Here is a 54,253-nt window from a genome sequence, read left to right as displayed (position 1 = left end):
CGACGGCTTCTTGTCGGCGGGGGGCACGTCCGTGGCCTTCGGATCGACGACCGAGGCGGCGTGGGCCGGCCCCTGGGCGATCAGGAGGGCGGCGAGGGCGAGGGTGCGCATCCTCATCCGGCCTGCGCTCCGATGAGGGCCTGAGCCCGTGCAACGACGGACGGATCGGACAGCCAGAGCGCGCTCTCGAGCCCGACGAACTCCGCGCCGGTCTCCACGAGCGCGGGCAGCTCCGGCTCCGTCGCGGCAACGGCGACGCAGGGCGTCTCGAAGATCTCGGCCCACCAGCCGGCCCGCGCCAGCACGGTTTCGGCATCCGGCGCGGCGCCGTCCGGGTAGAGGCCACCGAACATGAGGTAATCGACGCCCGCCTCGCCGGCTTCCATGGCGATGTGCTTCGATTCGAGCCCGCCGGTCCCGAGGATGCGCCCGTCCTTCAGGCGGGACCGCAGGTCGCCGAGGTCGCTCGCGGGGTCACGGGGCTTGTCGAGGTGGACGCCGTCGGCGCCACCCCGCGCGGCGACCTGCACGAGGTCTCCCGCGAAGCCGGGGCAGGCGATGACGAGGGCGGCCTCCCGCGCCTGAGTGATGGCGGAGGCGCGCTTCACGAGGGCGGTCAGCGCCCGCTCGTCGGCGGGGGCGAGCCGCAGGATCACCGCCGCGACGTCGCCTGCGGCGCAGGCGGCCTCAAGGGCGGGCAAGAGAGCCTCGGCCCCTGCGGCGTCGAGGCCGTGGGGACCGAGGAGAGCGAGACGTTGATCGACCATGGGCCCTTGATGCGAGGCTGAAACCGCCTTCGCTTACTGCGCCCCGATCTTCGGGTCGAGGGAGCCGTTGGCATAACGCTTGGCCATTTCGGCCACGGAGATCGGGCGGATCTTCGAGCCCTGGCCCGCCGTGTTGAACTCCTCGAAACGCTGCCGGCAGAGCTTCGTCATCGCGTCCATGGCGGGCTTGAGGTACTTGCGCGGGTCGAACTCCGAGGGGTTCTCGGTGAGCACCTTGCGGATCTGGCCGGTCATGGCCATCCGGTTGTCGGTGTCGATGTTGATCTTGCGCACGCCGTGCTTGATCCCGCGCTGGATCTCCTCGACCGGCACGCCCCAGGTCGGCTTCATCTGGCCGCCATACTGGTTGATGATGTCCTGCAGGTCCTGCGGCACCGAGGAGGAGCCGTGCATGACGAGGTGGGTCGTCGGCAGGCGGCGGTGGATCTCCTCGATCACGTTCATGGCCAGCACGTCGCCGTCGGGCTGGCGGGTGAACTTGTAGGCGCCGTGGCTGGTGCCCATCGCGACGGCCAGCGCATCGACCTTGGTCGCCTGCACGAACTTCACCGCCTCCTCCGGGTCGGTGAGGAGCTGGTCGTGGGAGAGGGTGCCCTCGGCGCCGTGGCCGTCCTCGGCCTCGCCCTGGCCGCTCTCCAGCGAGCCGAGCACGCCGAGTTCGCCTTCCACCGAGACGCCGGCCCAATGGGCCATCTGGGTGACGTTGCGGGTGATCTCGACGTTGTAGGTGTAGTCGGCCGGGGTCTTGCCGTCCGCCTTGAGCGAGCCGTCCATCATCACGGAGGTGAAGCCGTACTGGATGGCGGTGGCGCAGGTCGCCTCGTTGTTCCCGTGGTCGAGGTGCATGCAGACCGGGATGTGCGGGTAGATCTCGACGAGGCCGTCGATCAGCTTGGCCAGCACGATGTCGTTCGCGTAGGCGCGGGCGCCCCGGCTCGCCTGCAGGATGACCGGCGAATCGGTGGCGTCGGCAGCCGCCATGATGGCGAGCCCCTGCTCCATGTTGTTCAGGTTGAAGGCCGGCACGCCGTATTCATGCTCGGCGGCGTGGTCGAGGAGCTGCCTCAGGGTGATCCGTGCCATGGTGTCCGCCTTCCCGTTCGATGTGTCGCGATGCAAACGCCCGTGAGGGCGTGAAATTCCAGTTCAGCCCTTGGCGCGCAGCGCCTCGACGCCCGGAAGGGCCTTGCCCTCCAGCCATTCGAGGAAGGCGCCGCCTGCCGTCGAGACGTAGGTAAAGGTCTGGCCGACGCCAGCGTGGTTGAGTGCGGCCACGGTGTCGCCGCCGCCCGCCACCGAGACCAGCTGGCCCGCCTTGGTGCGCTCGGCCGCGTGCCGGGCTGCCGCGACGGTCGCCGCGTCGAAGGGGGTGAGTTCGAAGGCGCCGAGCGGGCCGTTCCAGACGAGGGTCTTCGCGCCGTCGATGGCGGCGTTGATCTCGGCGACCGATTGCGGGCCGGCATCGAGGATCATGCCGGTCTCCGGCACGGCATCGACCGGGACGGTCTCGTGGGCCGCGTCCGCCTTGAACTCGGAGGCCGAGACGGCATCGACCGGTAGGATGATCCGGCAGCCGGCCTTCTCGGCGGCGGCGAGGATGCGGGTCGCGGTGTCGGCGAGGTCCTTCTCGCAGAGGGACTTGCCCACCGACTTGCCCTGCGCGTGCAGGAAGGTGTTGGCCATGCCGCCGCCGATCACCAGCATGTCGACCTTGGCGACGAGGTTTTCGAGGAGGTCGATCTTGGACGACACCTTGGCGCCGCCGACGAGGGCGATGACCGGGCGCTGGGGGGATTCCAGCCCCTTGGTGAGAGCGTCGAGCTCGGCCTGCATCTCGCGGCCGGCATAGGCCGGCAGGCGGTGGGCCAAGCCCTCCGTCGAGGCGTGGGCGCGGTGGGCGGCCGAGAACGCCTCGTTGACGTAGACGTCGCCGTTGGCGGCGAGCGCGTCGGCGAAGCCGGCCTCGTTCTTCTCCTCGCCCGCATGGTAGCGGGTGTTCTCCAACAGGAGCACGTCCCCGTCCTTCATCGCAGCGACGGCCTGGGCCGCCGGGTCGCCGATGCAATCGGAGGCGAAGGCGACCGGCTGGCCCAGCGCCTTCGACAGGGCCGGCACCACCGGCTCGAGGGAATCCTTGGCCTCGCGCTTGCCCTTCGGACGGCCGAAATGCGCGAGCAGCACCACCTTCGCGCCCTTGCCGGCGATCTCGCGGATGGTCGGGACGACCCGCTCGATCCGCGTCGCGTCGGTGACGCGGCCGTTGTCCATGGGCACGTTCAGGTCGACGCGCAGGAGCACGCGCTTCCCCTGAAGCGAACCGGCATCGTCGAGGGTGCGGAAGGCGCTCATCGGGTCCTTTGAGGGGTCGGAAGACAGAAAGGCGGGATCAGCCGGCGCGCGGCGGCAGCAGCTGGTCGAGGTTGAAGCGCTGGAGCGCCACCATCAGCGCGACCGTCAGCACGGCGGTGATGACGGCGGTGAGGACGAGGGCGCCGGTCCCCGGCAGGCGGCGGGTGCGCTCGGCGAGACCGCGCACCTCGTTGCGCAGGGCGGCGAGGTCGGATTGCCGGGCAGCCTCGTTCATCCGGCCGGTGGCACCCTCGACCTTGTCCTCGACGCGGGACAGCAGCGCCTCGGAGCGGGCGTACTTGTCCTCGATGCGCGAGGTCTTGTCCTCGATCCGGGCGAGCTGGTCGAAGAGCTGGTTGGCGGAAATGGAGGTCATCGGGGCCGCGGCGGAGCCGGCGGCGGGAACGGCGGAAGGCGGGGGAGCGACGGGTGCGGGAGGAGGCGGAGGTGCCGAAGCGGAAGCCTGGGGGATGAAACCCTGTCCGCTCGAAGAGCCCTGCGACGCGTCTGCCATCCCGAGAACCACCCTTCCGAAGGAACGCCGTACACAAACAGATCGCCCCGCCGCCCATCAGGGGCGGCGGGGCCGGTCGCGGTCGATCAGATCAGCTTGGCCATGGCGACGGCGGTGTCGGCCATGCGGTTCGAGAAGCCCCACTCGTTGTCGTACCAGGTCAGGATGCGGACGAGCACGCCGTCCATCACCTTGGTCTGGTCGAGGTGGAAGGTGGACGAATGGGGATCGTGGTTGAAGTCGATCGAGACGTTCGGCTGATCGGTGACGCCGAGGACGCCCTTGAGCGGGCCGGCGGCGGCGGCCTTGATCGCGTCGTTGACCTCCTGCACCGAGGTCTGGCGCTTGGCCGTGAACACGAGATCGACCGCCGAGACGTTCGGGGTCGGCACGCGGATCGAGGTGCCGTCGAGGAGGCCCTTCAGCTCCGGCAGCACGAGGCCCACGGCCTTGGCGGCGCCGGTGGTGGTCGGGATCATCGACAGCGACGCGGCACGGGCCCGGTAGAGGTCCTTGTGCATCTGGTCCAGCGACGGCTGGTCGTTGGTGTAGGAGTGGATCGTGGTCATGAAACCACGCTCGATGCCGATGGCCTCGTGCAGCACCTTCGCGACCGGCGCGAGGCAGTTGGTGGTGCAGGAGGCGTTCGAGACCACAAGGTGGTCGGCCTGGAGCTTGTCGTGGTTCACGCCGTAGACGACCGTCAGGTCGGCGCCGTCGGCGGGGGCCGAGACGAGGACGCGCTTGGCGCCGGCATCGAGGTGGGCCTTGGCCTTGTCCTTCGAGGTGAAGATGCCGGTGCACTCGAGGGCGATGTCCACGCCGAGATCACGGTGCGGCAGCTCGGCCGGGTTGCGGACGGCCGTTACCTTGATGCGGTGGCCATCGACCACGAGAAATTCGCCATCGACCGCGACCTGGCCGGGGAAGCGGCCATGCACGGAATCGAAACGGAGCAGGTGCGCGTTGGTCTCGACCGGGCCGAGATCGTTGATCGCCACGACCTCGATGTCCTTGCGGCCGGACTCGGCAATGGCGCGCAGCACGTTGCGGCCGATGCGCCCGAACCCGTTGATGGCAACCTTCGTCACGGCAATGATCCTTCCTGATTCCGGGCAGCCCTGCTCGCGCGGGCTTGAACCGGGGATGAACCGGTGCTCCGCCATTCCGGCACCGCCGCAACGCTCTCGGGTGCGGCGAAGGAAATGCGGTCGCGGGCCCGCCCGGCGGCGGCTCGGTGGTCCACTTCGGGAACGCGCGGCTGTCTAGCATGGCGCCCCGACCTGTCAAACGACGGGAAGTGACAAACCACTGGTTGTCACGAACTTCGGTGAATTGCGCCGGGCGAAGACTGCAGAGATTCCTCGGAGAGGCTTTTTCCCTGGAAATCGTCAACCATCCGGTCGACACTTGGGCCTGCCCGCACCATGCCCTCACTCAAGATGACGATGCCGTCCGACGTGCCCGATTCAGATCCCGTGTCCGAAGCCTTGCAACGGCTCGACGCCGTCCTCGCGCGCCTTGAGGCGACCGTGACCCGCCGGCTCGAAGCGGAAGCCGCCCCCGACGACCGCGACACCGAACTGTCGCTGCTCGGCGAGGACCGGAGCCGGCTCGCCGCCGCCCTCGACGCGGCGAGCGCGCGGCTCGCGCAGGTGGAGGCGACGTCGGGCGAGGTCGGAAACCGGCTCGACAGGGCCATCGCCGCCGTGGCCGGCGTGCTGGAAAGGCACTGACCGGATGCCGATCATCACCGTCACCATCGACAGCAAGACCTACCGCATGTCCTGCGGCAAGGACGAGGAGGCGCACCTGACCGCCCTGACGCAGGATTTCAGCGAGCGCGTCGCGCGGATGCGGGAGAGCTTCGGCGAGATCGGCGACATGCGGCTGCACGTGATGGCCGCGCTGACGATCTCGGACGAGCTGTCGGACCTGCGCAAGCGCTTCGCGGCCCTGGAGACCGAGGTGGCGCAGTCGCGCTCCGTGGTCGAGGCCGCGGAACGGGACCGGGACGAGGCGGCCACGCGGGCGGCCGAGGGCATCGCCGCCGCCACCGGCCGGCTCGCCCGCCTCGCGGACGCCCTCAACGCCCCCCTCGGCAGCGCGCCGTTCGGACGGGGCGGGGAGGGGGACTAGCCTCCGCTCACTCGCCCCCCGGCCCGGCGATGTAGCGGCCCAGCGCGGCGGCGGCGCGCAGCATGTGCGCGCGCATTTGGCGGGCGGCCCTCTCGCCGTCCCCCTCCGACATGGCGGCCAGAATGTCGCCGTGCTCCTCATGCGAGCGGTGGATGCGGTCGCCCTGGCGCAGTTGCGTGCGCCGGAAGGCGGCGAGCCGTTCGCGCAGGGCCAAGGCCTGCTCCGCGAGGAAGCCGTTATGGGTGCCGGCGTAGAGCGCTTCGTGGAAGGCGCGGTTCAGCCGGTCGTAGGTGTCGACATCCCCCGCCGCCACGGAATCCGCCGAGCGGTCGTGCAGGTCGATGAGCGCCCCCCGTTCGAGGGGCGTCATGCGGTAGGTGGCGAGCCGGGCGCACAGGGCCTCGACCTCGGCGGAGGTCTCGAACATGTCGCCGATCCGTTGCGGGGTGAATTGCGCCACCACCACCCCCCGGCGGGGGCGGATCTCCACGAGGCCCGAGGCCGCGAGCTGGCGCAGGGCCTCGCGAACGGGGGTGCGCGAGGCGCCGTAGCGGTCGGCGAGAAGCTGCTCGTCGAGGGTGGTGCCGGCGGCGAAATCCCCCGCCGCGATGGCGTCCGTCAGCGCGTTGCGGATGCGCTCCGACAGGAGCCCTCGCTCCGCACTCTCCACCGCTTCGCCGCCGTCCATGCCCAGCCCCTCAGCCGACGAGGGCGCGCACCGTGAGGAAGAAGATCGACGGCCCCACGAGGCACCCGATGCCCGTGTGGAACGTCGCCGTCAGCGCGCCGTAGGGAACGAGCTTCGGATCGGTGGCCGCCAAGCCCCCGGCGACACCGCTCACCGTCCCCATCAGGCCGCCATAGGCCATCGCGGAGCGGGGATTGTCGAGCCCGATCAGCTTGGCGACGAGCGGCGTGCCGACCATCACCATCACCGCCTTGGTCACGCCGGTCGCGATGGAAAGGGCCATCACCGTCGAATCGGCGCCGATGGCCGCCCCCGTCACTGGGCCGACAATGTAGGTAATCGCACCCGCGCCGATGGTCGTGATCGACACCGCGTCACGGTAGCCGAAGGCCACCGCCGTCAGCGTGCCGACGATGAAGGGCAGGATCGTGCCGAGCGCCAGCGCCAGCACACCGAGGAGCCCGGCGCGGCGGGCCTCGATCACGTCCACCTCGAAGGCGGTGGCGACGATGGCGAAGTCGCGCAGCATCGCCCCGCCCATCAGGCCGATGCCGGCGAGCGCCGGGATGTCGGCGACGCCCTTCTTTCCGCCCGTGTACAGCCCGCCGAAATACGCGAGCACCAGCCCGAGCACGATGGCGATGGCCGAGCCGTGAACCCGGCCGTTGGTCAGGCGTTTCGCCGCGTAGTTGGAGACCAGGATCAGCCCGCCGACGACGGCGAAGGCCGCGACGAGGCTCTGCTCGATGAAGACGTGCTCAATGCCGTGCCAGATGCCGGTGCTGTTCATGGCTCAGACCTCCCGCCGCGGCGCGATCTCGCCGGCCTCGCCCTCGATGACGGCGCCGGCATGGGCGGCCTCTGGGCCCGCGTGGCCTTGTCCGCCGAAGCGGCTCAGGAGCGCCACCGCGCCGAAGCACAGGACCAGCGAGCCCACCGCCGCGATGACGACGATGGGGCCACCGGTGAGCGCGGCGACCACGTTTTGCTGCGCCGCCATGGCGACGACGATGGGGATGTACATCCCGGCCCAGAACTCGACGCCGAACTTGACGCCCTTCGACAGCTTGCCCCGCCGGTCGAGCCAGATCCGCGCGGCGATGAGCAGGATCATGGCGATGCCGACACCGCCGACATTCGCCTTCACGCCGAGCGCGATCCCGAGGAGGTCGCCGAGATACACGCCGATCAGCGTGCAGGCGGCGAGCAGGGCGACACCGAAGACGATCATCGCGCGGACCTCCCATGACTGAGCGGCGACGGCGCGCGGACGGATTCCGCCGGATGCGGCATGGGGCGTGTCCTTTCCCTGGGTTTGTTAGCCCCAACGTATGCAACATCGTGCCAATTTGGCAATGCGATATACGAGAATGTGAAAATTAAAGGTTTGAAAGTTCACCCAGCCGCGCTAACCTCTTTTCCGCATACAAGGGAGACGAGCGATGGCCGATTGGCGCGGGGAGAGGCGGGCCCGCGACGCGCGCATCGAGGCGGGGCGGGCGCACGCGCGGGGCAAAGTCGTTCCGGCGGACGCAGCGGTGGCGTTGCTCGAGGCGGTACTGAAGCCGGGTGACCGCGTCTGCCTGGAGGGCGACAACCAGAAGCAGGCGGATTGCCTCGCCCGCGCGCTCAGCCGATGCGATCCGGCCAAGGTGAACGGGCTGCACATGGTGCAGTCGGGCATCGTGCTGCCGGAGCATCTCGACGTGTTCGAGACCGGCATCGCCGAGCGGCTGGACTATTCCTATTCGGGTCCGCAGGGCGCCCGCGTCGCCAAGATGCTCTATGGCGGCCAGATCAAGCTCGGGGCGGTGCACACCTACCTCGAACTCTTCGCCCGCTACTTCATCGACCTGACTCCCCATGTGGCGCTGATCGCGGGCGTCTCGGCCGACCGGGAGGGCAACCTCTATACGGGGCCGAACACCGAGGACACGCCGACCATCGTGGAGGCGACGCACTTCAAGAACGGCGTCGTCGTCGCGCAGGTGAACGAGATCGTCGACAAGGTGCCCCGGGTGGACATCCCCGGCGACCGGGTGGATTTCGTGGTCGAGGCGGACAGCCCGTTCTTCGTGGAGCCGCTGTTCACCCGCGACCCGGCGGCGATGACCGAGACGCAGATCCTCATCGCCATGATGGCGATCAAGGGCATCTACGCCGAGTACGGCGTGCGCCGGCTCAACCACGGCATCGGCTTCGGCACGGCGGCCATCGAATTGCTGCTGCCGACCTACGGCGAAAAGCTCGGGCTGAAGGGCGAGATCGCCACGCATTTCGCCCTGAACCCGCACCCGACCCTGATCCCGGCCATCGAATCCGGCTGGGTGAAGCAGGTCCACTGCTTCGGCTCGGAAGTCGGCATGGACCGCTACATCCGCGAGCGGTCGGACGTGTTCTTCACAGGCGCCGACGGGTCGCTGCGCTCGAACCGGGCGCTGTGCCAGACGGCCGGGCTCTACGCCTGCGACATGTTCATCGGGGCCACCCTCCAGATCGACCTGATGGGGCATTCCTCCACCGTCACGCAGTCCCGCGTCGCGGGCTTCGGCGGGGCGCCGAACATGGGCTCGGACCCGCACGGCCGCCGCCACTCCTCCGACGCCTGGATGAAGGCGGGCCGGGAGGCGCAGGTGGTCGGCGATCCGGCGCTGATGCGCGGGCGCAAGCTCGTGGTGCAGTTGGTCGAGACCTTCGGCGACGGGCTCGTCCCGACCTTCGTGGAACGGCTCGACGCAATGGAGCTTGCGAAGAAGATCGGCCTCGAACTGGCGCCGGTCATGATCTACGCCGACGACGTCACCCACATCGTCACCGAGGAAGGCATCGCCAACCTCCTCCTCTGCCGCGACGCGGACGACCGGGAGCAGGCGATCCGGGGGGTCGCGGGCTACACCGAGATCGGCCGGGGCCGCGACCGGGCGAAGGTCGAGGAGTTGCGCGCACGCGGCATCATCCGCCGGCCGGAAGACCTCGGCATCGAGCCCCTGGACGCCGACCGCTCGCTGCTGGCGGCGCGCTCGATCAAGGATCTCGTGCATTGGTCCGGGGGGCTCTACGAGCCGCCGGCCAAGTTCAGGAACTGGTGAGTGTCATGGAATCCCTGACCTTCCGCCACACCACGCAGAAGCCGCTGCCCGGCACCAAGGCCCAGGCGATCACCGGGGTCGTGGCCTCCGGCAACCTCGAAATCCTGCTGGAGCGGGTGCTGCCGCCGGACGCGTTCGAGATCGCCATCGAGACGCCGATCGCCGGCTACGGCCAGGTCTGGGAGGCGGTGGTGGCGGATTTCGTCGCCCGCGCCCAGCCCGGCGGCGTGCGCATCTCGATCAACGACGGCGGCGCCCGGCCGGACACCGTCTCCCTGCGCCTGTTGCAGGGCGCCCGGCTGCTGGAGGCTTAGAGATGGCCGGACCCGACCGCGACCGCCTGAGCTGGTACGAGGCCAGCGCCCGCCAGCGCCTCGACGCGCTCCTCGATGCCGACAGCTTCCGGGAGGCCATCGGCCCGGCCGAGCGGCGGATGAGCCCGCACCTGCCGCTGTTCGACCTGCCCCGCGCCTTCGATGACGGCATCGTCGTCGGCTCCGGTGCCCTCGATGGGCGGACGGTGTTCGTCGCCGCGCAGGAGGGCCGCTTCATGGGCGGGGCCTTCGGCGAGGTCCATGGCGGCAAGCTCGTGGGGATGCTCCGCGCCGCCGTCGCGGCGAAGCCCGAGGCCGTGCTCCTCCTCTTCGACACCGGCGGCGTCCGCTTGCAGGAGGCCAATGCCGGCGAGACCGCCATCGCCGAGACGATGCGCGCCATCACCGAGGCCCGCGCAGCGGGCGTGCCGGTGATCGGGCTGATCGGCGGCCGGGCCGGCTGCTACGGCGGCGGCGGGCTCATCGCCGGCACCTGCTCGCGGCTGGCCGTCTCTGAGGGCGGGCGTATCTCGGTCTCGGGGCCGGAGGTCATCGAGACCAACAAGGGCGCCGAGGAATTCGATTCCCGCGACCGGGCGCTGGTCTGGCGCACCATGGGCGGCAAGCACCGCCGCCTGATCGGCGGGGCCGACGCCTTCTGCGACGACACCGTGGCGGCCTTCCGCGCCGCCGCCCTCGACCTGATCGGCCGGGCGCCGGCCTTCGACCTCGCGACGCTGGAAGCCGAGCAGGCACGCCTGCGCGCCCGCATCGAGCGCTTCGGCGATTGCCGCGACGCCACGGAGATCTGGGCGCGGCTCGGCGTCAACGATCCCGACGCGGTCCCCGCCATGGACACGCGCGCCTTCGAGGAGACCGTCGCCCGCGTGCAGGAGGCCCGCCATGACGCTCGCTGAGATCCTGACTTCGCTCTTTCCCGAGGGCCATGCGGTCACGGTCGCGGACGGGCTCGTCGTTGGAGACGGCCCCTTCGAGGGCGGCCGGATGCGGGTGATCGGCATCGACGGCGACACGCCGCTCGGCGTCGAGGGCGCGCTGACGCTCGCCGGCCACGTCCTCGACGCGGTGCGGGCGGGGGACAAGGCGCCGATCCTCGTGGCGGTCGATTCCGACAGCCAGCGCATGAGCCGGCGCGACGAACTCCTCGGCCTCAACGAATGCCTCGCGCATCTCGCCAAGGCGCTGCTGCTCGCCGACCGGCACGGGCACCCGACCATCGGCCTGCTCTACGGGCATTCGGCGGCCGGCGCCTTCATCGCCACGGCGCTCGCGACGCGGGTGCTGGCCGCGCTCCCCGGCGCCAACCCGAGCGTGATGGACCTGCCCTCCGTCGCCCGCGTCACCAAGCTGCCGCTCGAAAAGCTTCAGGAGATGGCGCAATCGACGCCGGTCTTCGCGCCGGGCCTCGACAACATGCTCGCCACGGGCGCCGTCCACGCGGTGCTCGATCCCGCCGCGCCGCTCGGGCCGCAGATCGCCTCCCTGATCGCCGACCGGCCGGAGGGCGACGTCCGCGACCGCCTCGGCCGCGAGCGGGGAGGGCGCCCGGTCGCGGAGGAAATCGCGGGCCTCGTCGCCGGGCGGCTCCGTGCCGGCTGAGGCCTTCGCCCGCCACGATCTCGTGGCGGCCGCGCCCGCCGCGTGGGACGCGCTGCTCGCCGGGCGGCGCGACCTCGACGGCGTGCCGCACCTGCCCGGCTGGGCGAAGGCGGGCCGCCCGCTCATCGTCCGCCGCCGCGTGCCGGGGGAGGGCGACGCGTTCGTGCCGCTCGGCCTGCCCCTGCCCCCGGCGGACGGCAAGCGCCGGATCGGCCTCGCCCTGCCGGCGGAAACCCTGCGGCCGGTGACGCCGCCGAGTCTCGCCGAGGCGGCGCCCCACGCCCCGGCCGCGTGGCAGGACGCCATCGCCGCCCTGCTGGCGCTCGCAGGCGAACACGGCGTGACGCCCCGGCCCTTCGGCGCCCTGCTGTGGCAGGCGGTGACGGGCCTGACCTACCTCTCACCCACGTCCGACCTCGATCTGCTGTGGCCGGGGCCGGTCCCGCGCACGCTCCTGGACGGCGTTGCCCGCATCGACGCCACGGCACCGATGCGCCTCGACGGCGAAATCCTCCTGCCGGATGGCGGCGGGGTGCAGTGGCGGGAGTTGCACGAGGCGCCGCCCGGCGGCACCGTGCTGGTGAAATACCTCGACCGGGTGGCGATGCGGCCGGTGACGCTATGACCCTCGCGATCCTCCTGTCGGGCCAGGGCGGCCAGCACCCGGCCATGTTCGACCTCACCGCCGCGCGGCCGGAGGCGCAGCTCGTGTTCGAGGCGGCCCGCCCGCTCCTCGGCGGCACCGACCCGCGCGACCTCGCCCAGGCCGGGGAGGGGCTGCACGGCAACCGCACGGGGCAGATCCTGTGCTGCGTCGCGGCGCTCGCGGGATGGAGCGTCATCGCGGCGGGCCAGCCCGGCCGGGCCATCGTGGCGGGCTATTCCATCGGCGACCTCGCCGCCTGGGGCGTCGCGGGCCGGTTCGACGCCGCCACGGTGCTGCGCCTCGCCGCCGCCCGCGCCGAGGCGATGGACGCGGCTTCCGGCGAGGGGTTCGGCCTCGCGGGCATCCGCGGCCTCACCCTCCAGGCCCTGGACGACCTCGCCCGGCGGCACGGATGCCACCTCGCCATCCGCAACGCCGCCGACAGCGGCGTGGTCGGCGGGAAGCGGGACGCCCTCGACGCCCTCTGTAAGGAAGCCCTGGCACAGGGCGCCCAGCGGGCCGTGCCGCTGGCCGTCGCGACGCCCTCGCACACCCCCCTGCTCGCCGCCGCCTCGGAGCGTTTCCGGCAGATCCTGGCGGAGGCCGAGCTTCACCGACCGCCGCCCTCCGCACCGCGTCTGCTGAGCGGCCTCGACGGCGCGGCGGTGTTCCAGCCGCAGGCGGGGCTCGACAAGCTCGCGCGGCAGATCTCCCACACGATCGACTGGGCCGCCTGCCTGGAGGCCTGCGGCGAGTACGGCGCGACCCATGTGCTCGAACTCGGCCCCGGCCATGCGCTGGCCACCATGGCGCAGGCCGCCCTGCCCGGCATCCGGGTCCATGCCCTCGACGCGTTCCGCTCGGTGGAGGGCGTGCGCGACTGGATCGGGCGCGGCTGAGGCTGGCCGGGGAGGCCGGCTCCCCCATATCCCGGCAAACCGCCGCGCCAGGGAAACGCGCCATGAAGACCTACCAGCACTACATCGACGGCCGCTTCGTCGATCCGGTCGAGGGCGAGTGGTTCGACTCGGTCGATCCCTATCGCGGCGAACCCTGGGCCAAAATCCCGCGCGGCTCGAAGGCCGATGTCGACCGGGCCGTAGCGGCGGCCAAGCGCGCCATGACCGAAGGCCCCTGGTCCACGATGACCGCCTCGGCGCGGGGCAAGGTGCTGCGTAAGATCGGCGACATCGTCGCCCGCGAGGCCAAGCATCTGGCGGAGATCGAGACCCGCGACAACGGCAAGCTCTTTGCCGAAATGCACGGCCAGACCCGCTACCAGCCGGAATGGTGGTATTACTTCGCCGGCCTCGCGGACAAGATCGAGGGCACGCAGGTGCCGATCGACAAGCCGGAGACCTTCGCCTTCACCACCCACGAGCCGGTGGGCGTGGTCGGCGCCCTGACCGCCTGGAACTCGCCGCTGCTGTTCGTGGCCTGGAAATGCGCCCCGGCGCTGGCCGCCGGCTGCGCCGTGGTGATCAAGCCGTCTGAGTTCGCCTCCGCGAGCACGCTGGAATTCGCCGCCCTCCTCAAGGAGGCGGACCTGCCGGACGGGATGCTGAATGTCGTCACCGGCTACGGTGCCGAGACCGGCGCGGCCATCGTAGAGCACCCCGACGTCGCCAAGATCACCTTCACCGGCTCGGATGCGACCGGCGCGCGGATCTACTCGGACGCCGCCAAGCAGGTGAAGCGCGTGGCCCTCGAACTCGGCGGCAAGTCGCCGAACATCGTCTTCGCCGACGCCGACCTGAAGATGGCCGCCGCCGGCGCCATCTCCGGCATCTTCGCCGCCACCGGCCAGACCTGCATCGCGGGCTCCCGCCTGCTCGTGCAGAACAGCATCCGCGAGGACTTCACCGCCCGGCTGATCGAGCTGGCAAAATCCGCCAAGCTCGGCGACCCGATGGATTCCGGCACCAATATCGGCCCCATCACCACCCCGCCGCAGTACCGGAAGGTGCTGGACTACATCGCGGTCGCCAAGAAGGAGGGCGCCCGCTGCGTCTTCGGCGGCAACCCGGCCACCGGCGAGGGCGTGAAGGGCGGCCAGTTCGTGGAGCCGACGATCTTCGCCGACGTGACGAACTCCATGCGCATCGCGCAGGAGGAGGTGTTCGGCCCGGTCCTATCGATCATCGGCTTCGAGGACGAGGCCGAGGCGCTGCGGCTCGGCAACGACGTGATCTACGGCCTCGCGGCCGGCGTCTGGACGCAGGATATCGGCAAGGCAATGCGGATGTCGAAGGGCCTGAAGGCGGGCACGGTCTGGGTGAACACCTACCGGGCGGTGAGCTACATGATGCCGTTTGGCGGCATGAAGCGCTCCGGCCTCGGTCGCGAGAGCGGCATCGAGTCGATCCGCGAGTATCTGGAGACCAAGAGCATCTGGATCTCCACCAGCCGCGACGCGCCGGAGAACCCGTTCGTGATGCGGTAGGCACAAGAGCCACACCGTCATTGCGAGCGAGAGCGAAGCAATCCAGGGCGGCGCTGCGTTCTGAGAAGGCCCGCATCCCTGGATTGCTTCGCTGCGCTCGCAAAGACGTGGTGCCAGGGGCGAAAGCAGATGAAACCGGCCTATCGCCTCGCCCTGACAGCCGTCATCCTGCTCGCCGCGGCGTGGATCGCATTCCACCTGCGGTGAGGCCCGAGGAGCCACGATGACCGACGAACCGCACGGCCTCGACCGGGGACTCACCAATTACGGCGACCGGGATTTCGCCCGGTATCTCCGGCGCTCCTTCGCGCGCTCCATGGGGATCTCGCCTCGGCTCCTGAACAAGCCGGTGGTGGGCATCGCCATGACGCCCTCGGGCTTCAACAATTGCCACCGGGGGATGCCGGAACTGGTGGAGGCGGTCTCGCGCGGGGTGCTCGAAGCCGGCGCCCTGCCGCGCCCGTTCCCGACCGTGTCGCTGGGGGAGGTGTTCCTCAACCCGACCAGCATGGTCTACCGCAACCTCATGGCCATGGACACGGAGGAGATGATCCTCGCCCAGCCCATGGATGCGGTGGTGCTGATCGGCGGCTGCGACAAGACCGTGCCGGCCCAGTTGATGGGCGCCGCCTCGGCCGATCTGCCGGCGATCCAGCTCGTCACCGGGCCGATGTCCACTGGCCGCCACCGGGGCCAGCGGCTCGGCGCCTGCACAGATTGCCGGGGCTTCTGGGCGAAGTACCGCGCGGGCACCGTCGATGACGAGGAGATCGCCGAGGTCGAGGGGCGGCTCTCGGTCACGCAGGGCACCTGCGCGGTGATGGGCACCGCCTCCACCATGGCCTGCATCGCGGAAGCGTTGGGCATGTCGCTGCCGGGAACGGCGGCGATCCCGGCCGTCCATTCCGACCGGCTCGTCGCCGCCGAGGAGACTGGCCGCGCCGCCGTGCGCCTGATCGAGACGAAGATCCGCCCGAGCCGGGTCATCACGCAAAAGTCCGTCGAGAACGCGGTCCGCGTGCTGATGGCGGTGTCGGGCTCGACCAACGCCATCGTCCACCTCACCGCCATCGCCGGGCGGGTCGGCATCCGCATCCCCTACGAGCGGTTCAACGCCATCTCCGACGAGACCCCCGTGCTCGTCGATCTGAAGCCGGTCGGCGACGGGTACATGGAGGATTTCCATGCGGCCGGCGGCATGGGCGCCCTCCTGCGCGAGCTGCGCCCGCTCCTGCACCTCGACACCGTGGACATCGAGGGCCGCACCCTGGCCGAGCGGCTGGACGAGCCGGAGACCTGGGTCGACCGCGCGGTGATCCGGCCCTTCACCGATCCGGTCTCGCCGCAGGGCGGCCTCATCACCCTCGGCGGCAGCCTCGCGCCGGACGGGGCGATCTTCAAGCGCGCCGCCGCGACGCCCGGCCTGTTCGAGACCGAGGGCCGGGCGGTGGTGTTCACCGGGCTCGAAAACCTGTCGGCCCGGATCGACGACCCCGACCTCGACGTCACGCCGGACGACATCCTCGTCCTGCAGAATGCCGGCCCGCACGCCGCCGGGATGCCGGAGGCGGGCTACCTGCCGATCCCGAAGAAGCTCGCCCGCACCGGGGTAAAGGACATGGTGCGCATCTCGGACGCGCGCATGTCGGGCACGGCCTTCGGCACCATCGTGCTGCACGTCGCCCCCGAAGCGGCCATCGGCGGGCCGCTGGCCGCCGTGCGCGACGGCGACCGCATCCGCCTCTCGGTGAAGGAGAAGCGCATCGACCTGCTGGTCGCGCCGGAGGAGATCGCCCGCCGCCTCGCCGCGCACGAGCCGCCGCCCGCGCCGAAGCGGGGCTACAAGGCCCTCTACCGGAAGAGCGTCACCCAGGCGCCGGAGGGCTGCGATTTCGACTTCCTCGCCGGAGCCGCGCCGGACCACCCTTGATCCGGGGGATCGGCGGGGCCATCGTCCGGGCAACGGGAGAGAAACGATGACGCGCGCCTGCATCGTGGGCTGGGCCCACACCCCCTTCGGCAAGCTCGAAGACCCCGACGTCGAGAGCCTGATCGCCCGCGTCTCCGGCGAGGCGCTGACCCATGCCGGCGTCGCGGCGTCCGAGGTCGACGGCATCTATGTCGGCGTCATGAACACCGGCTTCTCGAAGCAGGGCTTCGAGGGCTCCCTGGTCGCCCTGAACCAGCCGGACCTCGCGCACGTCCCCTCGACGCATCTGGAAAACGCCTGCGCCACTGGCTCTGCGGCGCTCTACGCGGCCCTCGACTTCGTGGACAGCGGCCGGGGCCGCATCGCCCTCGTGGTCGGCGCGGAGAAAATGACCGCGAAATCCGTCGCCGAGACCGGGGACATCCTGCTCGGCGCCTCCTACCGGAAGGAGGAGGCCGAGATCGAGGGCGGCTTCGCGGGCGTGTTCGGGCGCATCGCGGCGGGCTACTTCCAGCGCTACGGCGACCGCAGCGAGGAGTTGGCCCGCATCGCCGCCAAGAACCACCGCAACGGCGTCGGCAACCCCTACGCACAGCTGCGCAAGGACCTCGGCTTCGAGTTCTGCAACAGGGTCTCGGACAAGAACCCCTACGTCGCCGCGCCGCTGCGGCGCACCGATTGCTCGCTGATCTCGGACGGGGCCGCCGCCATCGTCGTGGCCGATGCCGAGACCGCCGCGCGGTTGGAGCGGGCCATCGGCTTCCGGGCGCGGGCGCAGGTGAACGACATCCTCCCCCTGTCACGCCGCGACCCCACCGCCTTCGAGGGCGCCCGCCGCGCCTGGGACAAGGCCCGCGCGCAGGCCGGGATCGGCAACGAGGATCTCTCCTTCGTGGAGACCCACGATTGCTTCACCATCGCCGAACTCCTCGAATACGAGGCGATGGGCCTCGCCGCGCCGGGCGAAGGCTTTCGGATCGTCCGCGAGGGGATGACGGAGAAGGGCGGCCGCTTGCCGGTGAACCCGTCGGGCGGGCTCAAGGCCAAGGGCCACCCAGTCGGCGCGACGGGCGTCTCGATGCACGTCATGGCCTGCCTGCAGCTGATGAACGAGGCCGGCGAGATGCAGGTGCCCGGCGCCGAGCTCGCGGGCGTGTTCAACATGGGCGGCGCAGCGGTCGCCAACTACGTGTCGATCCTGGAGCGGCGGAAGTAGCGCGCGCGCTCACCCTTGCGGGCGGCGAGCCGTGTGCCGGATGCCGAGGAGCACGACGTCCCCATCCGCGACCGTGTAGGTGATCGCATGGGGATAGGGCAGGGCAATGATCCGCCGGACCTGCGGACGGGCAGTGACACGTCCCGCGAAGGGATGATCGACGAGAACGTTCATGACCGAGCGCAGCCGGTCACGAACGTTCTCGGCACCCTGCGGGTGATGCTTCGCGATGTGCTGGAGAACCGCTTCGAGTTGGCGCGATGCCGGCCGGGTGAGACGCAGCCTCACGCGCCATACTTCGCCCAGATCGCGTCCACCTCTTCGTCGCTGGCGAAATCGCCCCGCGCCATGGCCGCTTCCGACTCGGTGAGTTCAGCCTCTTCCTCCGGCGTGAACTGGTAGACCGCCGGATCGGAGCCCACGAGGGCGAGCACCATGCGCGCGATCTCGTCCTGCGCGTGGGCGGGAAGGGTCCGGGCGGTCGAGACCGCCTTGTCGAGCAGGTCCGTCATTCGCGCATTATGAAGCGGGTGGAGCCTCGCCGTCGAGGGCGGTCTCCTACGCCCCCGCCTGCTCCAGCGCCTGCGCGATATCCGCGATCAGATCCTCGACGTTCTCCAGCCCGATCGAGAGCCGCACCGTCTCCGGCCCGACGAAGGCGATAGCTTTCTCGTTGTCGGGCAATTGCCGGTGGGTCGTGGTCGCCGGGTGAATCGCCAGCGTCTTGATCTCACCGATATTGACGAGGTGCGAGACCAGTTCCAGCGAGGTGATGAACTTCAGCGCCGCCTTCTCCCCACCCTTGAGAGCGAAGGTGAAGATCGCGCCGGGTCCCTTCGGCGTGTAGCGCGCCGCGTTGGCCTCGCCGGTCTGGCCCGGCAGGCCGGGATAGCTGACCCATTCCACCGCCGGGTGGTCCTTGAGGTAGGCGGCGACGGTCTTCGCGTTGGAACAATGGCGCTCCATGCGCAGCGGCAGGGTCTCGATGCCGGTGATCGTCAGGAAGGCGTTCATCGGCGATAGGCCGGGGCCGAGGTCGCGCAGACCGAACAGGCGGCAGGCGACGGCGAACGGCGTCTCCGGGAAGCGCTGCGGGATCACGAGCCCGTCGTAATCCGGCCAGGGGTCGTTGATCAGGTCGTAGCCGCCGGCCTTCACCCAGTCGAAGGTACCGCCGTCGCAGATCACGCCGCCGATCACTTGGCCAGAGCCTGCCAGGAACTTCGAGGTCGAGTGCACGACGATGTCGGCCCCGTGCTCGATGGGCCGGATCAGGGCCGGGGAGGCGAGGGTGTTGTCCACGATCAGCGGCAGGCCGTGGCGCTTGGCCACTGCCGCGATGCCCTCGATGTCCATCACGAAGCCGCAGGGGTTCACGATGGATTCGCAGACGATGGCCTTGCAGCCCGGCGTGATCGCCGCCTCGAAATCCGCCGGCTCCATGCCGCGGGCGAAGCGGGGCTTCAGGTCGTAGCGGCCGTCGAGGCGGCGCATCAGCCCAAGCGACCCGCCGAACAGGCGTGGCGACACGACGTAGGAATCGCCGCTGCGCATCAGCGTCATCAGCACGAGCAGCACCGCCGACTGGCCGGAGGCGACGGCGATGGCCGCCTTGGCGCCTTCCAGCGCCGCGACGCGCCGCTCCAGGGCCGCCACGGTCGGGTTTGAGCCGCGCGAGTAGGAGAAGCCGGTCTTGCGCACGGCGAAGATGTCGGCCGCCTGCTCGGTCGAATCGAACACGAAGCCGTTCGTGAAGTAGATCGGCTGCGCCCGCGCGCCCGTGGCCGGGTCGGGGGCGGCGCCCGCATGGATCGCCTGGGTCGCGAACCGGTGCTGTCGGGTCTCGTCGGTCATGGGACTCGTCGGGTCAGGCGGCTCGTCACCGCGCGGATCGGCCACGGCCGAAAGGTCCGTCCCTTATGACTCAGGCCGCGCGGCGGATGAAGGCGCGCAGGGTTCGGACCAGGGTTGTCGGCTCGTAGGGCTTCGGGATGAAGCGCGCCCCGTCGGGCATGTCGTGGGGGCCGGGCGTACCCATCCCGGACACGACCAGCACCGGGATACCGGGCCAGCGATGCGCCACGAGGCGGGCGAGGGCGAAACCGTCCATGGAGCCCTGCGGCATATCCACGTCGGTCATCAGTACCTCGACGTCGTTCCGGTTCTCCAGGACGGCGAGGGCCTTGTCCGCGTGCGACGCCTCCAGAACCGTGAAGCCGGCATCCGCAAGGGTGTCGGACGCCTCCATCAGGAGGAGGCCGTCGTCTTCGACCAGCAGGACGACCGGTTGCTCGGAGGAGTGATCCGTCATCAGGCGTGGATACGTTCCGCGACAGGGTTGGAAGGGGCGCCCTATTCGGAGCGCCCCGCCGCGTCAAGGTGAGGGGCAGTAAGCCGACTACCGGCATCCACCCGCATATTGCCTCAGGCGGCCTCTTCCCGCTTGCCCAGACGCTTGTCGAGATAGGTGTCGACCGTCTGCGTCAGCTCATCGACCTTGCCGTCGAAGAAGTGGTTCGCCCCGTCCACGATCTGGTGCTCGATGATGACGCCCTTCTGCGTCTTCACCTTCTCGATCACCGGCATCACCTCGCGGGCCGGCGCGACTCGGTCCTCGGAGCCGTGGACGAACAGGCCGGAGGAGGGGCAGGGCGCCAGGAAGGTGAAATCGTAGCGGTTGGCCATGGCCGCGATGGAGATGAAGCCCTCGATCTCCGGGCGGCGCATCAGTAGCTGCATGCCGATCCACGAGCCGAAGGACACGCCCGCGATCCAGCAGGCCTTCGCCTCCGGGTTCACCGCCTGCACCCAATCGAGCGCCGCCGCCGCGTCGGACAATTCGCCCGAGCCGTGATCGAAGGCGCCCTGGCTGCGGCCGACCCCGCGAAAATTGAAGCGCAGGGCTGCGAAGCCGCGATTGGCGAACGTGTAGAAAAGATTGTACACGATTTGATTGTTCATCGTGCCGCCGAACTGCGGGTGCGGGTGCAGCACGATGGCGATGGGAGCGCCGCGCTTCTTGGGGGCCTGATAACGGCCCTCCAGGCGCCCGGCGGGACCGGTGAAGATGACCTCTGGCATGTTCGTCCTCTCGCTCCGTCGCCCTCGGCCGCCCGTTCCCGCACCGCAGCGGACCACCTTGACTCGATGGACCCACGTCATAAAAGCACTCTTAGAACAATTCTAGGTCGTTAGAAGCGTTCTAAAGTACGGCGTAAGTCCACCGCAGGGTGGTGTGCCGGGACGAACTCGGCCGGAGGGACCGGTATTTCTCTTGGCGCGCCTTAACACGGCGAGCCACCCTGCGTGCAAGCACTTCGCGCGATTGGAGACGAAGCATTACGGCGATGGACAAGACCCGCGCCTATCTCGACCACAATGCGACCGCCCCGGTTCGTCCGGACGTGGCGGCGGCGGTGGCGCGCGCCCTGACCCTGCCGGGCAACCCCTCCTCGATCCATGCCGAGGGCCGGGCGGCACGGGCGGCGCTCGAAGGCGCGCGGGCGCAGGTGGCGGGTCTCGTCGGCGCGAAGCCGGGGCAGGTCGTGTTCACCAGCGGCGGGACGGAAGCCGCGAACGCAATCCTCTCGGGGGCCCTGCGCCGCCGGGGCTGGCCGGCGCCGACCCGCCTTCTCTACAGCGCGAGCGAGCACCCCTGCGTCGCCGCCGGCCACCGCTTCCCGGACGAGGCGGTGGAGCTTCTGCCGGTGGATGCGGCGGGGGTGATCGACCTTGCCGCCCTCGACGCGCGGCTGACGGCCCTCGCGGGGGAGTGCGTGCTGATCTCGGTCCATGCCGCGAACAACGAGACCGGCGTGATCCAGCCGCTCGCTGAGATCGTCGCCCGGGCCCGCGCCCATGGCCGCGCCCTCGTCCACAGTGACGCGGTGCAGGCCGTGGGCAAGATCCCGTTGGATTTCTCCGCCCTCGGTCTCGACGCCCTGACCCTCTCCGGCCACAAGTTCGCTGCCCCGAAGGGGGTCGGCGCGCTGGTGATGGCCGACGACGTGACCCTCGAGGGGGCCTTCGTCCGGGGGGGCGGCCAGGAAAAGCGCCTGCGCTGCGGTACCGAAAGCCTGCCTTCGCTCGTTGGCATGGGAGAGGCGGCGCGGATCGCGGCCGAATCGCTTTCCGCCGAGGCTGAACGGATCGCCGCTCTGCGGGATCGGGCCGAGGCGGGTGTCCGTGCCCGCGCACCGGACGCTGTTGTGTTCGGGGAGGGCGCGCCGCGCCTGCCGAACACGCTGAGCTTCGCCGTTCCGGGGCTCGATGCCCCGGCGGCGCTGATCGCCCTCGACCTCGCGGGGGTGGCCGTCTCGTCGGGCTCGGCCTGCTCGTCGGGCAAGGTCGCGCGCTCCGCGACGCTGGCGGCGATGGGCGTGCCCCCGGCCCTCGCAGGCGGGGCGCTCCGGGTGAGTCTGGGCTGGAATACCGTGGAGGAGGACGTGACCCGCTTCCTCCACGCCTTCGAACGGGTCGTGACATCCCTATATGAGAGGCAAGGGCGGGCGGCCTGAGGGCCGCGTCCCGAGCCACATCCACACGCTTCCCGGCCCTTGACGCCGGGCATGCCAGGAGACGCTGATGCCTGCCGTGCAGGAAACCATCGACCGGGTCCGCTCGATCGACCTCGACCAGTACAAGTACGGGTTCGAGACCACCATCGAGATGGAGAAGTCCGAGAAGGGCATCTCCGAAGACGTCGTGCGCTTCATCTCGGCCAAGAAGAACGAGCCGGAGTGGCTGCTGGAATGGCGCCTCGACGCCTACCGCCGCTGGCTCACGATGAAGGAGCCCGAGTGGGCCCGCGTCTCGTACGACAAGGTCGATTACAACGACATCTATTACTACGCTGCGCCCAAGCGCCCGGCGGCGATGTCGCTCGATGAGATCGACCCCGAGATCCTCAAGACCTACGAGAAGCTCGGCATTCCGCTGCGTGAGGTCGAGGTGCTGGAAGGCATCGCTCCCGAGCGTCGCGTGGCCGTGGACGCGGTGTTCGACTCCGTGTCGGTCGCCACGACCTTCAAGAAGGAGCTGGAGAAGGCCGGCGTGATCTTCATGCCGATCTCCGAGGCGGTGCGCGAGCATCCTGAGCTCGTGAAGAAGTATCTTTGCTCGGTCGTGCCGGCGACGGACAACTTCTTCGCCACGCTGAACACGGCGGTCTTCTCGGACGGGTCGTTCGTCTACATCCCGCCGGGCGTCCGCTGCCCGATGGAGCTGTCGACCTATTTCCGCATCAACGAGCGCGATACCGGCCAGTTCGAGCGCACGCTGATCATCGCCGACAAGGGCTCCTACGTCTCGTATCTCGAGGGCTGCACCGCCCCGAAGCGCGACGACAACCAGCTCCACGCGGCCGTGGTCGAGCTCGTCGCCCTGGAGGACGCCGAGATCAAGTACTCGACCGTCCAGAACTGGTACCCGGGCGACAACGACGGCAAGGGCGGCATCTACAACTTCGTGACGAAGCGCGGCGATTGCCGGGGCGACCGCTCGAAGATCTCGTGGACGCAGGTCGAGACCGGCTCGGCGATCACGTGGAAGTACCCGTCCTGCATTCTACGCGGCGACGACAGCCGGGGCGAGTTCTACTCGATCGCAGTGTCGAACGGCATGCAGCAGGTCGATTCCGGCACCAAGATGATCCATCTCGGCAAGAACACGACGAGCCGGATCATCTCGAAGGGCATCTCGGCCGGGCGTTCGCAGAACACCTACCGGGGCCTCGTCTCGGCCCACAAGAAGGCCAAGGGCGCGCGGAACTTCACGAACTGCGACTCGCTGCTGATCGGCGACCAGTGCGGGGCGCACACCGTGCCCTACATCGAGTCGAAGAACGCCTCCGCCGTGTTCGAGCACGAGGCGACGACCTCGAAGATCTCCGAGGACCAGAAGTTCTACTGCCAGCAGCGCGGCCTCTCCGAGGAGGAGGCGACCGCGCTCATCGTCAACGGCTTCGTCCGGGACGTGCTGCAGCAGCTACCGATGGAGTTCGCCGTCGAGGCCCAGAAGCTGATCTCGATCAGCCTCGAAGGCTCGGTGGGCTAAGCCGCTCACCACGCTCCTCCCTCCCCCCTCTGCGGGGGAGGGTGGCCCCGTGAGGGGGTCGGGAGAGGGGCAGCGCGACGGCTCGGAATGAGGCGCCCGTCGCGATCTATTCGGAGAGGGCGCTCCCCTCTCCCGACCCCTGCTGACGCAGGGGCCACCCTCCCCCGCAGAGGGGGGAGGGACGCTCGGAATCGAATTGGGACGACTACGACATGCTCGAAATCAAGAACCTCGTCGTGCAGATCGAGGACAACCGCATCCTCAACGGCCTCAACCTCACCGTGAAGGATGGCGAAGTCGCCGCGATCATGGGGCCGAACGGCTCCGGCAAGTCGACGCTCTCCTACGTCATCGCCGGCAAGGAGGACTATGAAGTCCTCGAAGGCGAGATCCTGCTCGACGGCCAGAACGTGCTGGAGATGGCCCCCGACGAGCGCGCCGCCGCCGGCGTGTTCCTGGCCTTCCAGTACCCGCTGGAGATCCCCGGCGTCGGCACCATGACCTTCCTGAAGGCGTGCCTGAACGCCCAGCGCAAGGCGCGCGGCGAGGCCGAGCTCTCCACGCCGGACTTCATCCGCGCCGTGAACGGCGCCGCCGACAAGCTTGAGATCAATAAGGAAATGCTCAAGCGCGCCCTCAACGTCGGCTTCTCCGGCGGTGAGAAGAAGCGCATGGAAATCCTCCAGATGGCGCTGCTTCAGCCGAAGTTCTGCGTGCTGGACGAGACCGATTCCGGCCTCGACATCGATGCCCTGCGCATCGTCTCCGAGGGCGTGAATGCCCTGCGCGCGGAAGGCCGCTCCTTCCTCGTCATCACCCACTACCAGCGGCTCCTGAACCACATCGTCCCCGACGTCGTGCACGTCATGTCCAAGGGGCAGATCGTGAAGTCGGGCGGCAAGGAGCTGGCGCTGGAACTCGAAGCCTCCGGCTACGCCGAGTACCGCACCGGGGAGGCCGCGTAATGGCCGAGGTCAAGAACCTCCGCACGGGCGCCGAAACCGGCCTGTCGGCGCTGTTCGAGTCCGGGCGCAAGAGCTTCGCCGCCGAGGAGGCCATCGGCCGCGAGGAGGCGTTCAAGTTCTTCGAGGCCACCGGCCTGCCGAGCCGCCGGGTCGAGGCGTTCAAGTACACCGACCTGCGCGCCGCGATCACCGACGCCGCCCCGCCCGCCGAGGCCCCCTCGGCGGAGGCCGCCCGCAATGCGGTCGCCGCCGCGAAGGGTTTCGCCACGATCGAGGCGGCCCGGCTGACCTTCGTCAACGGCCACCTGATCCGCGCCCTGTCCGACCTCTCCGGCCTGCCGGAGGGCGTGAGCGTGACGCCGATCAACGACGCCATGGGCAAGGGCGATTCGCGCCTGAAGCGCCTCGCCCCGGTCGAGCAGGCCCGCGAGAACGCGATCTATCAGCTCAACACCGCCTTCCTCGCGGACGGCGTGCTGATCGGCGTCACGGCGGGCGCCAAGCCCGACCTGCCGCTGCACCTGCGCTTCGTGAACACCGGTTCGGAGCCATTCTCCACCGCGACCCGTGTCCTGGTCGATCTGGCCGACGGCGCCGAACTCTCGGTCTTGGAGAGCCACGAAGGGCCGGACGGCCTGACCTACCAGCCGAACGATGCCCTCGACGTGCATATCGGCAAGGGTTCGGTCTTCCGGCACAGCCGCATGAACACGGAAGGCTCGGCCGCCGTCGCCCTCTCGACGATCAGCGTGAAGCTGGACGACGAGGCGGAACTGGAGACCGTGGCGGTGGTCACGGGCGCCGTGCTGTCGCGCCACCAGATCTTCCTGAACATCGCGGGCGAGAACACCAAGGTCGTCGTCAACGGCGCGGCCATGCTGCGCGACGGTCAGCTCGCCGATTCGACCCTGCTCGCCGACCATGCGGCGGTGGGCGGCGTCGGCCGCGAGCAGTTCAAGACGGTGATCGACGGCAATGCCACCGGGGTGTTCCAGGGCAAGATCATCGTCCGCCAGGCGGCCCAGCAGACCGACGGCAAGATGAAGTCCGACTGCCTCCTCCTCACCGACGAGGGGCAGATGATGAACAAGCCGGAGCTGGAAATCTTCGCCGACGACGTCGCCTGCGGCCACGGGGCCACCTGCGGCGCGCCGGACGAAGATCTCCTGTTCTACCTGATGGCCCGCGGCCTGCCGCGCCCCCTCGCCCAGAGCCTGCTCGTCCAGGCCTTCCTCGGCGAGGCGATCGAGACGGTCACGCACGAGGGCGCCCGCGAGGCGCTGATCGGCGAGATCGAGGCGTGGCTCCACGCGCGCGGTTGATCCGCGACGACCCTCCCCCTTCCGAAGGGGGAGGGACACCAGCGAGCGAGAAGCGATGAACGCACCCGTCCTCACCTCGACCTACGACGTCTCGGAGATCCGCAAGGAGTTCCCGATCCTGGCGGAGACGGTCTACGGCAAACCGCTCGTCTATCTCGACAACGCCGCCTCCGCGCAGAAGCCCCGCGCCGTCATCGACGCGATGGTGAACTGCATGCAGACCGGCTACGCCAACGTGCATCGCGGCCTTCATTACATGGCCAACGCCGCGACCGAAGGGTTCGAGGGCGCCCGCGAGACCACGCGGCAATTCCTCAACGCGGCCTCCATCGACGAGATCATCTTCACCCGCAACGCCACCGAGGCGTACAACCTCGTCGCCTCGTCCATGGGCTGGGCCGGGCTGATCGGGGAGGGGGACGAGATCATCCTCTCGATCATGGAGCACCATTCCAACATCGTGCCGTGGCACTTCCTGCGCGAGCGGCGCGGGGCGGTGATCAAGTGGGCGCCGGTGGACGACGAGGGCAACTTTCTCGTCGAAGAATACGAGAAGTTGTTCACGCCGCGCACCAAGATGGTGGCGATCACCCACATGTCGAACGTGCTCGGCACGGTGACGCCGGCCAAGGAGATCGTGCGGATCGCCCACGCCCACGGCGTGCCGGTGCTCCTCGACGGCGCGCAGAGCGCCGTCCACCAGCCGGTGGACGTGCGGGCGCTCGATTGCGACTTCTTCGTCTTCACCGGCCACAAGGTCTACGGGCCGACCGGCATCGGCGTGCTCTACGGCAAGAAGGAATGGCTGGAGCGTCTGCCCCCCTACCAGGGCGGCGGCGAGATGATCCGCGCGGTGAGCCAGGATGCGGTCACCTACAACGATCCGCCCCATCGCTTCGAGGCGGGCACGCCGGCGATCATCGAGGCGGTCGGCCTCGGCGCGGCGCTGGAATTCATGATGACCCTCGGGCGCGAGAACATCGCCGCGCACGAGACGATGCTGACCGAGTACGCCCACCAGCGCCTCGGCGCGATGAATTCGCTGCGGATCATCGGCACGGCGAAGGGCAAGGGCGGCGTCATCAGCTTCGAGATGAAGGGGGCGCACGCCCACGACATCGCCACCGTGATCGACCGGCAGGGCGTCGCCGTGCGGGCGGGAACGCATTGCGCCATGCCGCTGCTGACGCGGTTCGGCGCCACCTCGACCTGCCGCGCCTCGTTCGGGCTTTACAACACGACCGATGAGATCGATGCGCTTGCCGAGGCGCTGGCGAAGGCCGAAATGCTGTTCGCCTGATTGTGTGAGACCGGCCGCGCCTTGAACGCGGCGAGGGAAGGGTTGAGATCGATGAGCACCGACGCCACCATCACGGGCGGCAGCAACACGCCCGCCGTCGAAGGCGCCTCGGCGATCCGGCCGGAAGAGATGGACCGGCTGACCGACGCGATCGTCGTCGCCCTCAAGTCCGTCTACGATCCGGAGATCCCGGCCGACATCTACGAACTCGGCCTGATCTACCGGGTGGACATCGACGACGACCGCAAGGTCGCCATCGACATGACGCTCACCGCGCCGGGCTGCCCCGTGGCGGGCGAGATGCCGGGCTGGGTGGAGAACGCCGTGTCGGCCGTGCCGGGCGTCCAATCCTGCACCGTGACGATGGTGTTCGATCCGCCGTGGGACCAGAGCCGCATGTCGGACGAGGCCCGCGTCGCCCTCGACATGTGGTAAGCCGCTCCTGCCGTTAAGCTTCCGCTAACCATGACCGAGGACAGTCCCGGCTTGGCTGGTGTCGGCGCGCGGATCGGTGAGATGGCTTTCGGATACGTTCTCGCGCTGACCCTCGTCGCGGCGGGGCTCGTCGGTCTCGTGATCGGCCTCGTCCGCCTGCGGGCGGAGAGCCGTGCACGGGCGGCGGAACTGCGCGGGCTGCTCCTCACCGGCAACGCCGTGGCCGCCTCGGCGAACCGCAACGCCGCCTCGGGCCGCATCCCCCGGCAGATCTTCGTGGACTGCGCCCCGCGCACCCTGGCGCAGGACGGGCGCGAGGCCCGCGCGGCCCTCGAACGGGCCCTCGATTCCCTCCGCCGGGTCGAGCGTCAGGCGGCCTGATCCGTTCAACGCAGGATGATGTCGAGGCCGCTGCCGCAGAGCACGACCGCGCTGAGGGTGAAGAGGAACTTCAGGTCTTCGAGGCGGGCGCTCATCGGTCTCTCCGGTTCGTCGATGGCCTGACGATGCCCGCATTAAGGGTTTGTTCGCGAGTCCTTTCACGCTCCGTTAGCCATTCATTGACGGTTTCCAATCGTAAACCTTGATGAACGGTAAACCTTACTGGTTCGGGCGACTTCTCTGTTAACCATCCAGCTTGCGGTGCCCTTGCGCACCTTGAGGACAACTGGATTGCGGCCAAACTGTTGGCTGACGCGTTAGCTTTGCGTGCGACTACGCAGACGCGCGACATCCCCACCAAGCGTGGCTAAAAGAGCCTCTGGCACCGGGGAGACGCGACTTTTGCTGATCCGCACGAAAGCCGATCAATATATGTAAGTTTCCATCCCATGAGACCGGACAACCAATATCTGCGAATAGTTTCAGGACTTGCCCCCTGCTGGCAGGTTGCAAATATCGGCGTCTTATTGAATGCTGTCGTGGCGCTGCGCCATGGGCCTTCGGCCCGGAGTCGCGAGGGTTTCGGACGAACCGGTCAAGTGGGCGGACGACACCATGACTGACGCGGGCGGCTTCCTTCCGACACAGGACACGAAGTCCACGACCGATCGGGCCCGGCTCCTGCGCCAGATCGCGACCGCTCTGGACATCCCGGTCAGCACCTTCACCCGCGCTCCCTCGGCCGAGCCCGGCCAGGAGCCGTCGAGCAGCGAATGCGCCGCCATGATCGCCGCCTTCACCCGCATCCGCGATCCGAAGATGCGTGACTTTTGCCTGCGGATGCTCGAATCCTTCGCGAAGCGCGGAGGGGCCTGAGCCGCCCGGTGTGCCCGCGCACGCGGGACAGGCTGAGGCCGAACGTGGGCGTGCTATAGCCCGCCACCCCGTTGCAGCCCCCGCGCGATGCCCATCATCTCCATTTCGGACCTGTCGAAGACCTATGCGTCCGGGTTCAGCGCCCTGAAGGGCGTGAACCTCGCCATCGAGCGTGGTGAAATCTTCGCCCTGCTCGGGCCGAACGGCGCCGGTAAATCGACCCTCATCAACATCGTCTGCGGCATCGTCACGCCGAGCACCGGCACCGTGACCGTCGATGGCCACGACATCGCCCGCGATTACCGGGCGGCCCGGCGTTCGATCGGCCTCGTGCCGCAGGAACTCACCACCGACGCCTTCGAGACCGTGTGGAACACGGTCAGCTTCTCGCGCGGGCTGTTCGGCATGAAGCCGGACCCGGCCCATATCGAGCGGGTGCTGAAGGCGCTCTCCCTGTGGGACAAGCGCACCAACCGGCTCATGACCCTGTCGGGCGGCATGAAGCGGCGCGTGCTGATCGCCAAGGCGCTCTCGCACCAGCCGCGCGTGCTGTTCCTCGACGAGCCGACGGCCGGCGTCGACGTGGAACTGCGCCAGGACATGTGGCGCCTCGTGCGCGACCTGCGCGACGAGGGCGTCACGGTCATCCTCACCACCCACTACATCGAGGAGGCCGAGGAGATGGCCGACCGGATCGGCGTGATCCGGGGCGGGCAGATCATCCTCGTGGAGGAAAAGGCGGCGCTGATGCACCAGCTCGGGCGCAAGCGCCTGATCCTGCAATTGCAGACGCCCCTCGACGCGGTGCCGGACAGCCTCGCGCATTTCGGCCTGGCCCTGACGGGGGAGGGGCGCGAACTGATCTACACCTACGACACCAAGGCCGAACGGACCGGCATCACCGGACTGCTCACCGCTCTGTCCGAGGCGGAGATCCGGTTCAGCGACCTGCGCACGGAGCAATCCTCCCTGGAGGACATCTTCGTTGGATTGGTGCGCGGGGAGGCGGCGTGATGGGCGGCATGAACTGGCCAGCGGTCCTGGCGATCTACCGCTTCGAGATGAGCCGCTTCTGGCGCACCGCCGGGCAGAGCATCCTGGCGCCGGTCATCTCGACCACCCTCTATTTCGTGGTGTTCGGCGCGGCCATCGGCTCGCGGGTCACGGCCGTGGACGGCGTGCCCTACGGGCTGTTCATCGTGCCGGGGCTGATCATGCTCTCGCTGCTGACGCAGAGCATCGCCAACGCCTCGTTCGGCATCTACTTCCCGCGCTTCGCCGGCACGATCTACGAGATCCTCTCGGCGCCGATCTCCCCGGTGGAGGTGGTGCTCGGCTATGTCGGGGCGGCGGCCTCGAAGTCGATCCTGATCGGGCTGATCATCCTGGCGACCGCGTCGCTCTTCGTACCGCTCCGGATCGACCATCCGTTCTGGATGATCGGCTTCCTGCTGCTCACGGCCACGACGTTCAGCCTGTTCGGCTTCGTCATCGGCCTTTGGGCGGATGGGTTCGAGAAGCTGCAACTGGTGCCGCTCCTCGTGGTGACGCCGCTGACCTTCCTCGGCGGCAGCTTCTACTCGGTGAGCATGCTGCCGCCTTTCTGGCACGCGGTGAGCCTCGCGAACCCGGTCGTCTATCTGATCAGCGCCTTCCGCTGGGCGTTCTTCGGCACCGCCGACGTCAGCATCGCGGTGAGCCTCGCCATGACCGGGCTCTTCCTCGTGATCTGCCTCGGCCTCGTGACCTACATCTTCCGCACGGGCTACCGGCTGAAGAGCTAGGGCTGGGCCGCGAGGAACGCGAGCACGCCGTCGCGGTGGGCTTTGGCGCCCACGGCGGTGGAGTGATCCTTGCCCTCCAGATCCAGGGCGCGCGCATCGGGCATCAGGGCCGCGAGCCCCGGACCCGAGCCCGCCACCGTGTCCAGCGTGCCGACCGAGACCAGCACCGGCACCTCGATCTGCGCGAGTTCGCTCCGGCTGAGGGTCTGGCGCGAGCCGCGCATGCAGGCCGCGAGCGCCCGCAGGTCGCTGCGGGTCTGCTCGGCGAAGGTGCGGAACGCCGCCGCCGTGGGGTTCGGGGCGGGCGTGCCGGCGGGCGCCTCCAGCGCCTCCGCGATGCCGGAGGGCAGGCCGCGCCCCTCCACGAGATGCATCCCGAGGCCGCCGATCAGCGCCGTGCGCACGCGCGACGTATGGTCCAGGGCGATGTGGGCGGTGATCCGCGCGCCCATCGAGTAGCCCATGATGTGAGCGCGATCGATGCCGAGATGGTCGAGGAGCCGCACGGCGTCGGACGCCATCGCCTCGGAGGAATACGCCTCGGGATCGTACAGCTTCTCGCTCTCGCCGTGGCCGCGATTGTCGAGGGCGACGGTGCGGTAGCCGGCCTGGGCGAGGGCCCGCACCCATTGGGTGTTGACCCAGTTCACCGCGTGGTTCGACGCGAAGCCGTGGATCAGCAGGATCGCGTCGTCGCTGCCTGAGGCTGGCGGCACGTCGATATAGGCGATCCGCACGCCATCGGAATCGAAACTGTCCATCCCCGAACCCATTCCGCCACAACGGGTCCGGCTTACCGGCAGCGCCGCGCCACGACAACGCGCGCTTGCGACAGAGCGCCCCGGCTGGCATCACCGCCGCGCCATGAGCGATTCACGACCCTACGGGACCTACGCGCCGACCGGCCTCGTCGCCGCGATCACCCGGCGCACCAGCAGCATCGGCGCGGAGAACTGGTACGGGCGACGCCTCGCCCTGCTGCTCCGCCGTCTCGGCATCTCGCTGCTCGGGGGCAAGCCCCTCGACGTGACGCGCTACGGCGCGAAGATGCGGCTGCACCCGTACAACAACAATTGCGAGAAGAAGGTGCTCTTCACGCCGCAATTCTTCGATCCGCAGGAGCGTGCCCTGCTGAAGGCGCGGCTGCCACGGGATTGCGTGTTCCTCGACATCGGCGCGAATATCGGAGCCTACGCCCTCTACGTCGCCGCCTTCGCCGGGCCGCAGGCGCGGATCGTGGCGGTGGAGCCGCAGAAGGACGTGTTCGCGCGGCTGAGCTACAACATCGCGCAGAACCCGTTCCACACGGTGAAGGCTGTAGCCTGCGCCGTCGCCGACAAGACCGGCGAGCTGACCCTGTTCATCGACCCCCGCAACCGGGGCGAATCGAGCCTGCGGATCGTCGGCACCAACGAGGGCGCGCAAGTCACCGTGCCGGCGGTGACGCTCCTCGACCTGCTTCACAGCGAGGGCCTGACCCGGGTCGATGCGATCAAGCTCGACGTGGAGGGCGCCGAGGACCTGATCCTCGAACCCTTCCTGCGCGAGGCGCCCGAGAGCCTGCTGCCGCGCCTCCTCCTCATCGAGAACGGCACCGGCCAATGGCAGATCGACCTGCCGAAGCTCCTCAAGGAGCACGGCTACCGCGAATTGCCGCCCTCGCGGCTGAACCTGATGTTCGAACGGGGCTGAGGTCCCTCAGGCGCGTGCCCGGCGTCATTGCGAGCGCAGCGAAGCAATCCAGGGAAACGCCTCGTTCTGCGGTGTCCCGCCGCCCTGGATTGCTTCGCTCTGCTCGCAATGACGAAGAGAGCGGGATTCAGGCCGGCGTGACGATGGGGATCTCCGCCACGATCGCCACGCCCTCCGGCCCGATAGCGCAGCGATAGGCCCGCGTCTCGACGCCCGCCGCCCGTGCCTCGCGAAACGCGCGGTCGAAGGCCGGATCGATGTCGCGGGCGACGTCGAAGGCCTCGGCCCGCATCTGCACCACGATCACCACCAAAGCCCGCCCGCCGGCCTCGACCACCTCCACGAGGTCGCGCATGTGCCGGGCGCTGCGGGCGGCCTTGCAATCGGGGAACTCGGCGAGCCCGGCCCGCCGCATGAGGTGGCAGTTCTTCACCTCGACATGGCACGGCCCCGCCGGGCCGCCCGCCAGGAAATCGACCCGGCTCGCCTTGGCGTAGCGCACCTCCGGCCGCAGGGTTTCGTAGCCCGCGAGCGGGGCGAGGAGACCGCCGCGAAAGGCCTCCGCCACCAGGGCGTTCGGGCGCATCGTGTTGATGCCGACCCATTGCGGCCCGCCCGGCAGGTCGGCCTCCACCGCCTCCCAGGTCAGCGGCAGCTTGCGCGTCGGGTTGGACGAGCGCGACAGGAGCACCCGGCTGCCCGCCGCGTCGAGCCCCATCATCGCGCCGGGGTTCGGGCAATGGACGGTCTCGATGCCCGCCGGGGTCTCGATATCGGCCAGGAAGCGCTTGTAGCGTCGCAGGAGCCGCCCCTCCGTGAGGGGCGAGGGCCAAAGCATGGGGATCGCTCGGTCTGGACTGTGGCGTCGGGATCGCAGCGCGCTATCTGCACGATCATACAGAATCACGACAGGTCCGATGAACGCCACCCCCGCCACGGTCACAGCCGCGATCCTCGTCATCGGCGACGAAATCCTCTCGGGGCGCACCAAGGACAAGAACATCGGCACCATCGCCGATTACCTCACCGCCGCCGGGATCGACCTGCGCGAGGTCCGCATCGTCCCCGACGAGGAGGATCGGATCGTCGAGGCGGTGAACGCCCTGCGCGAGCGCTACACCTACCTGTTCACCACCGGCGGCATCGGCCCGACCCATGACGACATCACCGCCGATTGCGTCGCCAAGGCCTTCGGCGTCGGCATCGACGTGGACGAGCGCGCCCGCGCGATGCTGCTGCAACGGCACAAGCCGGAGGACCTGAACGAGGCCCGCCTGCGCATGGCCCGCATCCCCTTCGGCGCGGACCTCATTGCCAACCCGATCTCGAAGGCGCCGGGCTTCCGCATCGGCAACGTAATGGTGATGGCCGGCGTACCCGCGATCATGCAGGCGATGCTCGACGCCGTGGGCCCGACCCTGACCGGCGGCACCGCCATGCGCTCCGTCACCATCGAGGCGAAGGGCATCCCGGAGGGCAATTACGCGGGCGACCTCGGCGAGATCGCCAAGCGCCATGCGGCCGTTTCCATCGGATCCTATCCAATGATGACGCCGGAGGGGTTCCGCAACCGTATCGTCGTGCGCAGCCGCGATGACGCCGCCCTCGCGGCAGCCCAGGCCGAGGTCGAGGCACTGGTGGCCCGGCTCTCGGCCTGAGGCCCTTCCCATCGTTGGCGTAGCGGAGCGGTGCGGATGACCGAGGACGACAAGTCCGACAGGAAGACGAGACGCCATGAGCTTCTCAAGACCGTAGACGAGATCGCCCGGCCGGACGCCTACGTCCTGCACGAGGCGATCCGCCTGGGCGGCGACGAGGAGTTGCGCCGGCACGGAGGCGCCCTGTTCCTCTCGGCCTTCGCCGCCGGCCTGAGCATCGCGCTCTCGCTGATCGTGCCCGGCGTGCTCAAATCGCACCTTCCGGAGGCCGATTGGAGCAAGGTCATCACCTCGATGGGCTATTCCGTCGGGTTCCTCGTCGTGGTGCTCGGCCGGCAGCAGCTCTTCACCGAGAACACGATCACCCCGGTCCTGCCCCTCCTGCACGACCGCTCGATCAAGACGACGTGGCGGGTGCTGCGCCTGTGGACCATCGTCCTCCTCGGCAACCTCCTCGGCACGCTGGCCATCGCGACCCTGATCGCCCATGCGGGCGCCTTCGAGCCCTCGGTGCAGAAGGCCTTCGCCGAGATCAGCCACGACGCCATCGCCCACGAATTCGCGGCGACCTTCGTGAAGGCAATCTTCGCCGGCTGGATGATCGCGCTGATGGTGTGGTTCCTGCCCGCCACCGGCAGCGCCGCGCCCTTCATCATCATGCTGATGACGTGGCTCGTCTCGCTGTGCAGCCTCGCCCACGTCGTGGCGGGCTCGGTGGAGGCCTTCTACCTCGTCGTGACGGGGGCAGCCTCGCTGAACGATTACGTCTTCCGGTTCTTCCTGCCGACGCTGGCCGGCAACCTGTTCGGCGGCGTCACCCTCGTCGCCGTGCTGAATTACGGGCAGGTCGCGCCGGAGGTCGAGGAGACCCGCGAGGTCGAGGGCGAGCGGCCGGACTGAGCGATCAGTCGAGCCGCACGGGCGGGCTCACCCTCCGGTCGAGCTCATCGGCGGCCCAGGTCGCCAGGGCGAGACCGGGGCCGAACAGGCCGAGCTGGTGCTGGCGGTAGAGAAGATCGTGCGCCAGCCGGGCGAAGAGCCCGTTCAGGCGCCCGCCGCCGAACGTGTAGCGCCCGAGCGTCCCCCAGCCGTTGAAATCGGCGAGCGAGACGATGGCGCCGCGCTCCCGGTAGTGGAACGGCGGCAATGTCGCCGCGACGCCACCCTCGGTGAGAGCCCGCCGCAACGCCGGAACGAGGTGCTGCGCCTGCTGATGCGCCGCCTGGGCCGTCGCGGGGACGGGCCGTGCGGTGGCCGGATCGGTCAGGCTGGCGCAATCGCCGAGCGCCAGGATCGCCGGATCCCGCGTGGTGCGCAGATCCGACCCCACCACGAGGCCGCCCGTGCGGGCCCGCTCCAGCCCGTCGATCCGCGACAGGACGTCGGGCGCCTTCACCCCTGCCGCCCAGACCTTGAGCGTCGCCTCGACACGGCCGCCGTCCTTCAGGGCGAAGCCGGTCTCGTCGGCCGCCGTCACCATGGTCCCGGTCATCACCTCGACGCCGAGCCCGGCGAGCGTCTTCGCCGCCGCCGCCGAGACCCTTTCCGGAAAGGCCGGCAGCAGGCGAGGTCCGCTCTCGATCAGCGACAGGCGCAGGCGGCGGGGCAGGTCGGGCGAGCCGTAGCGGGCCAGGAGGTCGATGGCGTGCTGCAGTTCGGCGGCCAGCTCGACGCCCGTGGCGCCTCCCCCGACGATGGCCACCGACAGCTCGTCCCCGCCCCGGAAGCTGCGGAGCAGATGCCGGCGCAGGGCGGCATGGAAATCCTCGGCTTCGGGGAGGTCGTCGATGGTCGAGCAATGCTCTTCCACACCCGGCGTCCCGAAATCGTTGGCGCGGCTGCCGATGGCCAGCACGAGCAGATCGTAGGGGAGGGTGAGCGGCGGCCGGGACTCGGCCTCCTCCACCACGAGGGAGATCGTCTTCGCCGCCCGGTCCACGGCGGTGAGGGTGCCGGGCTGGAAGTGGAACCCGTTTCGCTTGGCCTGCGCGAAGAAATCGACCGTCTGCCGGTCGGGCCGCGCCGTGCCGGCGGCGAAGGTGTGCAGCATCGGCTTCCAGACATGGGACAGGCCGCGATCCACGAGCGTCACGGCGGCGCGGCTCTCCCGGCCGAGGCCGGTGGCCACTTCCAGCCCCGCGACGCCGCCGCCCACCACGACGATCCTGACCCTGTCCGCCATGAAGTCCCGACCTCCGCCCCTGCGATGCCCTCGCCAACTCCCCGAGGGAATGGGCGTTCACCGGAGCGGGGAGGGGCCAAACGAAAAAAGCCGCCCGGAGGCGGCTTTCGTGTCGGCGCTGAATTGGAAGGTCTCAGGCGCGGAGGCGGGTGCGGATCTCGCCGAGGCTCGACCGGATGAGGCCCTGCGCGGAATCGCCCTGCAGGCGCTCCTTCAGGATCGTCTCGGAGACACGGACCGCCGCCTCGGCGGCCGCCGCGCGGACCTGGGCTTCGGCCTGGGCCTCGGCCTGGGCGATCTTGGTGTCAGCCGCCTTGGTGCGACGGGCGAGGAACTCGTTCAGCTTGCGCTGGCCCTCGTCGGCGGCGCGCTGCGCCTCCTCGCGGGCGCTGGCGATGATCGCCTGCGCTTCCTTCTCGGCCTCGACCTGACGGCGCTTGTAGTCGGCCAGCACGGCGGCGGCTTCCTCGCGCAGGCGCTTGGCCTCGTCGAGTTCGTGGCGGATGCGGTTGGCGCGGCCGTCCAGCCCCTTGGTCATCGTGCTGAAGGCACCGGCCTTCCACGCGATGGCCATGAAGATGAAGAACGCGACGGCGACCCAGAATTCGGCTTCGAGCAGCATGGCGGTCCTCTTCAGTGGGCCGTGGCGTCGAGCGCCCGGTTGAGGCTCGCCTGATCGGGGGCTTGGCCGGTCAGCCGCTCGACGATGGCCGAGGCGGTCTCGCCGGCGATCGAACGGACGTTGCCCATCGCCGCGTCGGTGCGGCTGCGGATGGTGGTCTCGGCGGCGACGAGCTTGGCGTTCAGCTCGGCTTCCAGGGCCTTGCGCTTGCCGTCCGCCTCGGCGTTCAGCTCGTTGCGCGTGGCCAGCGCGATGTCGCGCGCCTTGTTCTGAGCCTCGCGCAGGGAGGTCTCGTAGGCGACTCCGGCCGCGTCGGCCTGGGTCTTCATCGCCTGCGCCTGATCGAGATCGGCGCGGAGCCGCTCGGCGCGGTTGTGGAGGATGCCCCGGATGCGGGGCAGGGCCACCTTGTCCATGAGGTAGTAGAGGAGGCCGAAGGCCAGAGCCAACCAGACGAGCTGGGCGAGGAAGCCCGAGGTCTCGAAGGGCGGGAAGGCGCCGGAATGCGCTTCCGTGTGCTCGACATGGCCCGGCACGACTTGCGTGTCGGCGCCCGGAGGCGGCGTCGTGAGAGGGTTCGGCTGCGCCATCAAACCGGTCCGAGAAAACACCGTCGGGGGGCGCCGGAGGGCGCCGGAGGAGGACGACGCGGGGCGTCACCCTCCCGTGGAGAGGCGGCGCCGGGGCGCCGCCGAAGCCGGGGCCCGAGGACCCCGGCGAGCGCCGTTCAGACGGCGAACAGCAGCAGCAGCGCGATCAGCAGCGAGAAGATGCCGAGCGCCTCGGTGAGGGCGAAGCCCAGGAGCAGGGTGGCGCGCTGGCCGTCGGCGGCCGAGGGGTTGCGAAGGGCGCCGGCAAGGAACTGACCGAACAGGTTGCCGAGGCCGATGCCCGCGCCCGCCATGCCGAGGCAAGCGAGGCCGGCGCCGATGTACTTCGCAGCGACGGGATCCATGGTAACTCCTGAGGTCTTTCTCGAGAAACGTGCGCGAGGTTCGCGGCGGGGAAGCCGGCCGGTCGTCAGTGGCCGGGGTGAAGAGCGTCGTTCAGGTAGATCGCCGTGAGCGTCGCGAAGACGTAGGCCTGAAGGGCCGCCACGAGGAATTCGAGGGCGGTCAGGGCGATCGTCAGGAACAGCGGGAGGGGCGATAGCACGCTCCAGGCCCCGGCGAGAAGAAGCTGAACCACGAAGAAGGCGAAGATCTTCATCGCGATGTGGCCGGCCAGCATGTTCGCGAAGAGACGAACCGACAGGCTGATCGGACGCGAGATGAACGAGATGATCTCGATCGGCACGAGGATCGCCAGGAGCACCTTCGGCACGCCCGACGGCACGAAGAGGCCGAAGAAGTGCGTCCCGTGCTTGTAGACGCCGTAGCCGACCACCACGCAGATCACCAGGGCGGCGAGGCCGAAGGTGATGATGAGATGGCTCGTCACCGCGAAGGCGTAGGGAATCATGCCGAACAGGTTCAGGATCAGCACGAACATGAACAGCGAGAACACGAGCGGCATGAACTTCCGGCCGCCTTCGCCGGTCGCCTGAAACACCGTGTCGTCGATGAACTCGTAGAAGACTTCCGCCAGGGACTGGACGCGGCCCGGCACGATCGACCGCGACGACGTCGCGACGATGGTGATGAGCGCGATCACGCCCACGGCGGCGAACATGTACAGAGCGGATTGGGTAAACGCGAGCTGCTGATGGCCGATATGGCCGAGCGGCACGAGGGTCTTCAGCTCGAATTGGTGAATCGGGTCGATCGTGACCGCCATGCCCGCTCCCGCCCTTCTTATCTCTCTCCGGCGCCGACTTCGGCGCCTGTCTCAGCGATCGGATCCGTCACGCCGTTGAGGGCGCGTACCGCCGAACCCGGAGGCCCGCAACACGTTGTAGAAGCCTGCCACGCATCCCAGCAGCAGAAGGACGATCAGTCCCCAGGGTTTCGTCCCGAAGACGTGGTCGACGATCCAGCCGAGGATGCCCCCCGCGATCACACCGGCGACGAACTCCGTGGAGAGCGTCATCGCCTGAGCGAGCGGGGTGCGGCCAGTGTCCTGTGGGCGCGACGACGTGCCGGGAGCAGCCGAAGGCCGCTTCCGTTCAATCTGCGCTTCGAGACGCCTGAGCCTCGCGGAGAGGTCGCCCTCCGGTGGCTTGCCGGCATCCCCGTTTCCGTCCCTCGCGTCGTCGCCGTTCACGGCTCTAACCCTCGGGAAATCCGGACTCGGAATCTGCTGGAAGCCCCCTTCAAGCGGGGCGCACCATAGTTTCGCCTACCTTGGGTGTCAAGGCGACCGCCCATCGTCGCAACTCGTTGTCAGCGTTACGTTTTCGGGCGTTTCGGCAAGCTTTTCCCGCCACCCGTGTTCACGGCCGCGTGTGGCCGAGTGCTCAGGCTTCGATGATCGGCTTGATCACCTTCTCCATCGCGTCGATCGTCTGCTCGCCGGTGTAGCGCGTGCCGTTGATGAAGAAGGTCGGCGTCGAATCGACCTTGAACACGTCCATGCCGCGCTGCTTCACGGCGTTGATGCCGGCATAGATCTTCTCGTTCTTCAGGCAAGCCTCGAACTTGTCCTTCGTGTAGCCCGCCTGCTTGAGCATCTGCTCCAGGTTGTCGACCGGCTTCTGGGTGAAGGCCCAGCCCTGCTGCTGATCGAAGAGCAGGTCGGTCACCGGATAGTACATCTTGTCGCCCTCGCACCGGGCCAGCATGAACGCGGCGGTAGCGAGGGGATCGAGGGGGAATTCGCGCAGGGTGAACCGCACCTTCCCGGTGTCGATGTAGCGCTTGCGCAACTCCGGCCACGTCTCCTTGTGGAACTTCGCGCAGTGCGGGCACGTCATCGAGGCGTATTCGATGATCGTGCACTTGGCGTCGGCCGGGCCGAGCCAGACGTCGCCCAACGGGCCGGGCTGGAGCAGCGCGGCGTTGTCGACCGTGTCGGCGAAGGCCGGGGCCGCGAAGGCGGGGAGGGCGAGGCCGGCCGTGACGAGGCCGGTGAGCTTCAATGCGTCGCGTCGGGTGGTCATTGGCGTGATGCCTCCGCCGTTTGGCGTGTGTCGTTGTGCAACCGGGTATCTGCGGAAGGCAGGGCTGGCAAGGCGGCGCGACGGCGCTGCCGGCTCACGTCTTCTTCACCGGCCGTCCCGGGGCGGGGGCGGTGGCCACGGTGGCGATGCCGAGGCGGTCGAGGGCGTCGCGCAGGCCGGGATCCTCGATGGCCGAGACCGCCTTCGCCACCTCGCCCCGCCGCGCGGGATCGATCCCCCGCGTGGCCGAGGCGGCGCCCCGTTGCCCGACGCGATCCTGCTTGAGCACGATCTTGCCGACGCAGGCCCAGCCGTAATGGGCATTGATCCGCTGGATTACGACGGGGGCGAGGTGCTGCAACTCGATGGCGAAGACGCCCTCGACGCGCACAATCAGCGTGCCGGGCTCCGGCCCGCTTCCGTCCTCCGCGCGGCGCCGCCGGGGCCATTCGAGCTTGGCGGGCCGGCAATAGCGGGCGAGCCGCTCGCCGACGATCTCCGGCCAGGCGGCGAGGATGTCGGTGGAGGCGAAGCCCTGGGCCGCGAAGGCCGGGCCGATGCAGGAATCGATGAGTTCGGCGAGGGGCTTGGGGCGTGCCATCGGGTGCGTCGTGTGGGGTGGCCGAAAACCTGCTCCCGCCGGCGCGAAAAACCGGTTAAGGCCAGCGCATGGTAGCGCCCGCGGCGTCACACTCAAGACAGGACGCCCGGCCCGAGGCGGCCGACCTGCTGGTCTGGTACGACCGCCATCGCCGGGCACTGCCGTGGCGCGCGCTGCCCGGCGAGGTGCCCGATCCCTACCGGGTCTGGCTGTCGGAGATCATGCTGCAGCAGACCACCGTCACGGCGGTGAAACCCTATTTCGCCCGCTTCCTCGAACGCTTCCCCGATGTCGCCACCCTGGCCGCCGCACCGGAGGAGGCGGTGATGAGCGCCTGGGCGGGGCTCGGTTACTACTCGCGCGCGCGCAACCTCCACGCCTGCGCCCGCGCGGTGGTGGCCGCCGGGGGCACCTTCCCCGACACGGTGGAGGGCCTGCGCAAGCTCCCCGGCATCGGCGCCTACACGGCCGGCGCCATCGCCTCCATCGCCTTCGACAGGCCGGCGGCGGCGGTGGACGGCAATGTCGAGCGGGTCGTCTCGCGGCTCTTCGCGGTGGAGCAGCCCCTGCCCGCCGCGCGCCCGGTCCTGCGCACCCTCGCCGAGACACTGGTGCCGCAGACGCGGCCGGGGGATTTCGCGCAGGCCGTGATGGATCTCGGCGCGACGCTCTGCACCCCGAAGCGCCCGGCCTGCGCCCTGTGCCCGTGGATGCGGCCCTGCCAATCCCGCAGGGAGGGCACGCAGGACACCTTTCCCCGCAAGGTGAAGAAGGAGGCCGGCACCCTGCGGCGGGGTGCGGCTTTCGTGGTGCAGCGGGCGGGGGACGGGGCGATCCTCCTGCGGACGCGCCCGGCGAACGGCCTGCTCGGCGCCATGGCCGAGCCGCCGACCAGCGAGTGGCGGCCGGATTACGATCCGGCGCAGGCGCTCCTCGACGCGCCCCTCGACGCCCGCTGGAAGCGCCTGCCGGGCCTCGTGCGGCACGTCTTCACGCATTTCCCGCTGGAACTGACGGTGTTCATGGCGCGGGTCGCGGCCGACATGGCGGCGCCCGAGGGGATGCGCTTTACCGCCCCCGCCGGACTTGGCGAGGAGCCCCTGCCGGGGGCGATGAAGAAGGTGCTGGCCCACGCATTGGAGCAGAAGCTGGCGCCGCCGCCCGCGCCGATGCCCGAACCGGAGCCCGACCTCGCGACGCCGCCGCCCGCCGAGCCGCCGGCCCGCCGGGCGCCCCTGCCGAAGGTACTGTCCCGCCGGCCCGTCGCCGCCGCCCCGCCGCGCAAGGGCGGGCCGAAGGCGCGGTAGGAACGCTCAGGCCCCCGCCATCGTGGCGCGGATCTCGGTGCGGAACATGTCGATGCAGGTCTTCCGGCCGCCGCGCTCGGCGTGCCAGAAGGTCCAGCCGTTGCAGGCCGGCAGACCCTGGACGAGGGCGCCGATCTTGTGGATCGAGCCGACCACCAGCCCATTGTCGAGCTGCCCGTCCGGGCGCACCGTGGCGCGGAAGCGCCCGCGCTCGTCGCACAGCGTCTCGCCGGCCTTGACCAAACCGGCCTCGATCACCGAGAGGAACGGCACGCGGGGCTCCGCGCGCTTCGTCGGCGCCACGAGGAGGGCGGCCTGCGACAGGGTCTCGACCCCCGCGATCCGCTCCCGCGCGGCGGCGGCGTAGCCGGGATCGCGCTCGATGCCGATGAAGCGGCGGCCCAGACGCTTGGCGACGGCGCCGGTCGTGCCGGTGCCGAAGAACGGATCGAGCACCACGTCGCCGGGATTGGTGGCGGCGAGCAGGGTGCGGGCAAGCAGCGCCTCCGGCTTCTGCGTCGGGTGGACCTTCCGGCCCTCCTCGTCCTTCAGGCGCTCGTCGCCCGTGCAGAGGGGAATGAACCAGTCCGAGCGCATCTGGAGGTCTTCGTTGCCCCCCTTCAGCGCATCGTAATGGAAGGTGTAGCCCTTCGAATCCGCCGAGCGGGACGCCCAGATCAAGGTCTCGTGCGCATTGGTGAACCGCTTGCCGCGGAAGTTCGGCATCGGGTTCGCCTTGCGCCAGACGATGTCGTTGAGGATCCAGTAACCGAGATCCTGAAGCGCGCTGCCGACGCGGAAGATGTTGTGGTATGACCCGATCACCCAGAGGGTCGCATTCGGCTTCATCACCCGGCGGGCGGCGGCGAGCCATTCGCGGGTGAAGGCGTCGTAGGCGGGGAAGCTCGCGAACTTGTCCCAGTCGTCGTCGACGGCGTCGACGCGGCTCTGGTCGGGGCGCAGCAGCCCGGCGTCACCCAGCTGGAGATTGTAGGGCGGGTCCGCGAACACGCAGTCGACGCTGGACGCCGGAAGGGCGTTCATGGCGGCGATGCAATCGCCGATCAGCACCGTGTCGAGGGGAAGGTCCTTGGACCTGAGTGGCGACGGCTGGGCAGAGTAACCCATCCGTGGCGCCGACGCGGGCCGCCCGGCACGCGAGACCTGATTCCGGGCGAGAGCGTCGGCTGCCACGGTACGCTGGGAAGCCATGAGACACACCGGTTACGCGACTGACCGGGGGACCATGCGTCGGCTACGGTAAAAACCGCGTTCAGCCTGTTTCGAAAAAAGCGTCCCGTTCTGACCCGGCCTCATTCAAGCCGGCCCGCGAGCCTCCGCCTGAGCGGGAGGCAGCCCTTCGCGACACGCAGATCTAGGATAATCCTCGTACCATCGCCGGTCATCCGGCCCCGCGCGCTTATCTATCGCGATACTTCGCCAGCATTCGTTCCAAGTATTTGTTACTGAGAACGAGGAAAAGCGGGTGCTGAGCGCCATGTAATCATTGCGTTCAGCATCAATGGGGCCAAAATGCGGCCCCAAGATCACGAAATCTGACGCCACATTGCTGCCCGTTTCCGAAACGACTGGCGCCGTCCCGCTAACAACAAGGGAATGCGCGGACAAATGAAGGTTGGTTTCGGTAAGATCGCTCTCGTCCTCGGAATGCTGGCTGGCGCCGTCGGCGCCGTGTCCCCGGCCGCCGCTCAGGGCGGCAATGCATCCTGGTACGGCAGCGGACATCGCACGGCGAACGGTGAGCGCTTCAATCCCAACGGGCTGACCGCAGCCCACCGCACGCTGCCCTTCGGCACCCGCGTGCGCGTCGAGAACCGCCGCACCGGCCGGGCTGTCGTCGTCCGGATCAACGATCGTGGCCCGTTCGTCCGCGGGCGGATCATCGACCTGTCCCGCGGCTCGGCGCGGGCGCTCGGCATGGGCGGGACCTCGTGGGTCTCGCTCCGCGTCGTCAACTGACCCTATTCCAGACTTCAGGCGGCGCCCGCTCCGGCGGGGCCGTCATCCCGGAGCCGGCGCAGCCTGGCTACCTTGGGGCGGCTGGTGCGGAACTGCCCGCGCTCCACCGTCACGAACACCATCACCGCGATGGCGAGCGTCGCGAGCCACCACACCGTGGTGAGGCCGACGCCGAGACAGGCCACCGCGAAGGCGCTGGCGAAGCAGGCCATGGCGCCGGGCACGAGGGCGGGGGCGTCCCGGCCCGCCCTGCGGATCGAGGCGTAGAGGGCGAAGGCGGCGGCGAGGGCCCCGACGATGCCGAGCTCGTACCAGAATTCGAACAGGGCCGTGGTCGGCGCATTGGCCGGCACGAGCCCGACCACCCGCCCGCGCAGGGCGGTCTCCAGCCCGTGCCCGGTCACGAGGCGCACCGGCTCGGTGGTCACCACCTTCTGCCAGCTCTTGAGCGACAACGCGGCCGGGCTCACCGGCCCGAGCACGGCCGAGGCGATGGGGCGCGCGAGGAAGGGTAGGATCGGCGCGGCGGCGAGCAGGATCGCCGCCGTCAGGGCGGTGGCGGCCACGCCCGCCTTCAGGCGAAGGCTGGTGAGCGCGTAGGCGAGGGCGCCGATGGCGAGCGCCGCGATCTGTGTCGCATCCGGCTGGACGGTCAGGGCCACGGCCACGAGCAGGGCGACCACCAGCGCCTCCCGGTCCCGGCGGCGGGAGCGCAGCCACGCCAGGGCGGGCCAGACGAGGAGGATCAGCAGGATCAAGCCCCGGTCGAGGGCGCCATCATTCTCCATGCCCGGCGCCATCCGCGCCCCCGAGATGCCGAGAGCGATGGCCACGATGGCCCCCGCCGTCACCCCGAGCGGCAGGAGATAGAGGTTCGCCGAGCGCATCCGGTCGGGCAGGGCGAGGTAGGCCGCAAGGCCGAGGCCGATGGTCGCCACGAGGTTGGCGAGCCGTTCCCCCGCCGGGCCGAGGAAGGGCGTCCAGGCCAGCGACAGGGCCGACCACAGGACGACGAGGCTGCCGGCCAGGAAGGCGGGCGCCGTGAGCAGCCGCCGGATGGCGGGCATGGTCGGCCGCTGCCGCCGGTCGATGCCGCTGGCGATGAGCAGCAGCACGACCGCGATGGGCGCAAGGATCACCGCCGCGCGCCGGGCGACCTGGGCCAGCACGGGAAGGACCACGAACAGCCCGAAGAACCCGACGCGCCGCAACAGGGCGGCGGCGTCGAGGGCGGGGTCGATCGTCTGTGTCGACGCGCGTGGCATGGTACGCCCCATCCGATCCGGAGCGAGCGGATCCAGGCTCGATAAGCAAGCGGCGGGCACAGGGCTGTAGACGCCCGGCAACACCCCGCCACTGCTCTACACTCAGGCGACCGTCACCGGCTGCCGCGACCGGCGTCTCGTGGCCCGCCGGCCGATATCGGAGAGAACGCGCCAGCCGCCCCAGGCAGCCAGGAAACCGACCAGCCCCGCCGTCAGCCCATCGGCCGTCGTCGGCACGGCGGGCTGGTAGTCCCGCAGGGTCGCCCGGGCGATACCGGTGTCGGGATCGCGGATCACGGCGACCGTCCGCCCGAGGGGGCTCGTCGCCTCGGTCAGGGCCTGTTGCTGTGCCGAGAGACGGGCGAGCCGGGCGATGTCGGCCTGGGCCGCCTCGCCGCGCCGGGCCACGAGCCCGTCCGGGTTGCTACGCAGGCGCTCCACCGCGCCGTCGCGGGTGGTGCCGTTGGCCTGCGCATCCGATTCGAGGGTCGCGATCTCCCGGCGTAGCTCATCCACCGCGCCGCCGAGGCGCTGCGCGTATTGCTGCGCGAATTCAGGGGCCTGCGCCGCGATGGCGCCGCCGAGAAGGCCGAGGGCCAAGCCCAGGGTGCGCAGGATGCCGAACACGAAGCCGCCTCGCCAGAACCATATGCGATCAGAAGAGCACGCCCGCGCCACAGGTTCCAGCCGCGCCGCACACGCCGATTTGCCCTTGCGCCCCGCCGCGAACGCACATAAAGATATCTTTATGTCTAATGAACGCCAGCGAGAGGCGGGGTCGGTCCCCTTTTCCCAAGCCTTGGCCGTCCTGCGCGCCGCGGCGGAGGAGACGCGCCTGCGCATCCTCGCCCTGCTGGCGGAGGGGGAATTGTCGGTCTCGGACCTCACCGACATCCTCGGCCAGTCGCAACCGCGCATCTCGCGCCACCTCAAGCTTCTCGTGGAAGCGGGACTGGTGGAGCGGCATCGCGAGGGCGCCTGGGCCTTCTTCCGCCTCGCGGAGAACCGCGCTGATCTCGCCGACCCGCTGGTCGCCGGGCTCGACCGCGCGGCCCCGCCGCTCTCCGAGGACCGCGCGCGGCTCGATGCGGTGCGGACGCAGCGGGCGGAGGCGGCGCAGAGCTTCTTCGCCCGGCTGGCGCCGAAATGGGACGAACTGCGCTCGCTCCACGTGCCGGAGGATATCGTCGAGGCCGCCGTGCTCGAAGCCCTCGGGCCGCGCCCCATCGGCAGCCTGCTCGATCTCGGCACCGGCACCGGCCGGATGCTCGGGCTCCTCGCGCCGCTGGCGGGGAGGGCGGTCGGGCTCGATTCGAACCATGCCATGCTCTCTGTCGCCCGCGCCAACTTCGAGCGCCAGGGCGTCGCGCGGGTGGAACTGCGCCAGGGCGACATCCACGCCCCGCCCTTCGCGAAGGCGGGGTTCGATCTTGTGATCGTGCATCAGGTGCTCCACTACCTCGACGACCCGGCCCGCGCGCTGAAAGCTGCCGCGCGCCTCGTCGCGCCGGGAGGACGCCTGCTGGTGGTCGATTTCGCCCCGCACGATCTCGAATTCCTGCGCACCGCCCAGGCGCACCGCCGGCTCGGCTTCTCCACGGAGCAGATCGCCGGCTGGCTCGCCGAGGCCGGTCTGCCTGCCGTCACCGCGCGCGACCTCGCGCCGGCGGCCTCCGGCCAACTCACGGTCACGCTGTGGCTCGCCGAGGAGGAAGGGCAGGGGCGGGACACGAACGCGACCTGGGGCGAAGACCGCGCGGTCGCCTGAGATTTCACCAAGGAATGCCGTCCGAACCGTCGGATCTTGAGGACGAGGAGCAACGAACATTATGGCCCGGACCACACGCGCCAGCCGCGACGGCTACCACCCCATCCGCGTTTCCATCGAGTTCTTCCCGCCCAAGAGCGAGGAGATGGAGAAGGTTCTGTGGGGCTCCATCGAGCGCCTCGCGCCTTTGCAGCCCAAATTCGTCTCGGTGACCTACGGTGCCGGCGGCTCCACCCGTGAGCGCACGCACAACACCGTCGCCCGGATGGTGCGCGAGACCACCCTCAAGCCCGCCGCCCACCTGACCTGCGTGGACGCCACCCGCGAGGAGATCGACGCGGTGGTCCAGTCCTACTGGGATGCCGGCGTGCGCCACATCGTGGCCCTGCGCGGCGATCCGGCCGAGGGCGTCGGCCACGCCTTCCGCCCGCATCCCGGCGGCTACGCCTCCACCGCCGAACTGGTGGCCGGCATCAAGCGGATCGGCGACTTCAAGGTCTCGGTCTCGGCCTATCCCGAGAAGCACCCCGAGGCCGCAACTCTGGAAGCCGACATCGACGCCCTGAAGGCCAAGGTCGATGCCGGCGCGGATCAGGCGATCACGCAGTTCTTCTTCGATAACGACGTCTTCCTGCGCTACCTCGAGAAGGTGCGGGCGGCCGGGATCACCATCCCGATCCTGCCGGGCATCCTGCCGGTGCAGAACTTCAAGCAGGCGGCGAACTTCGCCCGCCGCACCGGCGCCTCGGTGCCCTACTGGCTCGCCGCCCGGTTCGAGGGCCTGGACGACGACGTCGAGACCCGCCGCCTCGTGGCCGCCGCCGTGGCCGCCGAGCAGGTGCTCGACCTCGTGGACGAGGGCATCAACGACTTCCACTTCTACTCGATGAACCGCTCGGACCTCGTCTACGCGATCTGCCATCTTCTCGGCCTGCGCAATCAGGCCCCGAAGATCGCCGCCGCGAAGGCGGCCTGACCGGGCAGCGCGACATCAGTGAACGGAGCGCTGCTGGATTGCTTCGCTCCGCTCGCAAAGACGGACAGAGCCCGGTCCGAGATGGCACCCCAGAACGGTTTCAAGGACTGACGATGACCGATTTCGCCCCCGTCGACGGCACTGCAATCGCCAAGGCTTTGCGCGAGCGGGCCTCGGAAAAAATCCTCGTGCTCGACGGGGCGATGGGCACCGTGATCCAGCGCCTGAAATTCTCGGAGGAGGATTTCCGGGGCAACCGCTTCACGGATCACGGGCACGATCAGAAGGGCAACAATGACCTCCTGATCCTCACCCAGCCCGACGCGATCCGGCAGATCCATCTCGACTACTTCCTCGCGGGCGCCGACGTCTGCGAGACCAACACCTTCTCCGGCACGACCATCGCCCAGGCCGATTACGGCATGGAGTCCATCGTCCATGAGTTGAACGAGCAGGGCGCGCGGCTCGCCCGCGAGGCCGCCCAGCTCGCCGAGCAGAAGGACGGTCGCCGCCGGTTCGTGGCCGGCGCCATCGGCCCGACGAACCGCACCCTCTCGATCTCGCCCGACGTGAACAACCCCGGCTACCGGGCGGTCACGTTCGATCAGGTGAAGACCGCCTATGTCGAGCAGGTCCGCGGCCTCATCGCGGGCGGGGCGGAACTCATCCTCATCGAGACGATCTTCGACACCCTTAACGCCAAGGCGGCGGTCGCCGCCGCGTGGCAAGTGTTCGAGGAGACCGGCATCAAGCTGCCGATCCAGATCTCGGGCACCATCACCGACCTGTCGGGCCGCACCCTCTCCGGCCAGACCCCGGCCGCCTTCTGGAACGCGCTCCGCCATTCCGACCCGCTGACCTTCGGCCTGAATTGCGCTCTGGGCGCCCGCGAGATGCGCGGCCACATCGCCGAACTGTCGCGGCTCTGCGACACCCTCGTCTGCGCCTATCCGAATGCCGGCCTGCCGAACGAGTTCGGCCTCTACGACGAGAGCCCGGAAGCGATGGGCGCCCTCGTCGGCGAGTTCGCGGAAGCGGGCCTCGTCAATATGGTCGGCGGCTGCTGCGGCACCACCCCGGACCATATCCGCGCCATCGCGGAGGCCGTCGCCGGCAAGGCGCCGCGCCAGATCCCCGAGGTCCCGCGCCTGATGCGCCTCTCGGGCCTGGAGCCCTTCGTGCTCACGAAGGAGATCCCCTTCGTCAACGTCGGCGAGCGCACGAACGTGACGGGCTCGGCCAAGTTCCGGAAGCTCATCACCAACGGTGATTACGCGGCGGCGCTGGACGTCGCCCGCGATCAGGTCGCGGCCGGCGCCCAGGTGATCGACGTCAACATGGACGAGGGCCTGCTCGATTCGCAGAAGGCGATGGTCGAGTTCCTGAACCTCGTCGCCGCCGAGCCCGACATCGCCCGGGTGCCGGTGATGGTCGATTCCTCGAAGTTCGAGGTGATCGAAGCCGGTCTCAAGTGCATCCAGGGCAAGGCGATCGTGAACTCGATCTCCATGAAGGAGGGCGAGGAGAAATTCATCGAGGCCGCCAGGATCTGCCGCTCCTACGGCGCGGCCGTGGTGGTGATGGCCTTCGATGAGCAGGGCCAGGCCGACAGCTACGAGCGCAAGGTCGAGATCTGCACGAAGGCGTACCGGATCCTCACCGAGCAGGTCGGCTTCCCACCGGAAGACATCATCTTCGACCCGAACATCTTCGCGGTCGCCACCGGCATCGAGGAGCACAACGGCTACGGCGTCGCCTTCATCGAGGCGACCCGCACCATCCGGGAAACCCTGCCCCACGCCCACATCTCGGGCGGCGTCTCGAACCTCTCCTTCGCCTTCCGCGGCAACGAGCCGGTGCGCGAGGCGATGCACGCGGTGTTCCTGTACCACTGCATCCAGGCCGGTATGGACATGGGCATCGTCAATGCCGGCCAGCTCGCCGTCTACGACGAGATCCCTGCCGAACTCCGCGAGTTGTGTGAGGACGTCGTCCTCAACCGCCGCGACGATTCCACCGAGCGCCTGCTGGAATCCGCCGAGCGGTTCAAGACCGGCGCCTCGGCCCAGGCGCGGACCGCCGACCTGACGTGGCGCGAGGCCCCGGTCGCGAAGCGCATCGAGCACGCGCTGGTCAACGGCATCACCGACTACATCATCGCCGACACGGAGGAGGCGCGTCAGGGCGTCGAGCGCCCGCTCCACGTGATCGAAGGGCCGCTCATGGCCGGCATGAACGTGGTCGGCGACCTGTTCGGCGCGGGCAAGATGTTCCTGCCGCAGGTGGTGAAGTCGGCCCGCGTGATGAAGCAGGCGGTCGCCTATCTCGAGCCGTACATGGAGGCCGAGAAGCTGGCCAACGGCGGCGACGGCAAGCGCCAGGCCGCCGGCAAGGTGCTGATGGCCACCGTGAAGGGCGATGTCCACGACATCGGCAAGAACATCGTCGGCGTCGTGCTGGCCTGCAACAATTACGAGATCATCGATCTCGGCGTGATGGTGCCGGCCGCCAAGATCCTCGAAACCGCCAAGCGCGAGCAGGTCGACATCGTCGGCCTGTCGGGCCTCATCACGCCCTCCCTCGACGAGATGGTCCACGTGGCCGGCGAGATGGAGCGTGAGGGCTTCGACGTGCCGCTCCTGATCGGCGGCGCTACGACGAGCCGCGTCCACACGGCGGTGAAGATCCACCCAGCCTACGAGCGGGGGCAGGCGGTCTACGTCACCGACGCGAGCCGCGCAGTGGGCGTCGTGTCGAGCCTGATCTCCAAGGAGACCCGCGGCGCCACCATCGAGAAGGTTCGCACCGAATACGCCAAGGTGGCGGCCGCCCATGCCCGCTCGGAGGCCGACAAGCAGCGGCTACCGATCGCCAAGGCCCGCGCCAACCGCTTCAAGGCGGATTGGTCCGCCTACGCGCCGAAGAAGCCGAGCTTCACCGATGCCCGCGTCTTCGGCTCCTACGAGGTCGCGGACCTCGTGCCCTACATCGACTGGACGCCGTTCCTGCAGACCTACGAGTTCAAGGGCCGCTTCCCCGCGATCCTCGACGACCCGGAGCAGGGCCCGGCCGCCCGCGCCCTCTACGAGGACGCGCAGGAGATGCTGAAGCAGATCGTCGCGGAGCGCTGGTTCAACCCGAAGGCCGTGCTCGGCTTCTGGCCGGCGAACAGCGTCGGCGACGACATCGTGCTTTGGACGGGTGACTCGCGCAGCGACACGCTCGCCACGTTCCACGGCCTGCGCCAGCAGCTCTCAAAGCGTGACGGGCGCCCGAATCTCTGCCTATCCGATTTCGTCGCCCCGGCGGACACGGGCATCGCGGATTACGTCGGCGCCTTCGTGGTCACGGCGGGCCTGGAGGAGGTGCGCATCGCCGAGCGCTTCGAGCGCGCCAACGACGATTACCGGGCGATCCTCGTGAAGGCGCTGGCCGACCGTATCGCGGAGGCCTTCGCCGAGCGGATGCACGAGCGCGTCCGCCGGGAGTTCTGGGGCTACGCTTCGCACGAGACCTTCACGCCGGATCAGCTGACGGGCGAGCCCTATGCGGGCATCCGCCCGGCGCCGGGCTACCCCGCCCAGCCCGACCACACCGAGAAGACGACCCTGTTCGATCTCCTCAAAGCCGAGCGCCGCATCGGCGTGAAGCTCACCGAGTCCTTCGCCATGTGGCCGGGCTCCTCGGTGTCGGGCCTGTACCTCGCCCACCCGGACGCTCATTATTTCGGCGTCGCCAAGGTGGAGCGGGATCAGGTCGAGGATTACGCCGTCCGCAAGGGGATGGATGTGGCGGAGGTGGAGCGCTGGCTCGGCCCGATCCTCAATTACAATCCCGCCTCCTATCTTGCGCAGGCGGCCGAATAGAGGATCCCAAAGGGCCAGCCCTTTGGCGGGGTGCCGGGGCAGAGCCCCGGCGCGTCTGGATCAGATGGCGAGGGGCCAGAAGCCCATCCGGCGCACGGTCTGCTGCACGCCCTCTATCGATTGCAGAAAAGCAAGCATCGCCTCGTCCGGCGTCCGTTTGGCGTTGGGCGGGAGCGGCAGATTTAAGTCCTCGAAGTGCTGAGAGTAGATCGTCGTAAACGCGACGGTCCTCTGGCGCGTATAGCACTGCATGTGCCGCCGATGGCGGATGCCGGTCATGACGACCCGGTCGCACCAGGGTGTCAGGATCTTCGGCATCCTGGACCACAACTGGTTCACATCGAACGCGGCGCTCGACAGCATGATACAGCTCGTGTCGACATGGCCCAGAGCCATCTCGTCGGCCTCGACCACATCAATCTTTGTACCCTCCGGATCATAATAGTCCCGCCAACAGCAGGCGACGCTTGCCCCGGTCTCCTTCATGGCATTGAGCATGCTCGCGAGGTGGTCGGGATAGTACCAGTTGTCCGCGTCCAGAAAGGCGATGAATTCGGCGCCGTTGGTCTCTGCCACGACGCAACCCACCGCGCGCGGCGTGTTGCCGTTATCGGCATGTGCCTTGGGGAGCCTGATGTGCAGGACATCCCAGCCGTCGATCTCCTCCCGAGGATGCCCGTCCGCGATCATGACATGCGTCAGGCGCGCTTCAGCCTGCTGCGCCAACACACTCTCATGACACCGCCGCAGCACGTCGAGGGATTCTAGGTAATACGGCGTGATGACGAAGATCTGGGGCGCAGTTTGCGGGATACTTTCCGAATAGGCAGTGACTGGCATTTCAGCAAAGCTTCCGTAATCGGCTTTATCGACTTTCACGATGTCTCGCTTTTTCTACCGCGATACCAAAGCACGCTTTCACCAGACCGGTGCCACGTCCACCTGCGTGTCCGTCATCATTCACCAGTCAAGCGTCAGGCTGCCAGGCTTCGGAAATACCGGATGGTTTCCTGCAGCCCGTCCTTCAGGGACACCTTCGGCTCCCAGCCCAGGCGTTCCCGAGCCAGTCCGATGTCCGGTCGGCGCTGTCTGGGATCATCGGAGGGGAGGGGATGGTGGATGATCCGGCTCCGGGAGCCGGTCAGCCACAGCACGCACTCGGCGAGTTCGAGGATGGTGAACTCGCACGGATTGCCGAGGTTGATCGGACCACCGAAGTCCGGCGGCTGGTCCATTACCCGGATCATCGCCTCGATGAGATCGTCGACGTAGCAGAAGCTGCGTGTCTGGCTGCCGTCGCCATAGATCGTGATCGGTTCGCCGCGCAGGGCCTGCAGGATGAAGTTGCTGACGACCCGTCCGTCATCGGGCCGCATGCGCGGCCCGTAGGTGTTGAAGATCCGCACGACCTTGGTGTCGAGGCGATACTGGCGGCGATAGTCCGAGAAGAGGGTTTCGGCACAGCGCTTCCCCTCGTCGTAGCAGGCGCGGATCCCGATGGGATTGACGTGCCCCCAGTAATCCTCGGCCTGGGGATGGACGATGGGATCGCCATAAACCTCGGAGGTCGAGGCTTGGAGGATGCGAGCCTTCAACCGCTTCGCGAGGCCCAGCATGTTGGTGGCGCCCACCACGCAGGTCTTCGTGGTTTGAACCGGATCGTGCTGATAGTGTATCGGGGAGGCGGGACAGGCCAGATTGTAGATCTGCGACACCTCGATATAGAGCGAAAAGGTAATGTCGTGGCGCATTTCCTCGAAGCGAGGATGCTGCCGCAGATGTTCGATGTTTCGTTTGCGCCCGGTGAAGTAGTTATCGACGCAGAGGACTTCCTGCCCCATCGCCAAAAGGCGATCACAAAGATGCGAACCGAGAAAGCCGGCCCCACCGGTGACGAGGATGGGAACGCCGGTCATCGCCCCACCCGCCGGCGAGCGGATGAAAGCAGGGGTTCAGCTGGCTTCGGGGACGCCATGGCCATCAAGGCCACCTCTCAGAGCATTCCGGCAGCGCATCAACCTGCCCAGACTTCGAGATAGCTGAGAATCCGAGCTCTTGGAACACCTATATTGCAGTTAGAACAATATTCGACCGTTGGTAGAAGTATTTAAAAGTAAATCCACAAGTTGCGCTTCGGTAGCATCGCTCGCCAAACGTGATGCCGGCGCTTCGCGGACAGCGAACACGAAAAACCCGCCGCGTCTTTCGACGGGCGGGTTGTTCGTGTGTTTGGTTGCGGGGGTTGGATTTGAACCAACGACCTTCAGGTTATGAGCCTGACGAGCTACCGGACTGCTCCACCCCGCGCCAAGCGGTGTCGTGAGAGGGAATGTTTCTGACTTTGCGTTGTGCGGGTCTGGCGGCGACCGACTCTCCCGTGCCTTGAGGCACAGTACCATGGGCGCTGGCGTGTTTAACGGCCGAGTTCGAGATGGGATCGGGTTCT

Annotated in this window: 58 protein-coding genes, 1 tRNA gene and 1 rRNA gene (1 of these 60 cut by a window edge); 29 read left to right on the top strand and 31 right to left on the bottom strand. The window is 69.0% G+C overall.

Features of this window, described 5'->3' with window-relative positions; all coding sequences use genetic code 11:
- From AAHF99_RS22655 to gap, 6 genes are all read right to left on the bottom strand, one after another.
- Positions 1–117, bottom strand: the beginning of a protein-coding gene (locus AAHF99_RS22655) for a tetratricopeptide repeat protein (RefSeq protein ID WP_342166688.1). It extends 900 nt beyond the left edge of the window; 117 of the gene's 1,017 nt are visible here — the first part of the coding sequence; the start codon lies at positions 115–117; the stop codon falls past the left edge of the window.
- Complete coding sequence (locus AAHF99_RS22650) at positions 114–767, bottom strand: thiamine phosphate synthase (RefSeq protein ID WP_342166687.1); 654 nt, start codon at positions 765–767, stop codon at positions 114–116. The genes AAHF99_RS22655 and AAHF99_RS22650 overlap by 4 nt, the downstream gene beginning before the upstream one ends.
- A gap of 33 nt (positions 768–800) precedes the next feature.
- Positions 801–1,871 (bottom strand): class II fructose-bisphosphate aldolase, encoded by a 1,071-nt coding sequence (gene fba / locus AAHF99_RS22645; RefSeq protein ID WP_243954568.1) that lies wholly within the window; start codon positions 1,869–1,871, stop codon positions 801–803.
- A 63-nt stretch (positions 1,872–1,934) separates the two neighbouring features.
- Positions 1,935–3,137, bottom strand: a complete 1,203-nt coding sequence (locus AAHF99_RS22640) for a phosphoglycerate kinase (protein WP_342166685.1) — start codon at positions 3,135–3,137, stop codon at positions 1,935–1,937.
- Positions 3,138–3,174: 37 nt separating this feature from the next.
- On the bottom strand, positions 3,175–3,651 hold the full coding sequence (locus tag AAHF99_RS22635; protein ID WP_342166684.1) for a hypothetical protein: 477 nt from the start codon (positions 3,649–3,651) through the stop codon (positions 3,175–3,177).
- Between the two features lie 86 nt (positions 3,652–3,737).
- Positions 3,738–4,742 carry a type I glyceraldehyde-3-phosphate dehydrogenase gene (gap, locus tag AAHF99_RS22630; RefSeq protein ID WP_342166683.1) on the bottom strand — a complete coding sequence of 335 codons (1,005 nt, stop codon included), beginning with the start codon at positions 4,740–4,742 and terminating at the stop codon, positions 3,738–3,740.
- Positions 4,743–5,099: 357 nt separating this feature from the next.
- Here gap and AAHF99_RS22625 point away from each other — a divergent pair, with 357 nt between their 5' ends.
- Complete coding sequence (locus AAHF99_RS22625; RefSeq protein ID WP_243954645.1) at positions 5,100–5,387, top strand: DUF4164 family protein; 288 nt, start codon at positions 5,100–5,102, stop codon at positions 5,385–5,387.
- 4 nt (positions 5,388–5,391) lie between these two features.
- Positions 5,392–5,790, top strand: a complete 399-nt coding sequence (locus tag AAHF99_RS22620) for a cell division protein ZapA (protein WP_243954561.1) — start codon at positions 5,392–5,394, stop codon at positions 5,788–5,790.
- 7 nt (positions 5,791–5,797) lie between these two features.
- Here AAHF99_RS22620 and AAHF99_RS22615 read toward each other — a convergent pair whose 3' ends face one another.
- The 3 genes from AAHF99_RS22615 to madL are packed head-to-tail and all read right to left on the bottom strand — an operon-like array spanning position 5,798 to position 7,709.
- Positions 5,798–6,478 (bottom strand): GntR family transcriptional regulator, encoded by a 681-nt coding sequence (locus AAHF99_RS22615; protein ID WP_342166682.1) that lies wholly within the window; start codon positions 6,476–6,478, stop codon positions 5,798–5,800.
- 10 nt (positions 6,479–6,488) lie between these two features.
- Positions 6,489–7,253: a malonate transporter subunit MadM gene (madM, locus tag AAHF99_RS22610; protein ID WP_342166716.1), complete on the bottom strand. Its 765-nt coding sequence runs from the start codon at positions 7,251–7,253 to the stop codon at positions 6,489–6,491.
- 18 nt (positions 7,254–7,271) lie between these two features.
- Complete coding sequence (gene madL / locus AAHF99_RS22605; protein ID WP_342166681.1) at positions 7,272–7,709, bottom strand: malonate transporter subunit MadL; 438 nt, start codon at positions 7,707–7,709, stop codon at positions 7,272–7,274.
- A 211-nt stretch (positions 7,710–7,920) separates the two neighbouring features.
- Here madL and mdcA point away from each other — a divergent pair, with 211 nt between their 5' ends.
- From mdcA to AAHF99_RS22560, 9 genes are all read left to right on the top strand, one after another.
- Complete coding sequence (gene mdcA / locus AAHF99_RS22600) at positions 7,921–9,567, top strand: malonate decarboxylase subunit alpha (RefSeq protein WP_342166680.1); 1,647 nt, start codon at positions 7,921–7,923, stop codon at positions 9,565–9,567.
- 5 nt (positions 9,568–9,572) lie between these two features.
- Complete coding sequence (gene mdcC, locus AAHF99_RS22595; RefSeq protein WP_342166679.1) at positions 9,573–9,881, top strand: malonate decarboxylase acyl carrier protein; 309 nt, start codon at positions 9,573–9,575, stop codon at positions 9,879–9,881.
- Between the two features lie 2 nt (positions 9,882–9,883).
- Complete coding sequence (locus AAHF99_RS22590; protein WP_342166678.1) at positions 9,884–10,798, top strand: biotin-independent malonate decarboxylase subunit beta; 915 nt, start codon at positions 9,884–9,886, stop codon at positions 10,796–10,798.
- Positions 10,785–11,501: a biotin-independent malonate decarboxylase subunit gamma gene (mdcE, locus tag AAHF99_RS22585; RefSeq protein ID WP_342166677.1), complete on the top strand. Its 717-nt coding sequence runs from the start codon at positions 10,785–10,787 to the stop codon at positions 11,499–11,501. Before AAHF99_RS22590 ends, mdcE begins: the two co-directional genes overlap by 14 nt.
- The gene (gene mdcG / locus AAHF99_RS22580; protein WP_342166675.1) at positions 11,491–12,126 is read left to right on the top strand and encodes a malonate decarboxylase holo-[acyl-carrier-protein] synthase; all 636 of its coding nucleotides are present in this window, start codon (positions 11,491–11,493) and stop codon (positions 12,124–12,126) included. The genes mdcE and mdcG overlap by 11 nt, the downstream gene beginning before the upstream one ends.
- Entirely contained in the window at positions 12,123–13,046 is a 924-nt protein-coding gene (locus AAHF99_RS22575; protein WP_342166674.1) for an acyltransferase domain-containing protein, read from the top strand. The genes mdcG and AAHF99_RS22575 overlap by 4 nt, the downstream gene beginning before the upstream one ends.
- Before the next feature lie 62 nt (positions 13,047–13,108).
- Positions 13,109–14,590: an aldehyde dehydrogenase gene (locus AAHF99_RS22570; protein WP_342166673.1), complete on the top strand. Its 1,482-nt coding sequence runs from the start codon at positions 13,109–13,111 to the stop codon at positions 14,588–14,590.
- Positions 14,591–14,813: 223 nt separating this feature from the next.
- Positions 14,814–16,520: an IlvD/Edd family dehydratase gene (locus AAHF99_RS22565; RefSeq protein ID WP_342166672.1), complete on the top strand. Its 1,707-nt coding sequence runs from the start codon at positions 14,814–14,816 to the stop codon at positions 16,518–16,520.
- Positions 16,521–16,566: 46 nt separating this feature from the next.
- On the top strand, positions 16,567–17,736 hold the full coding sequence (locus tag AAHF99_RS22560; RefSeq protein ID WP_342166671.1) for an acetyl-CoA acetyltransferase: 1,170 nt from the start codon (positions 16,567–16,569) through the stop codon (positions 17,734–17,736).
- A gap of 9 nt (positions 17,737–17,745) precedes the next feature.
- On the opposite strand, the gene AAHF99_RS22555 is transcribed toward AAHF99_RS22560, so the two are convergent.
- From AAHF99_RS22555 to AAHF99_RS22535, 5 genes are all read right to left on the bottom strand, one after another.
- On the bottom strand, positions 17,746–18,024 hold the full coding sequence (locus AAHF99_RS22555; RefSeq protein WP_342166670.1) for a type II toxin-antitoxin system RelE/ParE family toxin: 279 nt from the start codon (positions 18,022–18,024) through the stop codon (positions 17,746–17,748).
- Positions 18,021–18,248: a hypothetical protein gene (locus AAHF99_RS22550; protein ID WP_342166669.1), complete on the bottom strand. Its 228-nt coding sequence runs from the start codon at positions 18,246–18,248 to the stop codon at positions 18,021–18,023. Before AAHF99_RS22550 ends, AAHF99_RS22555 begins: the two co-directional genes overlap by 4 nt.
- Positions 18,249–18,294: 46 nt before the next feature.
- Positions 18,295–19,590 (bottom strand): O-acetylhomoserine aminocarboxypropyltransferase/cysteine synthase family protein, encoded by a 1,296-nt coding sequence (locus AAHF99_RS22545; protein ID WP_342166668.1) that lies wholly within the window; start codon positions 19,588–19,590, stop codon positions 18,295–18,297.
- Between the two features lie 70 nt (positions 19,591–19,660).
- Entirely contained in the window at positions 19,661–20,047 is a 387-nt protein-coding gene (locus AAHF99_RS22540; protein ID WP_342166667.1) for a response regulator, read from the bottom strand.
- Between the two features lie 113 nt (positions 20,048–20,160).
- Complete coding sequence (locus AAHF99_RS22535) at positions 20,161–20,817, bottom strand: alpha/beta hydrolase (protein WP_243954529.1); 657 nt, start codon at positions 20,815–20,817, stop codon at positions 20,161–20,163.
- Positions 20,818–21,083: 266 nt separating this feature from the next.
- On the opposite strand from AAHF99_RS22535, the gene AAHF99_RS22530 reads away from it, so the two are divergent.
- The 10 genes from AAHF99_RS22530 (at position 21,084) to AAHF99_RS22485 (ending at position 30,853) form a co-directional block, all read left to right on the top strand.
- Positions 21,084–22,253 carry a cysteine desulfurase family protein gene (locus AAHF99_RS22530; protein ID WP_342166664.1) on the top strand — a complete coding sequence of 390 codons (1,170 nt, stop codon included), beginning with the start codon at positions 21,084–21,086 and terminating at the stop codon, positions 22,251–22,253.
- 67 nt (positions 22,254–22,320) lie between these two features.
- The gene (gene sufB, locus AAHF99_RS22525) at positions 22,321–23,790 is read left to right on the top strand and encodes a Fe-S cluster assembly protein SufB (protein WP_342166663.1); all 1,470 of its coding nucleotides are present in this window, start codon (positions 22,321–22,323) and stop codon (positions 23,788–23,790) included.
- A gap of 212 nt (positions 23,791–24,002) precedes the next feature.
- Positions 24,003–24,755, top strand: a complete 753-nt coding sequence (gene sufC, locus AAHF99_RS22520; protein WP_243954523.1) for a Fe-S cluster assembly ATPase SufC — start codon at positions 24,003–24,005, stop codon at positions 24,753–24,755.
- On the top strand, positions 24,755–26,077 hold the full coding sequence (locus AAHF99_RS22515; protein ID WP_342166662.1) for a SufB/SufD family protein: 1,323 nt from the start codon (positions 24,755–24,757) through the stop codon (positions 26,075–26,077). The genes sufC and AAHF99_RS22515 overlap by 1 nt, the downstream gene beginning before the upstream one ends.
- Positions 26,078–26,132: 55 nt before the next feature.
- Positions 26,133–27,377 (top strand): cysteine desulfurase, encoded by a 1,245-nt coding sequence (locus tag AAHF99_RS22510; protein WP_342166661.1) that lies wholly within the window; start codon positions 26,133–26,135, stop codon positions 27,375–27,377.
- 51 nt (positions 27,378–27,428) lie between these two features.
- Complete coding sequence (locus tag AAHF99_RS22505) at positions 27,429–27,812, top strand: SUF system Fe-S cluster assembly protein (RefSeq protein WP_342166659.1); 384 nt, start codon at positions 27,429–27,431, stop codon at positions 27,810–27,812.
- Positions 27,813–27,893: 81 nt separating this feature from the next.
- Complete coding sequence (locus tag AAHF99_RS22500; RefSeq protein WP_342166658.1) at positions 27,894–28,193, top strand: hypothetical protein; 300 nt, start codon at positions 27,894–27,896, stop codon at positions 28,191–28,193.
- A gap of 615 nt (positions 28,194–28,808) precedes the next feature.
- On the top strand, positions 28,809–29,069 hold the full coding sequence (locus AAHF99_RS22495) for a hypothetical protein (protein WP_342166657.1): 261 nt from the start codon (positions 28,809–28,811) through the stop codon (positions 29,067–29,069).
- An 87-nt stretch (positions 29,070–29,156) separates the two neighbouring features.
- Positions 29,157–30,083, top strand: coding sequence for an ABC transporter ATP-binding protein (locus AAHF99_RS22490; RefSeq protein WP_342166656.1), 927 nt, complete (start codon positions 29,157–29,159; stop codon positions 30,081–30,083).
- A gap of 8 nt (positions 30,084–30,091) precedes the next feature.
- On the top strand, positions 30,092–30,853 hold the full coding sequence (locus AAHF99_RS22485; protein WP_342166655.1) for an ABC transporter permease: 762 nt from the start codon (positions 30,092–30,094) through the stop codon (positions 30,851–30,853).
- Here the strand turns inward: AAHF99_RS22485 and AAHF99_RS22480 are convergent.
- Complete coding sequence (locus AAHF99_RS22480) at positions 30,850–31,614, bottom strand: alpha/beta fold hydrolase (RefSeq protein ID WP_342166654.1); 765 nt, start codon at positions 31,612–31,614, stop codon at positions 30,850–30,852. The two genes, AAHF99_RS22485 and AAHF99_RS22480, sit on opposite strands and share 4 nt — an antisense overlap.
- Before the next feature lie 103 nt (positions 31,615–31,717).
- On the opposite strand from AAHF99_RS22480, the gene AAHF99_RS22475 reads away from it, so the two are divergent.
- A complete protein-coding gene (locus tag AAHF99_RS22475; RefSeq protein ID WP_342166653.1) occupies positions 31,718–32,545 on the top strand; it encodes an FkbM family methyltransferase in 828 nt (275 codons plus the stop codon).
- A gap of 127 nt (positions 32,546–32,672) precedes the next feature.
- Here AAHF99_RS22475 and sfsA read toward each other — a convergent pair whose 3' ends face one another.
- Positions 32,673–33,383, bottom strand: coding sequence for a DNA/RNA nuclease SfsA (gene sfsA / locus AAHF99_RS22470; RefSeq protein WP_342166651.1), 711 nt, complete (start codon positions 33,381–33,383; stop codon positions 32,673–32,675).
- Between the two features lie 79 nt (positions 33,384–33,462).
- Between sfsA and AAHF99_RS22465 the strand changes: the two genes are divergently transcribed.
- Together AAHF99_RS22465 and AAHF99_RS22460 are read left to right on the top strand one after the other, a co-directional pair.
- Positions 33,463–34,203, top strand: coding sequence for a competence/damage-inducible protein A (locus AAHF99_RS22465; RefSeq protein WP_342166650.1), 741 nt, complete (start codon positions 33,463–33,465; stop codon positions 34,201–34,203).
- Positions 34,204–34,239: 36 nt separating this feature from the next.
- Positions 34,240–35,103, top strand: a complete 864-nt coding sequence (locus AAHF99_RS22460) for a formate/nitrite transporter family protein (RefSeq protein WP_279597817.1) — start codon at positions 34,240–34,242, stop codon at positions 35,101–35,103.
- Between the two features lie 4 nt (positions 35,104–35,107).
- Here AAHF99_RS22460 and AAHF99_RS22455 read toward each other — a convergent pair whose 3' ends face one another.
- The 8 genes from AAHF99_RS22455 to AAHF99_RS22420 form a co-directional block, all read right to left on the bottom strand.
- Positions 35,108–36,385 (bottom strand): NAD(P)/FAD-dependent oxidoreductase, encoded by a 1,278-nt coding sequence (locus AAHF99_RS22455; protein ID WP_342166649.1) that lies wholly within the window; start codon positions 36,383–36,385, stop codon positions 35,108–35,110.
- Between the two features lie 133 nt (positions 36,386–36,518).
- Positions 36,519–37,004, bottom strand: a complete 486-nt coding sequence (locus tag AAHF99_RS22450) for a F0F1 ATP synthase subunit B family protein (protein ID WP_243954639.1) — start codon at positions 37,002–37,004, stop codon at positions 36,519–36,521.
- A gap of 14 nt (positions 37,005–37,018) precedes the next feature.
- Positions 37,019–37,597, bottom strand: a complete 579-nt coding sequence (locus AAHF99_RS22445) for a F0F1 ATP synthase subunit B family protein (protein ID WP_243954494.1) — start codon at positions 37,595–37,597, stop codon at positions 37,019–37,021.
- Positions 37,598–37,734: 137 nt separating this feature from the next.
- Positions 37,735–37,962, bottom strand: coding sequence for a F0F1 ATP synthase subunit C (locus tag AAHF99_RS22440; RefSeq protein WP_007566773.1), 228 nt, complete (start codon positions 37,960–37,962; stop codon positions 37,735–37,737).
- 65 nt (positions 37,963–38,027) lie between these two features.
- Positions 38,028–38,783 (bottom strand): F0F1 ATP synthase subunit A, encoded by a 756-nt coding sequence (locus tag AAHF99_RS22435; RefSeq protein WP_342166648.1) that lies wholly within the window; start codon positions 38,781–38,783, stop codon positions 38,028–38,030.
- A 51-nt stretch (positions 38,784–38,834) separates the two neighbouring features.
- Positions 38,835–39,209 carry an AtpZ/AtpI family protein gene (locus tag AAHF99_RS22430; RefSeq protein ID WP_243954490.1) on the bottom strand — a complete coding sequence of 125 codons (375 nt, stop codon included), beginning with the start codon at positions 39,207–39,209 and terminating at the stop codon, positions 38,835–38,837.
- Between the two features lie 193 nt (positions 39,210–39,402).
- Complete coding sequence (locus tag AAHF99_RS22425) at positions 39,403–40,044, bottom strand: DsbA family protein (RefSeq protein ID WP_342166647.1); 642 nt, start codon at positions 40,042–40,044, stop codon at positions 39,403–39,405.
- 94 nt (positions 40,045–40,138) lie between these two features.
- On the bottom strand, positions 40,139–40,645 hold the full coding sequence (locus tag AAHF99_RS22420) for a DUF721 domain-containing protein (protein ID WP_243954487.1): 507 nt from the start codon (positions 40,643–40,645) through the stop codon (positions 40,139–40,141).
- A 68-nt stretch (positions 40,646–40,713) separates the two neighbouring features.
- Here AAHF99_RS22420 and mutY point away from each other — a divergent pair, with 68 nt between their 5' ends.
- Positions 40,714–41,952, top strand: a complete 1,239-nt coding sequence (mutY, locus tag AAHF99_RS22415; protein ID WP_342166646.1) for an A/G-specific adenine glycosylase — start codon at positions 40,714–40,716, stop codon at positions 41,950–41,952.
- 6 nt (positions 41,953–41,958) lie between these two features.
- Here the strand turns inward: mutY and AAHF99_RS22410 are convergent, their stop codons facing one another.
- Positions 41,959–43,164: a site-specific DNA-methyltransferase gene (locus AAHF99_RS22410; protein ID WP_342166645.1), complete on the bottom strand. Its 1,206-nt coding sequence runs from the start codon at positions 43,162–43,164 to the stop codon at positions 41,959–41,961.
- 417 nt (positions 43,165–43,581) lie between these two features.
- On the opposite strand from AAHF99_RS22410, the gene AAHF99_RS22405 reads away from it, so the two are divergent.
- A complete protein-coding gene (locus AAHF99_RS22405) occupies positions 43,582–43,932 on the top strand; it encodes a septal ring lytic transglycosylase RlpA family protein (RefSeq protein ID WP_342166644.1) in 351 nt (116 codons plus the stop codon).
- A gap of 14 nt (positions 43,933–43,946) precedes the next feature.
- Here AAHF99_RS22405 and AAHF99_RS22400 read toward each other — a convergent pair whose 3' ends face one another.
- Together AAHF99_RS22400 and AAHF99_RS22395 are read right to left on the bottom strand one after the other, a co-directional pair.
- Entirely contained in the window at positions 43,947–45,197 is a 1,251-nt protein-coding gene (locus AAHF99_RS22400; protein ID WP_342166643.1) for a peptide ABC transporter permease, read from the bottom strand.
- 102 nt (positions 45,198–45,299) lie between these two features.
- Positions 45,300–45,824, bottom strand: a complete 525-nt coding sequence (locus tag AAHF99_RS22395; protein ID WP_342166642.1) for a DUF2937 family protein — start codon at positions 45,822–45,824, stop codon at positions 45,300–45,302.
- A gap of 121 nt (positions 45,825–45,945) precedes the next feature.
- Here AAHF99_RS22395 and AAHF99_RS22390 point away from each other — a divergent pair, with 121 nt between their 5' ends.
- From AAHF99_RS22390 to metH, 3 genes are all read left to right on the top strand, one after another.
- Entirely contained in the window at positions 45,946–46,965 is a 1,020-nt protein-coding gene (locus tag AAHF99_RS22390) for an ArsR/SmtB family transcription factor (RefSeq protein ID WP_342166641.1), read from the top strand.
- A gap of 61 nt (positions 46,966–47,026) precedes the next feature.
- Positions 47,027–47,941: a methylenetetrahydrofolate reductase [NAD(P)H] gene (gene metF, locus AAHF99_RS22385; RefSeq protein ID WP_342166640.1), complete on the top strand. Its 915-nt coding sequence runs from the start codon at positions 47,027–47,029 to the stop codon at positions 47,939–47,941.
- Between the two features lie 113 nt (positions 47,942–48,054).
- Positions 48,055–51,807, top strand: a complete 3,753-nt coding sequence (gene metH / locus AAHF99_RS22380) for a methionine synthase (RefSeq protein ID WP_342166639.1) — start codon at positions 48,055–48,057, stop codon at positions 51,805–51,807.
- Positions 51,808–51,867: 60 nt separating this feature from the next.
- Here the strand turns inward: metH and AAHF99_RS22375 are convergent, their stop codons facing one another.
- The 4 genes from AAHF99_RS22375 to rrf all read right to left on the bottom strand — a co-directional run.
- Positions 51,868–52,686, bottom strand: coding sequence for a glycosyltransferase family 2 protein (locus AAHF99_RS22375; RefSeq protein WP_342166638.1), 819 nt, complete (start codon positions 52,684–52,686; stop codon positions 51,868–51,870).
- 95 nt (positions 52,687–52,781) lie between these two features.
- The gene (locus tag AAHF99_RS22370) at positions 52,782–53,723 is read right to left on the bottom strand and encodes a UDP-glucuronic acid decarboxylase family protein (protein WP_342166637.1); all 942 of its coding nucleotides are present in this window, start codon (positions 53,721–53,723) and stop codon (positions 52,782–52,784) included.
- 314 nt (positions 53,724–54,037) lie between these two features.
- A tRNA-Met gene (locus AAHF99_RS22365) sits at positions 54,038–54,114 on the bottom strand.
- Positions 54,115–54,161: 47 nt separating this feature from the next.
- A 5S ribosomal RNA gene (rrf, locus tag AAHF99_RS22360) occupies positions 54,162–54,253 on the bottom strand; the annotation flags it as partial.

It is taken from the genome of Methylobacterium litchii (genome assembly GCF_038442315.1).
Lineage (GTDB): Bacteria > Pseudomonadota > Alphaproteobacteria > Rhizobiales > Beijerinckiaceae > Methylobacterium > Methylobacterium litchii.
The sequence above is the reverse complement of the archived record's forward strand: the minus strand, read 5'-3'. Positions and strand labels throughout refer to the sequence as shown.

Excerpts from the sequence above, each read along its gene's own strand:
- AAHF99_RS22505 (WP_342166659.1), top strand. The coding sequence starts at position 27,429 with ATGAGCACCGACGCCACCATCACGGGCGGCAGCAACACGCCCGCCGTC.
- AAHF99_RS22435 (WP_342166648.1), bottom strand. The coding sequence starts at position 38,783 with ATGGCGGTCACGATCGACCCGATTCACCAATTCGAGCTGAAGACCCTC.
- AAHF99_RS22475 (WP_342166653.1), top strand. The coding sequence starts at position 31,718 with ATGAGCGATTCACGACCCTACGGGACCTACGCGCCGACCGGCCTCGTC.
- sfsA (WP_342166651.1), bottom strand. The coding sequence starts at position 33,383 with ATGCTTTGGCCCTCGCCCCTCACGGAGGGGCGGCTCCTGCGACGCTAC.
- AAHF99_RS22565 (WP_342166672.1), top strand. The coding sequence starts at position 14,814 with ATGACCGACGAACCGCACGGCCTCGACCGGGGACTCACCAATTACGGC.
- AAHF99_RS22650 (WP_342166687.1), bottom strand. The coding sequence starts at position 767 with ATGGTCGATCAACGTCTCGCTCTCCTCGGTCCCCACGGCCTCGACGCC.
- AAHF99_RS22410 (WP_342166645.1), bottom strand. The coding sequence starts at position 43,164 with ATGGCTTCCCAGCGTACCGTGGCAGCCGACGCTCTCGCCCGGAATCAG.
- AAHF99_RS22635 (WP_342166684.1), bottom strand. The coding sequence starts at position 3,651 with ATGGCAGACGCGTCGCAGGGCTCTTCGAGCGGACAGGGTTTCATCCCC.
- metH (WP_342166639.1), top strand. The coding sequence starts at position 48,055 with ATGACCGATTTCGCCCCCGTCGACGGCACTGCAATCGCCAAGGCTTTG.
- AAHF99_RS22545 (WP_342166668.1), bottom strand. The coding sequence starts at position 19,590 with ATGACCGACGAGACCCGACAGCACCGGTTCGCGACCCAGGCGATCCAT.
- sufB (WP_342166663.1), top strand. The coding sequence starts at position 22,321 with ATGCCTGCCGTGCAGGAAACCATCGACCGGGTCCGCTCGATCGACCTC.
- AAHF99_RS22535 (WP_243954529.1), bottom strand. The coding sequence starts at position 20,817 with ATGCCAGAGGTCATCTTCACCGGTCCCGCCGGGCGCCTGGAGGGCCGT.
- metF (WP_342166640.1), top strand. The coding sequence starts at position 47,027 with ATGGCCCGGACCACACGCGCCAGCCGCGACGGCTACCACCCCATCCGC.
- AAHF99_RS22625 (WP_243954645.1), top strand. The coding sequence starts at position 5,100 with ATGCCGTCCGACGTGCCCGATTCAGATCCCGTGTCCGAAGCCTTGCAA.
- mdcE (WP_342166677.1), top strand. The coding sequence starts at position 10,785 with ATGACGCTCGCTGAGATCCTGACTTCGCTCTTTCCCGAGGGCCATGCG.
- AAHF99_RS22495 (WP_342166657.1), top strand. The coding sequence starts at position 28,809 with ATGACTGACGCGGGCGGCTTCCTTCCGACACAGGACACGAAGTCCACG.
- AAHF99_RS22620 (WP_243954561.1), top strand. The coding sequence starts at position 5,392 with ATGCCGATCATCACCGTCACCATCGACAGCAAGACCTACCGCATGTCC.
- AAHF99_RS22640 (WP_342166685.1), bottom strand. The coding sequence starts at position 3,137 with ATGAGCGCCTTCCGCACCCTCGACGATGCCGGTTCGCTTCAGGGGAAG.
- AAHF99_RS22570 (WP_342166673.1), top strand. The coding sequence starts at position 13,109 with ATGAAGACCTACCAGCACTACATCGACGGCCGCTTCGTCGATCCGGTC.
- AAHF99_RS22615 (WP_342166682.1), bottom strand. The coding sequence starts at position 6,478 with ATGGACGGCGGCGAAGCGGTGGAGAGTGCGGAGCGAGGGCTCCTGTCG.
- AAHF99_RS22425 (WP_342166647.1), bottom strand. The coding sequence starts at position 40,044 with ATGACCACCCGACGCGACGCATTGAAGCTCACCGGCCTCGTCACGGCC.
- AAHF99_RS22465 (WP_342166650.1), top strand. The coding sequence starts at position 33,463 with ATGAACGCCACCCCCGCCACGGTCACAGCCGCGATCCTCGTCATCGGC.
- AAHF99_RS22530 (WP_342166664.1), top strand. The coding sequence starts at position 21,084 with ATGGACAAGACCCGCGCCTATCTCGACCACAATGCGACCGCCCCGGTT.
- AAHF99_RS22550 (WP_342166669.1), bottom strand. The coding sequence starts at position 18,248 with ATGACGGACCTGCTCGACAAGGCGGTCTCGACCGCCCGGACCCTTCCC.
- AAHF99_RS22575 (WP_342166674.1), top strand. The coding sequence starts at position 12,123 with ATGACCCTCGCGATCCTCCTGTCGGGCCAGGGCGGCCAGCACCCGGCC.
- AAHF99_RS22460 (WP_279597817.1), top strand. The coding sequence starts at position 34,240 with ATGACCGAGGACGACAAGTCCGACAGGAAGACGAGACGCCATGAGCTT.
- mdcA (WP_342166680.1), top strand. The coding sequence starts at position 7,921 with ATGGCCGATTGGCGCGGGGAGAGGCGGGCCCGCGACGCGCGCATCGAG.
- AAHF99_RS22485 (WP_342166655.1), top strand. The coding sequence starts at position 30,092 with ATGAACTGGCCAGCGGTCCTGGCGATCTACCGCTTCGAGATGAGCCGC.
- AAHF99_RS22480 (WP_342166654.1), bottom strand. The coding sequence starts at position 31,614 with ATGGACAGTTTCGATTCCGATGGCGTGCGGATCGCCTATATCGACGTG.
- AAHF99_RS22445 (WP_243954494.1), bottom strand. The coding sequence starts at position 37,597 with ATGGCGCAGCCGAACCCTCTCACGACGCCGCCTCCGGGCGCCGACACG.
- AAHF99_RS22370 (WP_342166637.1), bottom strand. The coding sequence starts at position 53,723 with ATGACCGGCGTTCCCATCCTCGTCACCGGTGGGGCCGGCTTTCTCGGT.
- mutY (WP_342166646.1), top strand. The coding sequence starts at position 40,714 with ATGGTAGCGCCCGCGGCGTCACACTCAAGACAGGACGCCCGGCCCGAG.
- AAHF99_RS22490 (WP_342166656.1), top strand. The coding sequence starts at position 29,157 with ATGCCCATCATCTCCATTTCGGACCTGTCGAAGACCTATGCGTCCGGG.
- AAHF99_RS22420 (WP_243954487.1), bottom strand. The coding sequence starts at position 40,645 with ATGGCACGCCCCAAGCCCCTCGCCGAACTCATCGATTCCTGCATCGGC.
- sufC (WP_243954523.1), top strand. The coding sequence starts at position 24,003 with ATGCTCGAAATCAAGAACCTCGTCGTGCAGATCGAGGACAACCGCATC.
- AAHF99_RS22390 (WP_342166641.1), top strand. The coding sequence starts at position 45,946 with ATGTCTAATGAACGCCAGCGAGAGGCGGGGTCGGTCCCCTTTTCCCAA.
- AAHF99_RS22540 (WP_342166667.1), bottom strand. The coding sequence starts at position 20,047 with ATGACGGATCACTCCTCCGAGCAACCGGTCGTCCTGCTGGTCGAAGAC.
- AAHF99_RS22400 (WP_342166643.1), bottom strand. The coding sequence starts at position 45,197 with ATGCCACGCGCGTCGACACAGACGATCGACCCCGCCCTCGACGCCGCC.
- AAHF99_RS22455 (WP_342166649.1), bottom strand. The coding sequence starts at position 36,385 with ATGGCGGACAGGGTCAGGATCGTCGTGGTGGGCGGCGGCGTCGCGGGG.
- AAHF99_RS22405 (WP_342166644.1), top strand. The coding sequence starts at position 43,582 with ATGAAGGTTGGTTTCGGTAAGATCGCTCTCGTCCTCGGAATGCTGGCT.
- AAHF99_RS22515 (WP_342166662.1), top strand. The coding sequence starts at position 24,755 with ATGGCCGAGGTCAAGAACCTCCGCACGGGCGCCGAAACCGGCCTGTCG.
- madL (WP_342166681.1), bottom strand. The coding sequence starts at position 7,709 with ATGATCGTCTTCGGTGTCGCCCTGCTCGCCGCCTGCACGCTGATCGGC.
- AAHF99_RS22500 (WP_342166658.1), top strand. The coding sequence starts at position 27,894 with ATGGCTTTCGGATACGTTCTCGCGCTGACCCTCGTCGCGGCGGGGCTC.
- mdcC (WP_342166679.1), top strand. The coding sequence starts at position 9,573 with ATGGAATCCCTGACCTTCCGCCACACCACGCAGAAGCCGCTGCCCGGC.
- AAHF99_RS22510 (WP_342166661.1), top strand. The coding sequence starts at position 26,133 with ATGAACGCACCCGTCCTCACCTCGACCTACGACGTCTCGGAGATCCGC.
- AAHF99_RS22560 (WP_342166671.1), top strand. The coding sequence starts at position 16,567 with ATGACGCGCGCCTGCATCGTGGGCTGGGCCCACACCCCCTTCGGCAAG.
- fba (WP_243954568.1), bottom strand. The coding sequence starts at position 1,871 with ATGGCACGGATCACCCTGAGGCAGCTCCTCGACCACGCCGCCGAGCAT.
- AAHF99_RS22590 (WP_342166678.1), top strand. The coding sequence starts at position 9,884 with ATGGCCGGACCCGACCGCGACCGCCTGAGCTGGTACGAGGCCAGCGCC.
- AAHF99_RS22440 (WP_007566773.1), bottom strand. The coding sequence starts at position 37,962 with ATGGATCCCGTCGCTGCGAAGTACATCGGCGCCGGCCTCGCTTGCCTC.